The 53127-nt window shown below is 55.6% G+C and carries 42 protein-coding genes; 14 read left to right on the top strand and 28 right to left on the bottom strand.

The features are described 5' to 3' along the window. Nucleotides 1-23 precede the first annotated feature (23 nt). From kdpB to kdpF, 3 genes are read right to left on the bottom strand one after another with little or no spacing between them, the layout of a single operon-like run. On the bottom strand, nucleotides 24-2078 hold the full coding sequence (kdpB, locus tag RGM2987_RS13025; protein ID WP_245141674.1) for a potassium-transporting ATPase subunit KdpB: 2055 nt from the start codon (nucleotides 2076-2078) through the stop codon (nucleotides 24-26). A 10-nt stretch (nucleotides 2079-2088) separates the two neighbouring features. Then, nucleotides 2089-3783: a potassium-transporting ATPase subunit KdpA gene (gene kdpA / locus RGM2987_RS13020; protein WP_245141671.1), complete on the bottom strand. Its 1695-nt coding sequence runs from the start codon at nucleotides 3781-3783 to the stop codon at nucleotides 2089-2091. 8 nt (nucleotides 3784-3791) lie between these two features. After that, on the bottom strand, nucleotides 3792-3881 hold the full coding sequence (gene kdpF, locus RGM2987_RS13015; protein ID WP_007899818.1) for a K(+)-transporting ATPase subunit F: 90 nt from the start codon (nucleotides 3879-3881) through the stop codon (nucleotides 3792-3794). Between the two features lie 268 nt (nucleotides 3882-4149). Between kdpF and RGM2987_RS13010 the strand changes: the two genes are divergently transcribed. Next, nucleotides 4150-4317, top strand: coding sequence for a DUF2897 family protein (locus RGM2987_RS13010; protein WP_144927160.1), 168 nt, complete (start codon nucleotides 4150-4152; stop codon nucleotides 4315-4317). A gap of 180 nt (nucleotides 4318-4497) precedes the next feature. Here RGM2987_RS13010 and RGM2987_RS13005 read toward each other — a convergent pair whose 3' ends face one another. From RGM2987_RS13005 to ihfB, 16 genes are all read right to left on the bottom strand, one after another. Continuing rightward, nucleotides 4498-5349 carry a DUF1989 domain-containing protein gene (locus tag RGM2987_RS13005; RefSeq protein ID WP_245141669.1) on the bottom strand — a complete coding sequence of 284 codons (852 nt, stop codon included), beginning with the start codon at nucleotides 5347-5349 and terminating at the stop codon, nucleotides 4498-4500. A 151-nt stretch (nucleotides 5350-5500) separates the two neighbouring features. Further along, nucleotides 5501-5836 (bottom strand): helix-hairpin-helix domain-containing protein, encoded by a 336-nt coding sequence (locus tag RGM2987_RS13000; RefSeq protein ID WP_245141666.1) that lies wholly within the window; start codon nucleotides 5834-5836, stop codon nucleotides 5501-5503. 114 nt (nucleotides 5837-5950) lie between these two features. Continuing rightward, entirely contained in the window at nucleotides 5951-7945 is a 1995-nt protein-coding gene (locus tag RGM2987_RS12995) for a nucleoside-diphosphate sugar epimerase/dehydratase (RefSeq protein ID WP_245141662.1), read from the bottom strand. A 256-nt stretch (nucleotides 7946-8201) separates the two neighbouring features. Then, the gene (locus RGM2987_RS12990) at nucleotides 8202-11936 is read right to left on the bottom strand and encodes a glycosyltransferase (protein ID WP_245141660.1); all 3735 of its coding nucleotides are present in this window, start codon (nucleotides 11934-11936) and stop codon (nucleotides 8202-8204) included. Between the two features lie 2 nt (nucleotides 11937-11938). Next, the gene (locus RGM2987_RS12985) at nucleotides 11939-13198 is read right to left on the bottom strand and encodes an ABC transporter ATP-binding protein (RefSeq protein ID WP_245141658.1); all 1260 of its coding nucleotides are present in this window, start codon (nucleotides 13196-13198) and stop codon (nucleotides 11939-11941) included. After that, nucleotides 13198-13986, bottom strand: coding sequence for an ABC transporter permease (locus RGM2987_RS12980; protein WP_245141655.1), 789 nt, complete (start codon nucleotides 13984-13986; stop codon nucleotides 13198-13200). The genes RGM2987_RS12985 and RGM2987_RS12980 overlap by 1 nt, the downstream gene beginning before the upstream one ends. A 61-nt stretch (nucleotides 13987-14047) precedes the next feature. Next, the gene (locus RGM2987_RS12975; RefSeq protein WP_245141652.1) at nucleotides 14048-15145 is read right to left on the bottom strand and encodes an acyltransferase; all 1098 of its coding nucleotides are present in this window, start codon (nucleotides 15143-15145) and stop codon (nucleotides 14048-14050) included. A 188-nt stretch (nucleotides 15146-15333) separates the two neighbouring features. Beyond that, entirely contained in the window at nucleotides 15334-16359 is a 1026-nt protein-coding gene (locus RGM2987_RS12970; protein WP_245141650.1) for a glycosyltransferase family 4 protein, read from the bottom strand. 114 nt (nucleotides 16360-16473) lie between these two features. Beyond that, complete coding sequence (locus tag RGM2987_RS12965) at nucleotides 16474-17508, bottom strand: glycosyltransferase family 2 protein (RefSeq protein WP_245141648.1); 1035 nt, start codon at nucleotides 17506-17508, stop codon at nucleotides 16474-16476. Between the two features lie 9 nt (nucleotides 17509-17517). After that, entirely contained in the window at nucleotides 17518-18477 is a 960-nt protein-coding gene (locus RGM2987_RS12960) for an SDR family oxidoreductase (protein WP_245141645.1), read from the bottom strand. Further along, nucleotides 18474-19397 (bottom strand): glycosyltransferase, encoded by a 924-nt coding sequence (locus RGM2987_RS12955; protein WP_245141678.1) that lies wholly within the window; start codon nucleotides 19395-19397, stop codon nucleotides 18474-18476. Before RGM2987_RS12955 ends, RGM2987_RS12960 begins: the two co-directional genes overlap by 4 nt. A 52-nt stretch (nucleotides 19398-19449) precedes the next feature. After that, nucleotides 19450-20337: a glucose-1-phosphate thymidylyltransferase RfbA gene (gene rfbA, locus RGM2987_RS12950; RefSeq protein ID WP_245141642.1), complete on the bottom strand. Its 888-nt coding sequence runs from the start codon at nucleotides 20335-20337 to the stop codon at nucleotides 19450-19452. Continuing rightward, entirely contained in the window at nucleotides 20334-21227 is an 894-nt protein-coding gene (gene rfbD / locus RGM2987_RS12945; protein WP_245141639.1) for a dTDP-4-dehydrorhamnose reductase, read from the bottom strand. Before rfbD ends, rfbA begins: the two co-directional genes overlap by 4 nt. After that, a complete protein-coding gene (gene rfbB / locus RGM2987_RS12940; protein ID WP_245141636.1) occupies nucleotides 21224-22300 on the bottom strand; it encodes a dTDP-glucose 4,6-dehydratase in 1077 nt (358 codons plus the stop codon). The genes rfbD and rfbB overlap by 4 nt, the downstream gene beginning before the upstream one ends. Before the next feature lie 232 nt (nucleotides 22301-22532). Then, nucleotides 22533-22772, bottom strand: a complete 240-nt coding sequence (locus RGM2987_RS12935; RefSeq protein WP_245141634.1) for a LapA family protein — start codon at nucleotides 22770-22772, stop codon at nucleotides 22533-22535. Nucleotides 22773-22799: 27 nt separating this feature from the next. Further along, on the bottom strand, nucleotides 22800-23096 hold the full coding sequence (gene ihfB, locus RGM2987_RS12930; RefSeq protein WP_245141632.1) for an integration host factor subunit beta: 297 nt from the start codon (nucleotides 23094-23096) through the stop codon (nucleotides 22800-22802). A 1012-nt stretch (nucleotides 23097-24108) separates the two neighbouring features. Between ihfB and RGM2987_RS12925 the strand changes: the two genes are divergently transcribed. From RGM2987_RS12925 to RGM2987_RS12880, 10 genes are read left to right on the top strand one after another with little or no spacing between them, the layout of a single operon-like run. Continuing rightward, nucleotides 24109-25236, top strand: a complete 1128-nt coding sequence (locus RGM2987_RS12925) for a DegT/DnrJ/EryC1/StrS family aminotransferase (RefSeq protein ID WP_245141630.1) — start codon at nucleotides 24109-24111, stop codon at nucleotides 25234-25236. Then, nucleotides 25233-25745 carry a GNAT family N-acetyltransferase gene (locus RGM2987_RS12920; RefSeq protein ID WP_245141628.1) on the top strand — a complete coding sequence of 171 codons (513 nt, stop codon included), beginning with the start codon at nucleotides 25233-25235 and terminating at the stop codon, nucleotides 25743-25745. Before RGM2987_RS12925 ends, RGM2987_RS12920 begins: the two co-directional genes overlap by 4 nt. Next, a complete protein-coding gene (locus tag RGM2987_RS12915; protein WP_245141625.1) occupies nucleotides 25742-26539 on the top strand; it encodes an ABC transporter permease in 798 nt (265 codons plus the stop codon). Before RGM2987_RS12920 ends, RGM2987_RS12915 begins: the two co-directional genes overlap by 4 nt. Then, complete coding sequence (locus RGM2987_RS12910; RefSeq protein WP_245141622.1) at nucleotides 26536-27294, top strand: ABC transporter ATP-binding protein; 759 nt, start codon at nucleotides 26536-26538, stop codon at nucleotides 27292-27294. Before RGM2987_RS12915 ends, RGM2987_RS12910 begins: the two co-directional genes overlap by 4 nt. Nucleotides 27295-27327: 33 nt before the next feature. Next, a complete protein-coding gene (locus tag RGM2987_RS12905; RefSeq protein WP_245141619.1) occupies nucleotides 27328-28356 on the top strand; it encodes an acyltransferase in 1029 nt (342 codons plus the stop codon). After that, nucleotides 28353-31583 carry a glycosyltransferase gene (locus RGM2987_RS12900; RefSeq protein ID WP_245141617.1) on the top strand — a complete coding sequence of 1077 codons (3231 nt, stop codon included), beginning with the start codon at nucleotides 28353-28355 and terminating at the stop codon, nucleotides 31581-31583. The genes RGM2987_RS12905 and RGM2987_RS12900 overlap by 4 nt, the downstream gene beginning before the upstream one ends. Continuing rightward, entirely contained in the window at nucleotides 31580-33523 is a 1944-nt protein-coding gene (locus RGM2987_RS12895) for a methyltransferase domain-containing protein (protein ID WP_245141614.1), read from the top strand. Before RGM2987_RS12900 ends, RGM2987_RS12895 begins: the two co-directional genes overlap by 4 nt. Further along, nucleotides 33523-34740 carry a glycosyltransferase gene (locus tag RGM2987_RS12890; RefSeq protein WP_245141612.1) on the top strand — a complete coding sequence of 406 codons (1218 nt, stop codon included), beginning with the start codon at nucleotides 33523-33525 and terminating at the stop codon, nucleotides 34738-34740. The genes RGM2987_RS12895 and RGM2987_RS12890 overlap by 1 nt, the downstream gene beginning before the upstream one ends. A gap of 46 nt (nucleotides 34741-34786) precedes the next feature. Next, on the top strand, nucleotides 34787-36139 hold the full coding sequence (locus RGM2987_RS12885) for a UDP-glucose/GDP-mannose dehydrogenase family protein (protein WP_245141610.1): 1353 nt from the start codon (nucleotides 34787-34789) through the stop codon (nucleotides 36137-36139). Further along, on the top strand, nucleotides 36136-37149 hold the full coding sequence (locus tag RGM2987_RS12880; RefSeq protein WP_245141608.1) for an NAD-dependent epimerase: 1014 nt from the start codon (nucleotides 36136-36138) through the stop codon (nucleotides 37147-37149). The genes RGM2987_RS12885 and RGM2987_RS12880 overlap by 4 nt, the downstream gene beginning before the upstream one ends. A 66-nt stretch (nucleotides 37150-37215) precedes the next feature. On the opposite strand, the gene RGM2987_RS12875 is transcribed toward RGM2987_RS12880, so the two are convergent. The 9 genes from RGM2987_RS12875 to mtnA all read right to left on the bottom strand — a co-directional run bounded on the left by RGM2987_RS12875 (nucleotide 37216) and on the right by mtnA (nucleotide 50193). Next, nucleotides 37216-37494, bottom strand: a complete 279-nt coding sequence (locus RGM2987_RS12875; RefSeq protein ID WP_245141605.1) for a hypothetical protein — start codon at nucleotides 37492-37494, stop codon at nucleotides 37216-37218. 188 nt (nucleotides 37495-37682) lie between these two features. After that, nucleotides 37683-39377 (bottom strand): 30S ribosomal protein S1, encoded by a 1695-nt coding sequence (gene rpsA, locus RGM2987_RS12870; RefSeq protein WP_042728079.1) that lies wholly within the window; start codon nucleotides 39375-39377, stop codon nucleotides 37683-37685. A gap of 120 nt (nucleotides 39378-39497) precedes the next feature. Further along, nucleotides 39498-40187 (bottom strand): (d)CMP kinase, encoded by a 690-nt coding sequence (gene cmk, locus RGM2987_RS12865; protein WP_014337227.1) that lies wholly within the window; start codon nucleotides 40185-40187, stop codon nucleotides 39498-39500. After that, nucleotides 40184-42391 (bottom strand): bifunctional prephenate dehydrogenase/3-phosphoshikimate 1-carboxyvinyltransferase, encoded by a 2208-nt coding sequence (locus RGM2987_RS12860; RefSeq protein WP_245141676.1) that lies wholly within the window; start codon nucleotides 42389-42391, stop codon nucleotides 40184-40186. The genes cmk and RGM2987_RS12860 overlap by 4 nt, the downstream gene beginning before the upstream one ends. Nucleotides 42392-42419: 28 nt before the next feature. After that, the gene (gene hisC, locus RGM2987_RS12855) at nucleotides 42420-43532 is read right to left on the bottom strand and encodes a histidinol-phosphate transaminase (RefSeq protein WP_245141602.1); all 1113 of its coding nucleotides are present in this window, start codon (nucleotides 43530-43532) and stop codon (nucleotides 42420-42422) included. Between the two features lie 13 nt (nucleotides 43533-43545). Next, a complete protein-coding gene (gene pheA, locus RGM2987_RS12850; RefSeq protein WP_215008667.1) occupies nucleotides 43546-44640 on the bottom strand; it encodes a prephenate dehydratase in 1095 nt (364 codons plus the stop codon). Continuing rightward, nucleotides 44640-45725 carry a 3-phosphoserine/phosphohydroxythreonine transaminase gene (gene serC / locus RGM2987_RS12845; protein ID WP_041024563.1) on the bottom strand — a complete coding sequence of 362 codons (1086 nt, stop codon included), beginning with the start codon at nucleotides 45723-45725 and terminating at the stop codon, nucleotides 44640-44642. Before serC ends, pheA begins: the two co-directional genes overlap by 1 nt. A gap of 284 nt (nucleotides 45726-46009) precedes the next feature. Further along, on the bottom strand, nucleotides 46010-48673 hold the full coding sequence (gene gyrA / locus RGM2987_RS12840) for a DNA gyrase subunit A (protein WP_245141600.1): 2664 nt from the start codon (nucleotides 48671-48673) through the stop codon (nucleotides 46010-46012). Nucleotides 48674-49116: 443 nt separating this feature from the next. Beyond that, on the bottom strand, nucleotides 49117-50193 hold the full coding sequence (gene mtnA, locus RGM2987_RS12835; RefSeq protein ID WP_245141598.1) for an S-methyl-5-thioribose-1-phosphate isomerase: 1077 nt from the start codon (nucleotides 50191-50193) through the stop codon (nucleotides 49117-49119). A 106-nt stretch (nucleotides 50194-50299) separates the two neighbouring features. Between mtnA and RGM2987_RS12830 the strand changes: the two genes are divergently transcribed. From RGM2987_RS12830 to mupP, 3 genes are read left to right on the top strand one after another with little or no spacing between them, the layout of a single operon-like run. Next, nucleotides 50300-51631 (top strand): TRZ/ATZ family hydrolase, encoded by a 1332-nt coding sequence (locus RGM2987_RS12830; RefSeq protein ID WP_245141595.1) that lies wholly within the window; start codon nucleotides 50300-50302, stop codon nucleotides 51629-51631. Nucleotides 51632-51691: 60 nt separating this feature from the next. After that, a complete protein-coding gene (gene ubiG / locus RGM2987_RS12825; protein ID WP_245141593.1) occupies nucleotides 51692-52390 on the top strand; it encodes a bifunctional 2-polyprenyl-6-hydroxyphenol methylase/3-demethylubiquinol 3-O-methyltransferase UbiG in 699 nt (232 codons plus the stop codon). Nucleotides 52391-52394: 4 nt separating this feature from the next. Next, complete coding sequence (mupP, locus tag RGM2987_RS12820; protein ID WP_245141591.1) at nucleotides 52395-53066, top strand: N-acetylmuramic acid 6-phosphate phosphatase MupP; 672 nt, start codon at nucleotides 52395-52397, stop codon at nucleotides 53064-53066. The last annotated feature ends 61 nt before the right edge of the window (nucleotides 53067-53127 follow it).

Raw genomic sequence — 53127 nt, 5'->3', positions numbered from 1 at the left:
AACTTCATCGATCGGCGACAAACTCAAACCAGCCCCAACGCCTTCAGCAACATATCGATCATCTTGATCCCCACGAACGGCACCACGATCCCGCCCAGGCCATAGATCAACAGATTGCGCCGCAACAGCGCCGCCGCGCTGGCTGCTTGCACCCGTACCCCACGCAAGGCCAGGGGAATCAACACCACGATGATCAGCGCGTTGAAAACGATCGCCGAGAGAATCGCGCTCTGCGGACTGCTCAGGTGCATCACGTTCAACACCCCAAGCTGCGGATAAATCGAGGCGAACAGCGCCGGCAGGATCGCGAAGTACTTGGCGACGTCGTTGGCGATGGAGAACGTCGTCAGGGCCCCACGGGTCACCAGCAGTTCCTTGCCGATCTGCACCACGTCCAACAACTTGGTCGGGTCGCTGTCGAGATCGACCATGTTCGCCGCCTCCCGCGCTGCCTGGGTGCCGTCGTTCATTGCCATGCCGACATCGGCCTGGGCCAGCGCTGGTGCGTCGTTGGCGCCGTCACCACACATGGCCACCAGCCGACCGTCGTTCTGCTCATGACGAATCCGCGCCAGCTTCTTCTCCGGCGTGGCCTCGGCCAGCACGTCGTCGACGCCCGCCTCTGCGGCAATCGCGGCGGCGGTCAGCGGGTTGTCGCCAGTGACCATCACCGTGCGGATCCCCAACTTGCGCAGTTCGGCAAACCGCTCACGGATGCCGGGCTTGACCACGTCCTTGAGATGAATGACACCCAGCAGCCTGCCGTCCGCGCACACCAACAAGGGCGTACCACCGCTCTGGGCGATCCTGTCGACCTCCCGGGCCAGTGCCGACGGCAACTCGCTGCGCGGCATGCCGATGAAATCCAGCAACGAATCCACGGCGCCCTTGCGGTAAATGCGCCCTTGGTAATCGACACCGGACAAACGGGTTTCGGCGCTGAACGGCACGGCGGTCAGTGACTCGAGGCCCGGCTCGGGCAGCGGATGCAACCCTCGCAGATACTCGACGATGGACTTGCCTTCGGCCGTGTCGTCGGCCAGCGAGGCAAACAGCGCGCCTTCGGCCAGCTCCCTGGCGCTCACCCCAGGGGCGGCATGCACCGCCGCACAGCGACGATTACCAAAGGTGATGGTGCCGGTCTTGTCCAGCATCAGCACATGCACGTCCCCCGCCGCCTCCACCGCGCGACCGGACTTGGCGATCACGTTCAGGCGCACCAGCCGGTCCATCCCGGCGATGCCGATGGCCGACAACAGGCCGCCGATGGTGGTGGGAATCAAGGTCACCAACAGCGCCACCAGGAAGACCAACGGCAAGTTGCCATTGGCGAAATGGGCGAACGGTTGCAGGGTCACCACCACCAACAGGAAGATCAGCGTCAAGCCGATCAGCAGGATATCCAGCGCAACTTCGTTCGGGGTCTTCTGGCGCTTGGCGCCTTCGACCAAGGCGATCATGCGGTCCAGGGTCGACTCGCCCGGGTTGCTGGTAATCCGCACCAGCAACCAATCGGAGACCAGGCGCGTGTTGCCGGTGACGGCCGAGCGATCACCACCGGATTCACGAATGACCGGCGCCGATTCACCGGTAATCGCCGCCTCGTTGACCGCCGCGATGCCCTCGATGACTTCGCCGTCGCCAGGGATCATTTCCCCGGCAGCGACGCGCACCACGTCACCCTTGCGCAAACGCGTGGCCGGGATCACCTCGAAGCCAGCGGCAGTCTGGCGGCGGGCGCTCAGGCCCTCACTGCCGGCCTTGAGACTGTCGGCCCGGGCTTTGCCGCGCCCTTCTGCCAGGGCTTCGGCGAAGTTGGCGAACAACACGGTAAACCAAAGCCACAAGGCGATTTGCGCAGCGACAAAGGTTGGCACGGCGCTGTCGGGAATGAAGCACAACACGGTGGTGAGGATTGCCGTCAGCTCCACCACCAGCATCACCGGAGCGCGGTGCAACTGGCGTGGATCGAGCTTGACGAAGGCTTGCATCAACGCTGGTCGCCACAGGGCTGACAGGTTGGTTTTCGGTTGTTCCGACGCCTTGGCGACGACGGCTTTGCTCATTGGCATATTCATCATCAGCTCCTCAGAAACCCAGGCTCAGGTGTTCGGCAATCGGCCCCAAGGCCAGGGTCGGCAGGAAGGTCAGGCCACCCACCAGCAGGATGGTCACGGTCAGCAGGGTCACAAACAGCGGGCCATGGGTGGGAAAGCTGTTCTGGCCGATCGGCGCGGTTTTCTTCAGCGCCAGGCTGCCCGCCAGTGCCAGCACCGGCAGGATGTAACCGAATCGACCGATCAACATGCCCAGGCCCAGCATCAGGTTGTGAAACGGCGTATTCGCGCTGAAACCGCCGAAGGCCGAACCGTTATTCGCGCCGGCCGAGGTGTAGGCATAGAGCAACTGGCTAAACCCGTGGGCGCCGGGATTGCTCACCGCCGCGGCCGGCCCGGGCAGGCTCGCAGCGATAGCGCCCAGCACCAGCACGCTCACGGGCATCACCAGCAACGTCACCACCAGCAGTTGCACTTCCCTGGCGCCGAGTTTCTTGCCCAGGTACTCCGGAGTGCGGCCGATCATTAGTCCGGCCAGGAACACCGCGATTAACACGTTCAGCAACATCCCGTAGAGACCTGCACCGACGCCGCCGAAGATCACCTCGCCGACCATCATGTTCACCAGCGCCACCATCCCGCTGAGAGGATTGAGGCTGTCGTGCATAGCATTGACCGACCCGTTGGACGCCGCCGTGGTAGTCACCGACCACAACACCGTGGCGGTGGTACCGAAGCGTGACTCCTTGCCTTCCATGGGCGCGGCCTGTTCAACGGCTGGATTGTCCAGGGCCGGGTTGGGCTGGAACTCGGCCCACAACGACGTAGCACCGCCGATCAAGAACAGTGCGAGCATGCAGGCGATGATCGCCCGGCTCTGGCGCAGGTCCTTGACGTAATGGCCGAAGGTGAACACCAGTGCGGCGGGAATCAGAATGATCGAAGCGAGTTCGAACAGATTGCTCCAGGCCGTCGGGTTCTCGAACGGATGCGCGGAGTTGACGCCGAAGAATCCGCCGCCGTTGGTACCCAGCTGCTTGATCGCTATCTGACTGGCGGCCGGCCCCAGGGGAATCACCTGATCCGCGCCCTGCAGCGTCATCCCATGCACATACTGGGCGAAGGTCTGCGGCACGCCCTGCCACACCAGGAACAATGCCAGCAACAAACACAGCGGCAACAGTCCATAGAGGGTGGCGCGGGTCATGTCGACCCAGAAGTTGCCCAGCGTCGCGGCGCTCTTGCGCCCGATCCCGCGACACAGCGCCACCAGCACCGCCAGGCCAGTGGCGGCGCTGACAAAGTTTTGCACGGTCAGGCCAACCATCTGGCTCAGGTAACTCAGCGAAGCTTCACCGCTGTAAGCCTGCCAGTTGGTGTTGGTCATGAAACTGACGGCGGTGTTGAACGCCAGCGTCCACTCCTGGCCCGGGAGGTTCTGCGGGTTGAGCGGTAGGTGATCCTGCAACAGCAGGATGGCGAACAGTAGTAGGAAACCGGCGAGGTTGAACGCCAGCAGCGCCAGCGTGTATTTCTGCCAGCTCTGCTCGGCTTGCGGATCGACGCCGGCGATGCGGTAACAACCGCGCTCGACCGGACCAAGGATCGGCGTCAGCCAGGTGCGCTGGCCTTCCATCACCTTGTAGTAGAAGCGCCCGAGCAACGGCGCCGGCAGCAGGACCACCGCGAAGAAAGCGAGGATCAGCCAATAGTCATAACTGTGCATAGCCGCTCCTAGTTCCGATCCGCGCGCAACAGCGCGACCAGTAGATAAATGAACAGCCCCACTGCCAGCAGCAGTGACACCCCGTCCAGAACGCTCATGGGTTTTTCTCCGTGGTACGGCGTCGTGCCGTGGGTGGAGTGATTGTTGGCAGGGAGGGTGTAAAGGCGCGAGATCGAGAACGGGTTCGGGGGATAAAGAATCTGTAAAGAATGAGCGCAGGCTTTGGCGTGAGGCTGCCCGTGCGGTTCGATACATGCGATGGAACAGGCGTAGTATTGAACCACTGCGAACGAACTTCGCTCATACATGGTAAGCGTGGCGGATCGGGTGAAAGAACACCCACCGGCCCGCCTCAAGGAGAGCCCTATGCCCTGGTATGCCTGGTTGATTCTGATCGTTGCAATCGGCTCGATCGTCGGCGGCCTGATGCTATTGCGCGACACCGCCAACAAGGTCGAACTGACAGAAGAACAGCGTAAGCGCGTTGCCGAACGTAATGCCGAGATGGATGCGAAAGAGGCCAAGGATCGTTGATTTTTAATAGGCCGCAACCGACTCGTGGCGAGGGAGCTTGCTCCCGCTGGAGCGCGAAGCGGCCCCAATCTTTTTGGCGCGGTGTGTCAGGTTGGATTGCGTTGTGACTTGGGGCTGCTACACAGCCCAGCGGGAGCAAGCTCCCTCGCCACAAAAAGCCCCACGCAGGTCGCCGCTGCGCTACTTCTCCCAATCCGCCTTGGCAACCTGCAAACCATGCAGCCCCTTGTAAGCGGCCCGCTCAGGCTGGCTCCAGCCCTTGAGCAATGAATCCTCCAACCGATAGATTTCTACCCCCAGCGGACGACAGACGCTGAGCGGATCCTGCGCATCCGGCCCCCACATTGCCAGCGAAAGATCGCCACCGGGGCAGGTAGACAGCGCGCAGAGCAAATCAATCTCGGCAAAAAACTCCAGGTAATCGCCCTTCTGCGCCGGACAGGCCTTCATGAAGTACATGTCGTCGTGATTGAGTCCGGTGCATTGGAAAATGTTCAACACATCGTGAACGTCGAACTCCGTCAGGCCGTGGGGCAATACCGCACGGGTCAGATTGGAGTGACAATGATGGTGGAAATCCTCACCGGTCAGCATCTTGTTCACGTAGGGGTCGCAGCGTGTACCCAGCAGGTCATGCAACCGCCCGCCATGCTCGTCGATACCGTAGCCGGCGAGGCTGTCGTCGGTGATGGTGACCAAGGGCCGCAGGAAAGGCAGGTTTGACCACAACCGATCATGGGTACTGACATGCGCCCCCTGGAGCTGGCGCGTGCGCGCCGCCCATAACCGCTCCCGCGGATCGTGGGCGTTCCAGACATTGAAGTCGCCTACTTGCGGGCCTACAGGCGTGGTAACACGGAACACATGCCCGGCCGGAACGTGCCAGGCGCGACCGGTACGAATGGGTACTTCGAATTGATCGATCAGCGTGCGCTTGTCCTGCTGGGTGCGGATGCGGTCGTAGAACGGCTTATCCACCTGCAGGGCTGAGCCTTTGCTGGTTTGATAGGCGGCTGGGTAGTCTTTGTACATGGCGCAAGTCCTTGTTCACTGAAGTAGCGGTGGGCAAGCGTTACGAAGAGCTTATCCTGAGGTTGGATCCGGTTATAAAAATCCTTCAGATTTTTACCGTCACCACGCAAAGAAGCCGGTCATATTCGACCGGCCTCACTTGGTTCACGGCTCAGTTCACTTCCAGCTTATCGCGATTCTTGTCCAGCAGCGCCTTGCCAATGCCTTTGACCTCCAGCAACTCATCCACCGATGAAAAGCCTCCATTACTCTCACGATAGGCAACAATCGCCTTGGCCTTGGCTTCACCTATCCCTGACAGCTCGCGCTGCAGCGTAGCGGCGTCAGCCCCATTGAGATCGACCTTGTCACTCTGTGGTTTCGCTGACACTTGCGTAGCCTGCTGCGCGGCCACTGTATCGAGTTTAACCGCCGGTGCAGCAACAACAGCTGCAGAAGCGCTGGTCAGAAGGGCAAAAACCAAAGAGTATAAATAGCCAGTACGCATGAGTGACGCTCCATGACATCAATAAGAGAGAAGCAGCTTTTCCGAAGCTGCCTCTCAAACTTAGGCGATGCTGGACGCCTGTCAAAAATGCGTACGTTACCGTTTGTGTAACAATCAGGGTTCCAACCGACGCTGTTGGTAGATCCAGTCGACGATTTCGCCATCCGGCGAATAACCATTGACGGTCTCGCGCAGAAGCTGGCGCACTCGCCCATAGTCATCACGCTCCACAGCAGCGAGCAGATCGTTCAACTTAAGCTTCAACAGATCCCAAGGCAGATGGTCTTCATTGGCAGTCATAATCATTGGATGTTCCGTCGCGCTGACGTTGTCTCCGATCAACAACTCTTCATACAATTTCTCGCCGGGACGCAGCCCGGTGAACTCGATGGAGATATCGCCTTGGGGATTGCGCTCAGACCGAATACTCAGGCCCGCTAAATGAATCATCTTCTCTGCCAGTTCGGCGATTTTCACCGGTTCCCCCATATCCAACACAAAGACGTCCCCCCCCTGCCCCATCGAACCGGCCTGTATCACCAACTGGGCAGCTTCGGGAATAGTCATGAAGTAGCGGGTTATCTTCGGATGAGTAACGGTCAACGGACCACCGGATTTGATCTGACTATGGAATAGGGGAATCACCGAACCAGATGATCCCAGTACATTGCCGAATCGCACCATGGTAAAACGGGTCTTGTTCACTCGCGAAATATTGGCCTTGTCGCCAAACAATACTGGCGCAACCTCTCGGCTAAGTGCTTGAAGGGTCAACTCTGCCAAGCGCTTGGTGCTGCCCATGACATTCGTCGGTCGGACCGCCTTGTCCGTTGAGATAAGTACGAAATTCGAAACACCCGATTGCAGCGCAGCCTGCGCCGTATTTAGCGTCCCGATGACATTATTCAGCACACCCTCGGCAATGTTGTGCTCGACCATTGGCACATGCTTGTACGCTGCTGCGTGGTAAACGGTGTCCACCTTCCACGTCTTCATTACATCCAGAAGCTTTTCCTGATGCCGGATTGAGCCAAGGATCGATAGAAGACGCACAGGCACCGACTTACGAGTACCTCGCTGTTCCAGCTCCGACAAAATGCTGTAAAGATTAAACTCACTATGTTCGAACAAAATCAGGGTCATCGGCCCCAGTGTGAAAATCTGCCTGCACAGTTCCGATCCGATAGAGCCGCCTGCACCGGTGACCATAACGACCTTGCCCTTGATGCAACGCTCCAGCAAATCAGGTTGGGCTGGCACTGGATCGCGCCCGAGCAGGTCTGCGATATCGACTTCCTGGATATCCTCGACCCTGACCCGGCCACTCGCCAGATCGGTAAAACTTGGGACGCTACGAACATGAAGTGGAAAACCTTCAAGCAGATTGAGGATTTCTCTGCGCCGCGCACGAGTCGATGACGGAAGTGCCAGCAAGATCTCCTGAGCACCGGTAACCTCAATCATCTGCTGGATGTGCTTGGGCTTGAACACCTGCAAACCAGAAATGATCCTGTCGGCAATGTCACTATCGTCATCGATGAAAGCGACCGGTCTCATCACCCGCCCCATGCGTAACGCAGCGACCAGTTGGTTACCCGCTACACCGGCACCGTAAATCGCTACCTTTGTCAGGGCGTCGTCGCGATGGGTGAACGGGACGTGTCTTGCGGCAGTGAACCAGTCCCCCATGAAGTATTGACGCATGGCAAGACGCAGCCCCCCAACCATCACAAGGCTCAACCACCAATAGTTGAAAATAATGGAGCGCGGGATGACTTCCTCGTGGTTGCTGGACCAATACACGATGAAAGCCAGCATCAGGGCGGATAGGCTGACCGCCTTGATGATGGCGATCAATGCATCGTTCCCGAAATAACGCATCACAGCACGATACATGCCAAATCTAATGAACAAGGGTATGGCGACCAGAGGGGCACTGATAAAAAGCCAAGTGTGGACCCGCAAAGGGTTGACCAGTTCTTCGATACCCAGGCGCACGACAAACGCCATCCAGAGTGCAAACGTGACCAGCACGACATCAGCAATCACTTGAAGCGCACGCTTCTGGCGTCGCGGCAGGCGGAGCAGCATCACTCTCAGTCCATCCATACTAGTCAAACTCCTCCGAATCTCTCATATGAACCTCTCGCAAGAGAATCAATGTTGACCTTGATAAACTACGCCTTTGACGTAACGCTGTCGAAGCAGGAAATGGCCGGAAGCTGGAAACCAACTTCAGGAATGCCAGACCTTAGCACTTGATTGACCTCCCCAATATGAAATTGCCATGTGAATGGCGATCCAATAGTGTAAAAAGGCCATCATTAAACAACCTGCTCCCATGTTGCAACCGCACCCCAATGGCTCAACCTGCAGTCAACAGGTAACCTTCACAAGATTTGGCAGCTCGCCCCTTTGCAAGAGAATACGCCTCGTGCAGCAGCTTATGTCGCTCCAGGCGCACATTCGGGTCAGCAGGCGTGCGAAAAAGGGACGTGGTTTTCGGTACATAGGTAAATTGGTTGCCGAAACCATAGCGCAACCATAGATTCCAATCTTCAAGGTTGCTCATATCTGTCTCGAAACCGCCCCGCTGCTGGTAAAGATCACGGCGGAACAACAAGGATTGGATTGGGATAAAATTGTGATCGAGCAAAATATCGTAGTTGTATTCATGCTTGAAATAAGAAGGGGTCTCATGACTGACCTCCGTGTATGTACCATCTGCAGCCGTGACAGTTCCTACTTCCATTGCTAGCGAATATGCCCCGACCGCTGTCGGATTATTCGCCAATGCAGCCACCAATACTTCGACGTGATCAGAAAACAGCAGATCGTCATCATCCAGGAACATACAGTAAGTACCTTTGGCCATTTCAAGGCCAAAATTTCCGGTCACGGAACGCCCGACTTTATCCATGCCGTAATAACGGACGGACGGACTGTCTTGCCTTTGATATTCGGCCACCAACTCCTTCATCGTCTCACCACCGTCCTCTACGATAACCAATTCCACATTAGTGTAGGTCTGATTCAAGACGGATATGATCGCCTGGCGGAGGAACTCGTTACGCTTACGATAGGTTCGAGTGATGATCGTAACCAACGGTGTGACAGCCAATGGCTCGCCTACTTTCCAGAACGCACCGTCACGAATGATTTCGTAATCGAATCCACGAAAAGGAAAGTACACATCCTTACAGGTGCCTTTGCCCAAAAGAAAATGCGGAGCCTTCCGAATAATTTTGCCCACATTGGAAATCACATCCAGCCGCGCACCCGAATAGACCTGAGGTCTGAACAACAATAAAACTTGCAACAGCAACGCACCAAGCCGGTCGCTTAAATCACCATAACGCAAGCGCAGATAAGTGTTGGCCAACGTACTACCAGTGAACTGAACCGGCTTCACATGATTTTCGTGTTCGTATGTGTAATGGTGCACAACCGCCGCTGGGCAGTACTTTAGCAGGTACCCATAGGAGCGGAATCTGTAGGATAATTCGACATCCTCCCCATACATGAATATTTCGCGCTCATATCCACCTACATTCATGTAGGCCGAGCGGCGAATCAAAATACAGGCATGAGAAGACCAATTGGTTTCATGGGTGACAGGATCATAATATTTTGGATGCTCATAAGGTGCCTGACGAAGTTCCCATGACGCAACAGCCCGAACCGTGTCTGAAAGTGCCACAGCCACTACCTTATTTATCGAATCCTGAGCGAAAACGATATCAATATTACTTACCAGAACGAAATCTGCGTGTCCGGTTTTTATAGCTCGATCATGCCCCCGACCAAAACCGACATTCTCGCCCCGAATGATCTTGAAGTCGGCCACATCTTTATCGAGAAGCGTTTTCCAGCGCTGCAATTGCGCAACGGTAGTATCGAGGGAGCCATTGTCAACGAAACACAGCGCAACGCTTTGAAGAGGATAGCTTTGCTTTTTCAGTGACTCGAAAAATCCATCAACCCATTTCGCGCTGTTGTACGTAACTACCGACACATCGATCATCGGCTGAGCATCGACCTTCAGCCCCCTCGGCACTCGATCAAAACGACGTCCGGCCACTGCCTGGATAGCCTTGAGATTCTGCTGCGAATTAAAGATCCGCATGAAGCCGGACCGTACGCCCTTCAGACTGTTTCTGCCCCACATGCGCAAGCCAATGAGAAATGGGAGCCGCTGATAGAGCGGGCGCAATAAGTAACGCAAATACACGCCCCAGCGCTGGACTCGCCAAATCACTGGAAGCAGACGCCGCCCTCCTCTAAGCGGACGGGTCAGCCGCCACGAATTTGAAACCAGGATGCTGGATAGCTGTTCCTTCAAAGATTCGATTTCGGAGCGGAGCGCCTGAACTTCCGTTGCGGTAGCATTACTGTTTATCGAAAGACCATGCTGACTCAAGCTGGACAGCTCCGCAACGAGCTCCCGATTCTTTTCTTCAAGCCAAGCGATATAGGATTGCTGTCGATAGCTCTCAAGATCTGCATCGAAAGGGCTTCGTGACAGATCGGAGGGAACGGCTCCGACAAGACGGCCGAGGTGCGATGACGGCTCAATGAAATGAGCTTCATCAAGAAAATAGTGGGTCCGGGAAAAATCCAGGACTTGCGCCCGAAGTGACCTGGAGCAAGGAGACAACGCTTTATGTTTTTGCCACAACGCCGCGAGGTGCGCTGGTTGGCTAACATCAATAGTCAAGCCGATGTGCGAATAAGGCGCTTTCCCCAACGTGTAAACAGTCTTACCCGCCAGAGCCGCTTCGAAGCCCGCCGACGAGTTGATGGTGAATACAATGTCGGCAGCAGAAATCAGGTCTGTGATGCTCTCATCCTTATCAGCAACCTGAATGTAGGCCGGTAACGTGGGCACTTCGTCCAACGGGTGCGGCTTAACCAATACTCGGAAGCCCGAGTCCTTCACCACATCGTAGACGTGTTGAACATACTCGATCATGCTCGCAAACGGGGACCCCATAATGATGTTGGAGTCGTCCTGCACTTGAAGCAGGATCAGCACCGTGGGAAATTGCGCATCACCGCGAAACCGGTACCTGTCTTCCATTTGCTGTAAATGTTCAAACGCAATGTCGGACGGTGGTTCGAGTTGTTTTGCTTGATAATTTGCAAACTCCGTGCTGAAGCCACTGCGCACGTTGACACCGCGGCTGTCCGAATAATACGCCATTGGATTCGGCGCTCGGAGCATACCCAGCTCGTTGAACAACAAAGGGATCTCTTTAGTAGCACAGGCTGCCTCAAGACTGCCGTCATGATTCCAGCAGAACACCAGATCAGGTGACACAGTTTCAATCAGCGATTCAACGAATCGGTCATGAAATGCCAACGGTTGGCTGTTGAGCAGACACGTCCAATGACTCATCCAGTCGGGATCGTTTTCCCCCGGGTAATCAAAGCCCAGTGAAGCTGGACTGATCCACGTATGGCTAAACTGCGGATATTCGTCCCTTAGCGCGTCAGAACCGACGAAAACACATTCCCAGCCATCGTTGGCAAACTTGTTCGCCAGTGGCAAGTATACGTCGACTATGCTGCTGAATAACGTTGGTTGCTCTCTCAAAATCAACGGAAGCGTGTAGAAAACGACACGCTTAAACTTCCTTGACGCCACGCGTACTGCTGGATCACCCGCTGCGATACTATTCGGAACGATGTTGAATTTGACTACCGCATTCGCAGCAACGATGGACCCTTTCCCAACGACTGCGCCTGCCAGAACCGATACATTGGTGCCGATCCAGACATCATCTTCAATCGCTACTTCTGCCAATCTCAGGCCTTGATCCTTGATCGGAGTCTGCAAATTGTATCGGTGCGTAGATGAAGTAATGGAAACGTTCGGCGCGATCATCACGTTCTTACCGATGGTAACCTTTCCGCTCCCATTCACCCAGGCACCATAATTGATGATAGTACCCGACGAGACACGCAAATGACCGCCAGCACCACACTCTATGACGACGTTATCTCTGATTTCGACGTCGTCCTCAATGACGCAAACAGCCGTTTCATCTACATGAAATTTAACCGTATCCGCAATCTTCGCCTTACCGATCTCAAGCATGATTAAGCACTCTTTACAACATTTACTGTTGACGGACAGTAAGCAACGCCAACGATTTGACGCCCACCAGAAACCACTAATTTTCGTATTGGCCAGCGCTGGTCAAGTTCAACCCGCTCACCGTCCAGGCTGGCCATTCCAATAAATAGAAAATATACCCCGGGCGCCAGATTCAAAGAGAAATTGAAACTTACTCTGTAGGCTCCTTTTTGGAAAGCTACCTTGCAGCCTGCCAGCAGTGTATTGTCACCTGCTACATCAACACCTTTAGCGTCGCGAAGTGAGTAGCCAATCACTACGTTATGCAGCTCGGTAAAAGACTGCACATAGCAATTCATAGTGACATCTTCGGTAGGCTCGAACTGATTACTTAGAGTGCCATCGGCTGCAGAAAATTCAACAGCATTGATTTTTGCCAAACCAGAACCAAACCGTACTTCAGAGATATCACCCAACTCCTCCCCATAGGCAATATCGGCGTGATGCGCTTCGTCCGCTCCGGTTAATACCGAGTTGCTATTACGCACCTTTTTCTCATAATTCTTGGTAGCGGCTAATACATCTGAACTGTACTCAAGGATCTGGCCGTCCTGCATAACAATGACCGCCTGACAAAACCTGAGGACAGACTGCGTGTCGTGGGACACAAACAAAATAGTCGTGCCGCGCTCCTGCATGCTTTTCATCTTGAGCATGCATTTAAGCTGGAAACCCGCGTCACCTACGCTTAAAGCCTCATCGACGATTAATACGTCAGGTTCGACATTGATCGCCACCGAGAAGGCGAGACGCGCAAACATTCCACTGCTATACATACGCACGGGCTGATTGACAAAATCACCGATGTCCGCGAACTCCAGAATGGCAGCAATCCGAACCTGCATCTCGGAGTGGGAATACCCCATGAGGGCACCTTGGAAGTAAATATTTTCCACGCCGGTGTAGTCCGGATTAAAACCGGCTCCCAGCTCCAACAACGAAGCAACCCGACCGACCACCTCGACCTCACCGCTCGAAGGGGTCAGCACGCCGGTAAGTATCTTCAGCAAGGTGCTTTTACCGGCTCCGTTCTTACCAAGAATACCGACGGTTTGCCCTTTCCTGACAGTAAAGGAGACGTCGGTCAACGCATTGAAATCGTGGTGCCTGTGTTTACCGAAAAGCGACAGCGCCTCGATCAACCTATCGACGGGTTTGTTGTAAAGCCTATATACCTTGCTCACGTTCTGAACGCGGATCGCGTGCTCGTTCAATGCGCTCATCACAAAACATCCGCAAAATGAGGTTTTAATTTTTTGAACGTGCGCCAACCCACCAGCGTCAGGAACACCAGAATTCCCCAGAAGACCAAGGTCTGGGTTGGCCGCTCCCAGAACCATACCTCCCGGATGAGCGAATCTCTGAATCCTTCAACAATATAGGCAAAAGGGTTCAGTCTAAGGTACGCAGCAGCTTGCCCCTGAACTACGTCTATATCCCAAAAAACTGGAGTCAACCAGAAGCCAAATTGCGTACCCATTGCCACAATCTGGCCCAGGTCAGGAAAGAAAATAACCACCGAACTTGTAATCCAGGCAATCGCTAACAGCAGCATAAACAAACAGGCAATGTAATAACCGATTTGCAACCAATGGATACTTGGCGCATATCCATAAACCACAAACAACATGAGAAGCAGCAGTACGAAAAAAGCGTGTACAAGGAGCGCGGAGCTGAGCTTCACTAACGGCAGTAAAGAAACCTTGAATACTATTTTCTTCACCAGAAAGCTGTTTTCCTTGACCGCCGTACAGCCAGCGTTCAAGGCTTCGACCACAAAAAACCAAGGGACCAGACCGCAGACCAACCACAGAACAAAAGGAAAATCACCGTGGGGAGCGGCCTTGAAACCAAATTGGAACACAAACCACAAAATGATTGTCGTGGCGCATGGCTGGATAAACACCCATAGAAACCCCAAATAATTGGTCAAGTAGCGCGCACGCAGATCATTTGAAATCAAACTCACTAGAATCCTGCGATCTGAGAGTATTTCTTTGAGCCAGCTCATCGCCACGCGCCTTGAATAACTAATATATTCATTACTACCTGCAACCCACCATCTAAAATCATCAGCTATCCGACTTCATCGGATCCAAACCAGTACTGATCGCCGGGGAAAACGAAGCTCTCGATTCGCCTACATTCTCAAGACGCCTAAATTCGGCCTTCGGTTTAAATTTCAATGCATGTTTTTCAATAAAATGCCATGACACGTATCCTAGCAATAGCGTTATCACCACGGTGCTGGTCAGATACACTGGGTACGAAATACTCGAAAATTTGAACAGCACAAACTGCTGTACAGGGAATGCGTATATGTACACGCCATAAGAACAATCACCGACTCGATTGATCCAACTTCCCAGGCGGCTGTGGGACAAGCCGTAAGCCAGTACAATGTAAGGCAAGGCTAGCCACAGCAGGAATTTGGAAACTGCAAGATATGGCGCCAACAATATCGTCGCCATGACCAGGACGCACACCCCCGATAAGCTGAACCATCGTTCCAATCGCCACTTTGCGTAGCACGCGCCGATGAGGAAATAGATACCGGTCAGGAAAATATTCCGGACATCGGTGCCGTATATGACTGTCGGAGGGGCGCCCGCCCAGCACCAAAAAATAACGACGAGCATGAACAACCCAGTGGCCACCGTGTAGACCCAACGGCCACTGCGGAAAAGGATTCCCAATCCCATAACGACCAGGTACATGAAAAACTCGACAGGTAGGCTCCATAGGGAGCCATTGACTGCGTTTGGCACCCTTGCATGCTCAAGAACCCCCGGCAAATAAAAAACCGGGCTCAGAATAATATTTTTGAGATAAGGCAAGAATTGCGGATGCGCGAAGTACTCGCCGATGCTCAAAGTTGTAAAAATCGGGCCGAGAACCAACATGCTTATCAGCACAACCACAATTAAAGCAGGAAAAATCCGCAATGAGCGCTTGCTCAGAAAATCGATTGCCGATGGCGTAGAGTCCCAACTTTTTACTATCAGATAACCACTAATAATGAAAAATATATCTATACCTATATCACCATAAGAGCTCAAACCGAGAAAACCAGGCGGCGAACTCCCATAAAAAATAAAAGAATGCGCATACAGAACCATTAATGCGGCAATAAGCCGAAGCAAATTTAAATTATTGTCTTTATGCAACATGCATAACGCTCCAACTTATCTACCTTACCTGAACTTGTCGCTTTTCCTGAATGACGATGCGTAGCTAAATATTACTTAGTCCGCACCAAAACGATCCTTGGCAATCCCGACTCGTACAATGACCGTGGATCATACCATTATTCCGCGACTTCTCACCTTTCAGCGTCCCTCGGACATTCGCAGACGATTCAAATAGATGAAAGGGTCTCCCGGGTGCCTGCTTTAAACAGCGCAGCCAGGCAGAGCAAAGGAGCGTAGGCGATGACCAATCCGGTAATACCGGATACATACCCCGACGCCACTGCTACAGCCCAAGGCAGCAGCCAGAACACATTGAGCCCGACGACTCCCAGCGTCACCTTCTTGTGGCTACCATATCGACGGGACGCGTACTGATAAGCATGGCTTCGATGAGCCTGGTAAATCTTGTCTCCACTGATAAGTCGCCGGCAAAGCGTCCATGTCGAGTCAACAATGAAGACTCCCAGCAAAATAACCCAGCTCCACAGGAATTCGGATTCCACGGCACCTGCATGCAATGAAAGAATCCCGAGGGAAACACCTAGAAAACCGCTTCCGGCATCGCCCATAAAGATGCGTGCCGGTGGAAAATTCCAGCACAGGAACCCCGCCACCGCCGCGCCTAGAAGCAGAGCCCCCCAAAGCGGCTCGACTTGCCCCGTGATCAGGCAAATAAGTGCGCCGCCGAAACAGACGATCAATGCCTCAGCACTGGCCAAGCCATCAATACCGTCCATGAAATTGTAGAGATTCAACATCCATACCAAGTAAATTACGGCCAGTGCGTGGCCGAGCCAGCCCAGATCAATTGGCGTACTGATGAATTTCAATGGCGGCAGCCCGCCTAGCCAATACATGGCCCAGATAGCTGCCGTAAAATGTCCAAGCAAGCGCCATCTTGCCGCGATGTGCCCATGGTCATCGGCGAACCCTACAAAAGCAACCAACAGGCCGCTTCCCAGCATGGCATACATCGTCCCATCATCCATCCACCCTGAGACACCGAGAACAGGCAGGGTGGCAAGGAAACTGAACACTATCGCCATACCTCCGCCGCGAGGCGTTGGCACCGAATGAGAACTTCGCTCGTTAGGGATATCCATCAGGCTTTTTGACAAAGCATAACGACGCAGTAACCAGGTAAGCCCCCAGGAAGCGATGAGAACGCTGAGGAACACTGCGGCAAACATCATGTTGCTTGCCTCAGCTGGATAAGCGGTAGGTCACTGACTAAACATCGGAACTCAAAAAAGGAACAAAAACTCACTACCGTTGTGCGACACCTGGAGCGCAAGTTCGCCATCCACTCAGATTCCATCGACAAAAGCAGCCAGTAACAGGCCTAGATTGCCTGCGACGGTCTGCCTGTACACACTGGAACGTCTTAACCAATAAAGCCGTTTCAGCCCTCTCTGCTGACGCGCTTTTTTAAAACAGTCAAAAATACTGTGGTTTGCAGGCGTGAGTTTCTCACCGATCAATGCGAGTGCCGCGATATTCGTCTCGTTCCAGCGACGGAACCGACCGCGAAACACCATACGGATCCGCGTGATCCGACTGGCCAGGCTTGAGTTAGAGCCGATGATGTTCCCTCCATGCTGACGGTAAAGCATCGACGGTCGAGCGTCATAACATACTCGCCCACCTACCCCGGAAATGGCCAGATACGCCCACCAATCGTGAGCAACGACTGATTTTTCCACGGCAGCACTAATTGTCTGACAACCTACTTGATTGAACACCATGGTGTTTCCGCCGGCAATGTTCTGGACCAACGCGTTGGCAAACGCGGCCGGATGCTTGAACAACGGGGAGAAGCCTATGGATACGCCTTGTTCATCAATCAACTCGGTGCGGGTGCAATACAAAGCCGCATGATCTGACGGTTGCAGGTCGAGCCACGTAATAGCCCGCTCCAATTTGTCTTCCCGCCACACGTCATCCTGATCTGCCCAGGCATAAAACTTTGAATGCCCTTCACACTTGGCCGTGAGCGTCATGAAGTTTGCGGCAAAACCTTTCTTCGGGCCTTTCAGTAGCACCAGGCGCCCCTCTCCCCACCGAGCCCTGTACTGTTCGAGAATACCCAGAGTATCGTCGACCGAGCCATCATCTGAGACGATGACCCGCCAATCGCCAAACGTCTGCTTTTCAATAGAATCCAGTTGTTGCTTAAGGAATCGAGCGCCATTAAAGGTACAAAGCAATACCGAAACCCTGGCAGGAGAAAAAGGTATAAGCTCCTCTTCGCAATGAGACTCGTCGGAATCACCGTCCACGTGTGCAGGTTTAAACGAAGCTACCACTGTACCTCCCATCGCGTTGAAAAATCCTAAATCCATCCAGCCACATCAACGCTCACGTTGTTTGAAGCCGATAGCAGTCCTTCGCAAAGCAGAAGCCGCATCTATTCTTGGCTTCCAGTTCAAACGCTCACAGGTTTTTGATATATCCACCTGAAGTGAATTACACAACCGCCCTATCGACGCCTCCTTTCTCAGCACACGCCCTATTCCCAGCAACAGCCGCTGAGGGACAGGTAGCAGGCGAGCCTTCTTGTCCAACCCGATACTCAATTCCCTTAAAAGACGAGTGGTCGATATATCCTCGTTATCACTGACCAGAAAGATCTGCCCCGCTGCGCCGGGGTGATCGATACACACGATGATAAGATCGACCAGGTTCTCCATCGAGACCAGGCTACGCAGATTGGTAACCGCACCAAACGGCAGCGGAACCCCTTTATTCAACCATTTCAACATCACAAGGAAATTTGCCTTGACGCCGTCTCCGTAAATCAGCGGCGGCCGGATGATAACAATTTCCATCCCCGTTTCCCGCCCGATTTCCATCAAGGCAAGTTCGGCTTCAAGCTTAGATACGCCATAAGGGTCCACAGGCGCCGGGCTGTCATCCGCAGTGAACGGAGCCCCCGGGGACGTCTGCTCGCCGTTCACTTTGATCGAGCTGATAAAAATAAACCGTTTCACCCCACAGCTTGCCGCATGCCTTGCCAGATTTTCCGTCGCTTGAACGTTAATCTGTCGAAAGGAAGTAAGCGGATCTTCCGCACTTTCGTTCATCACATGCACACGCGCAGCACAATGCACCAGTACCTGGATATCCGATAGCGGAGGCCATTCCTTGGGGCGATTCAAATCTAACGTCAAAACTTGGCACAGCGTATTCAATCCAATCGTGCGACGAGACGTCCCAACAGGGATGAATCTCTTGCTGGCCAGAAGCTCCAGGATCAGCGACTCTCCGACAAAGCCACCCGCCCCGGTTACCAATACACGTGGCGACGTCATGGATAACTTCTCCCTAGTAGAACTGCCGCCCAACATACAACAAAAAACAGGAGCTTATCTCTTAGCCGTCGCCTGCAACGTGCGGCATTAAACGAAAGTCGTATCAACTGCATGCGGCCCAGCGAATACCAACTGGAAACGAACGGATCCTTGTCCAGCCCAACGAGTGAGACAATCAATTTAACTTGCCTGAACCACCAACCTTGATGAATACGCCTGAAGCGGGCGATCAAAGGTCGTATGCCTTTGTTCGCTCCCACTTGGTTATTCGAATGCTGTCGATACTCCATTGAAGGTTTCGGATCGATGTACCAGCTATAACCATGGCACCGGGCGAAGGCATAGCAATACCAATCGTGCAAACTTACTTGTTGAAGCAAATCCCAATTGGCAAGCATCGAGCTTTTCATTGATTCCGCCAGCTCCCTACGCAGCACATAAGTACAGCCGGGGCCAGCTGCTTCAAATATGAAATCCCATTGCGCCTGTGGCTGAGCCTTGTCCAGAAGGTGCCTGTCGCCATTGGGCCACATAGCCGTCACGTTGCTGGAATAAGCCTGAGCCTGCCGCAACTCCAATGCGTGGACCGCTCGCTCAAGCTTATCGATATGCCAAATGTCGTCCTGATCCGAAAAAGCGATGAAGTCAAAGCCGCTGAAATCAACATCACGAAACAGGCGGAAAAAATTGCGCGAAGCCCCACCGAAATGGCCCGCAGGGGGCAACAAGACCACATTGCCATAGCGTTGTGCGGCCTCTGCGCACCATTGCTCCGTCCCATCGTTGGACGGGTCAACACTGATATAAACGGTTACATGGACCGTAGATTGACAGAGGATCGAATCCAACTGCTCCCCGATCCAGCGCATTCCATTGTAGGCGGCCAATAAAACTGCGACTCGAGGCGGCACTATTGGCATATCAGTCCAAACACCGGTGGAACATGAATGTAAAAGAGGCGAAACACGCCATTCAACTTGGTGAGTCGAGTAGCTTTCGCAGATACTGACCATAGCCTGTCTTTTTGAGAGCGGTGGCTTGGGCACTCAACTGCTCTGAAGTAATCCAACCATTGTGATACGCAATCTCTTCCAGGCACGCCACTTTCAGCCCTTGGCGCTGCTCGATGGTATGCACAAAGTGGCTGGCCTCAAGGAGAGAATCATGAGTACCAGTATCTAACCATGCAAACCCGCGACCGAGCATTTCAACGTTCAATGTTTTTTGGTCAAGATATGCCCGGTTGACATCGGTGATCTCTAGCTCTCCCCTTTCGGACGGTTTTATGCTCTTGGCGATCTCTACCACTTGATTGTCGTAAAAGTACAGACCGGTTACGGCATAGTTTGATTTCGGCTTATTCGGCTTCTCTTCGATGCTCAGCGCACGACCAGACTTATCGAACTCCACGACACCAAAACGCTCAGGGTCGGAGACATGGTAGCCAAATACCGTAGCACCTTGCTCCTGTGTACACGCTGAATTTAGATTGTCTGAAAAGTGCTGACCGTAGAAAATGTTGTCGCCCAGAATCAAGCAGCAAGGATCCTTGCCAATAAATTCCTCACCAATAATGAAAGCCTGTGCCAATCCATCGGGGCTGGGCTGCTCCGCATAGGTCAGCTTGATCCCGTACAAGCTACCGTCACCCAGCAGCTTCCGGAAACACGGTAGGTCTTCTGGTGTGGAGATAATCAGGATTTCACGCATACCCGCCAACATCAATACCGACAGTGGGTAAAAGATCATCGGCTTGTCGTAGATCGGCAACATCTGTTTGGACACGCCGAGGGTCAATGGATGCAGGCGAGTACCTGATCCGCCGGCGAGAATGATGCCTTTACGATTTGTCGTGGTCATTTGCTTAGCACTTCCCTTAGCATTCTGGTTACACCACTTTGCCAATCCGGCAAGTGTAGAGAAAAATTGTCGCGCAGCTTTTGTGTATTTAATCGTGAATTCAGAGGACGAACGGCGGGGGCAGGATACGCCGTGGCCTCAATCGGATTGATCGCCTCGACAGCGAGAGCCTCACCGTTGGCCCTGGCAAACTCAATCACATGTCTGGCATAACCATGCCATGAGATTTCACCCGCAGCTGCCAGGTGATAAAGGCCGCCCAATTCCGGTCGCCTCAAGACCTGCTGGATAGCTAGGGCGGTGACATCTGCAATTAATTCGGCACCAGTAGGCGCGCCAATCTGGTCATCGATGACATTCAAGACCTCACGCTCTCTCGCCAGGCGCAACATCGTCTTGGCAAAATTGTTGCCCCGAGCGCTATAAACCCAGCTTGTGCGGAAAATCAGGTGTTTGCAGCCAGTGGAGGTAATCGCACGCTCTCCAGCGAGCTTGCTCTCGCCATAAAAATTCGCCGGCGCGACCGTATCTGTTTCTTTCCAGGGCTCCCGTCCCTCGCCACTAAAGACATAGTCGGTGGAGTAATGGACCAGCCAGGCACCCAAGCGTACCGCTTCCTCAGCCATGACTTCACTGGCCTGACTGTTGACACGATCAGCCAACTCTCTTTCGGATTCGGCTTTATCCACGCCGGTATACGCCGCTGCGTTGACTATAACGTCAGGCTGGACCTCGCGGATCGTTGCACGCAGGGCTTCAAAGTCAGAAACGTCCAGACAAGGACCATCGACCGAATGGCGAGCCAGCGCGACCAACTCACCAAGCGGAGCGAGTGAGCGTTGGAGTTCCCACCCGATCTGCCCATTTTTACCAAGCAAAAGGACTTTCATGTTTTGTTGGAGCGGCCTGCGTAATTTTGGTCGATCCACTGCTGATAGCTACCACTTTTCACATGGGCCACCCACTCCGCGTTGCTCAGGTACCACTCGACTGTCTTTCGAATACCGCTTTCAAAGGTTTCCTTTGGCATCCAACCCAGCTCGCGTTGGATTTTGCTTGCATCGATAGCATAGCGCTGGTCGTGGCCAGGACGATCCTGAACGTAGGTAATCAGGCTTGCATGAGGTCTGTGAGCGGAATTCGGACGCAATTCATCCAACAGTTCACAAAGAGTATGCACAACTTCGATGTTCTGCTTCTCATTATGACCACCGATGTTATAGGTCTCGCCGACCACGCCCTCCGTCACCACTTTATATAACGCGCGGGCATGATCCTCGACATAGAGCCAATCACGCACCTGATCGCCCTTGCCATAGACGGGCAGAGGCTTGCCTTCCAGCGCGTTTAGGATGATCAGCGGTATGAGTTTTTCGGGAAAATGGCACGGCCCATAGTTGTTGGAGCAATTGGTGACCAAAGTCGGTAGGCCATATGTACGAGCCCACGCGCGAACCAGGTGATCGGAACTGGCCTTGCTGGCTGAATACGGCGAGCTTGGCTGGTATGGAGTGGTTTCGGTGAACAGGTCTTCCGGCCCCTCGAGATCTCCGTAGACTTCGTCAGTGGAGATATGGTGGAAGCGGAATCGATTTTTACGTTCTTCCTCCAGCGCGGCCCAATAGTGACGGGCAGCTTCCAGCAAGGTGTAGGTGCCAATGATGTTGGTCTGGATGAATTCAGACGGACCGGAAATGGAGCGATCCACGTGGGATTCTGCGGCCAGGTGCATGACGGCATCGGGTTGATGCTCAGCAAACACGCGATCGATCTGGGCACGATCACAGATATCGACACGCTCGAACGCATAACGAGAACTTAGGCTGGCTTCGGCCAGGGACTCCAGATTGCCAGCGTACGTAAGCTTATCGACATTAATGACAGAGTCGGCGGTGTTGGAAATAATGTGACGGATGACTGCCGAACCGATAAACCCGGCACCGCCGGTGACTAGAATTTTCACTCGAAACCATACCCTAGAGTTACTGACAGGCGACCAACAGAGCACTGTCTGATCCATGAACATCGAAGCCACCTCAACAGGCGGGGACTTTCGACGGAAAACCACCCAAGCCGACGCAGAGCTACGCCCTGATCGGGGAGGCGACGCATTTTACAGCTTAGCGAAGGATTTACTAATGGATTAGACAATTCGTAACGGAAAATTGACGTACGCTGTCAATAAAGCTGCCGCCTCAGACCAATCGCTTACCCGACGCTCCGGACCTGCGCATAAAAAGCCACCCCAGAATCGGCCCGATGACCATGCCCACCAGCAACGCTGCGATCATAAGTACCGAGACGGGCAACTGCGGGCCCGCCCACCCTAGGAACAACACCGCTACTGATTGTTGATTTTCCAGCACAAACGCCAGAACCATCATAATCAGCAAGAGGCCGGACACGACGAGAAAAATGCGCTTCAGGCTACGCATGTGGGCCTCCCTGATCTGTGGCTGCTATCAAAGCCCTTCATCCTCGTCTTCGTTCACGCGATCACGCAACTCTTTACCGGGCTTGAAATGCGGAACGAATTTGCCATCGAGACTGACGGACTGACCTGTTTTCGGATTACGACCTACACGAGGCGCACGATAGTGCAAGGAGAAGCTGCCAAAGCCACGGATCTCGATCCGATCGCCAGTCGCCAGACTTTGCGACATCTGCTCAAGCATAGTCTTGATGGCCAACTCGACATCTTTGGAAGAGAGCAGCCCTTGATGGGTGACAATTCGTTCGATCAACTCCGACTTCGTCATACTTTCCCCTTCTTTTTCAAGCAGCTAGGTAGCGCTTCAGAGGTTTTAGCACGCCAGGATGATTTTGAACAGCTCAAGCCTTGACTAATCTGCCGGCGTGTTTTTTGTGATACCACGCACGCGCATCCAAGGGGGCATTGCGTCGCACCTAGAACCGGAAAAAGCCCAAGGAGGCAGCTTCCACTGCGTGAAATTGCCCTTTCTGCCATGACTGCCTTTTTACAGCATTTCGACAACTCCTCTCGCTGCCATCCGAACACTCCCACTCCTGCATGAAAGTAGATGCGAATGGCGAGACCAGGCACGCGCCCAGGAGCTGCGTGGCGCAACCTGCCGGAATCCTCCCGAGTGATGAAGGGGGCACGGTAGCCAGCCCGCTGCAGCCCTCCGGGCCAGTTTTGACTAAACAATCCAAAGTTATGGCTTCACGGGCCAGATATGACTATGATTCCTCCCGTGTAGGAAGGATCTGCACACGTAGCTGGAATAGTCCTGCGCCGCCTTAGGAAGCTGCCTGGTAACAGGTAGTCCCATCGATACCGTGCTAACGAAATCGAGCCTGAGACAGCCCGGGGAAAGATTTTTGACACAAGCGAAGTCTGGTCCCGCATTCCCCCTTGCTGCCTCTACGGGCGTGATGGGTATGCGGACATGTAACGTGCCCTTTACCGAAACGAACAATTGTCCATTTCCGCTCATTTGCTGCATGTCTGGCATGGCCCGCGCTACCAAGTCTTGTGGCAGATTTGCTGGGGGCGCTCGAACAGGGCCGCCACCGGAAGCACTGACCTTCGCACGTGGAAAATCTCCTATTGTCCAGAACAAGATAAGGAGATCGCTTTTCGTCCTGCTTGCTTCACCCTGCTTGACCGGCCCAGTGCCACACCAATAGAGCTTGAGGACCGGCGATCTTCGCCGGTTTCCGAGTCATCTACCCAACACTTGCATAAAACCCGATCGGTATGTACAGCGCCTTCAAGCTTTGGCCAAACCTACCTATAAGGATATTCCCATGTCGATTCAGCTGTTCGTTCCAAAATTCCGCATTGATGAATGCCTCGCCGCGATTCGCGAATGCCTCGAAAAAGGCTGGACCGGCCTCGGCTTCAAGACAGCCACCATGGAAGAAGAATGGAAAACCTACACCGGTTTGCCACATGCTCACTTCCTGAGCTCAAACACAGTTGGCCTGCACTTGGCCATTGAGCTGTTCAAGACCAAATTTGGCTGGGCCAATGATGATGAAGTCATCACTACTCCCCTGACATTCATTTCCACCAACCATGCCATTCTGTACGCCGGCATGAAGCCGGTATTTGCTGATGTCGACGAATCGTTGTGCCTGGATCCAGAGAGCGTCGTTGAACGCATCACGTCGAAGACCAAAGCACTGATTTTCGTCGGTATCGGCGGTAACGTCGGGCAATACCAGAAAATAGTGGAAATCTGTAAAGAGCGCGGCATCAAGCTTATTCTTGACGCAGCCCACATGGCGGGTACCCGCGTCAACGGCAAGCACGTCGGTCAGGAAGCAGACAGCGTCGTGTTCAGCTTCCAGGCGGTCAAGAACCTGCCGACTGCCGACTCCGGCATGATCTGCTTCAAGGATCGTGAAGATGATGAACGCGTTCGCAAACTGACCTGGCTGGGCATCAACAAGGACACCTTCGCACGTACTGCTGCACAAGGTGCCTATAAGTGGATGTATGACGTAGAGGAGCTGGGCTACAAGTATCACGGCAACTCGATCATGGCTGCGATGGGCCTGGTGCAACTCAAGTACCTGGACCTGGACAACGCTTACCGCCGTCAGCTGGCTTCCTGGTATCGCGAGAACCTGGCTGGTCAGACCAAAATCAGCATCGTCAACGTTACGCCTGGCTGCGAGTCTTCGACTCATTTGTTGCAGGTCCGCGTAAAGGATCGGGACGCAGTCATGCTGGCTCTGAACGAGCATGAGATCTATCCTGGCGTGCATTACCGCGACAACACCGAATACGCTATGTACTCGTTCGGCGCAGGAACCTGCCCGAAAGCGGCCAAGGCCAGCCAGGAAATCCTGTCGCTGCCGATGCACCTCGGTCTTTCCCGCGCAGACGTCGATACCGTGTGCGAACTGCTGATCCGCTACGCAAAATGAAGCGTTCACTCCCCTCGTTTGGAGACGACGCGTTGCGTCTTCGCTTAATCGAAGAGAGTGACTTACATGAGACCTTGTCCTGGCGTAACCGGGACGAGGCTCGTGTCTGGTTCAAGACTTCGACTCCATTGACCTATGAGCAACACTCCAATTGGTTTCACAATCATTATCAGCCTAAGGACACAGACTATCTGTTCGTCGTTGAAGCGGAAGGTTCGCTGGTAGGGCAAGCGTCCGTCTACGCAATTGACTGGCAGACACGCTCGGCCGAAGTTGGCCGGTTCCTGGCTGATCCGGATCACGCAGGGCGCGGCTATATCAGTCGAGCGTGCGGGGTCCTGTTGAGTATCTGTTGGGAAGTACTTGACCTGGAATACGTTTTCCTCGAAGTAATCGAGACTAACGATCGTGCCATCCGCCTTTACCTCAAGCATGGCTTTCAGGAAGAGCAACGTTACGAGGGACTGATTAGAATGGGCGTGCGGAAGAACCTGGCGGGAATTGAATGACGAGTGTCACAAGACTGTTTATCGATAGCGGCCGCGCGTTGAAAATGTGGCGTGTCTGGACTTATCTGGGCGTTCAGGACATCAAGGCAAGATTTCACCGGTCGTTCATAGGTCCGCTATGGATCGTGCTGACAACCGGTTTCTTTGTTACAGGTGTCGGCCTTATCTATGGGTTGTTATTCGGTCAGCCCGTCCACGAGTTCTTGCCCTACTTGGCATGCGGCTTTGCACTATGGGGGTTCATCGTCGCGTCCATCACCGATGCCAGCGCAACCTTTGTCAGGGCCGAGGGATATATCAAGCAATTTTCCTATCCCAAGCAGATCTATCTGCTCAGAACCCTGATATCAAGCGTTATCGTGCTGCTTATTGGTATTGCGGTGGTGATACCGGTGCAGCTGTTCTTTCATGAAGTCAACGCGATGGGCTGGCTATATGCCGTTCCAGGCCTGTTGCTTCTGATCATGGCGGCCTTCGGACACATCACGATCAGCGCCTACCTGGGCGCCCGATTTCGAGACTTTCCCCACGCTATGGCCGTGATGCTGCAAATGATGTTCTTCGTCACGCCCATCATGTTCCCGATCCAGATGTTGCACGAGAAAGGGCTTGGGTTCATTTACCAGCTCAATCCGCTTTATTACCTTATTGATGTCGTACGGCACCCAATCATCCAGGGTGAACTGGCACTGCCTGAAAACTACATGTGGGCCGGTGTCTACGTACTGACCTCCTGGCTTCTGTCACTGCTCGTGGCCATGAAGCTCGACTCTCGCGTGGTATTCCTTTTATGACTCATGCATCACTTGTCCTGAAGAATGTCGATATTACTTTCGAAGGAGCATTGAGCAGCGAAGAAGGGTTGAAAAGCTGGGTCAAGCGCAAGTTGCTAACACGCAACGCCGCGACTGCCACCAATTATCGCATCGCTGCGCTGCAAGGCATCAACCTGGAAATCAACCACGGAGAACGCGTTGGGCTGATAGGGCTTAATGGTGCCGGCAAGAGTACTTTGCTGAAAGTTATGGCGGATATTTACCCACCAACATCGGGCACGGTTTCAATCAAAGGCCATGTCTGCCCAATGTTTGAATTCGCCACCGGTTTCGAAATGAATCAGTCGGGCTGGGACAACATTCGTATTCGTGGCCTATTGTTAGGCATGTCACCGGAGGCGATTGAAGAAAAACTTCCAGAGATTGCCAAGTTCACCGAACTTGGAGAATTTCTTGATTATCCGGTACGAACCTACTCCTCCGGCATGTTCATTCGCCTGGCGTTTGCCGTGTCAACCAGTATCAATCCGGAAATTCTCCTGATCGACGAAGTTATGGGAGCCGGCGATATCTCTTTTGCAGAGAAAGCCAAACGCCGAATGTTTGAATTCATGGAACAGGGCAAGATTCTGGTTTTCACAACCCACAATTTCAGCCTGTTGAATGACTTCTGTAATAGGACAATATGGCTGCACAAGGGCGAGATAGTGGCGGACGGCCCCACCGACGAGATCGTCAAGCGCTACAACGATGCGCATACGAACAGCCTGTAATCAAGTAATAAACACTCCATTAGAAGGAAGAACATGATAAGGACATCAACACTCAAGAATATTCAAGCGTTACGCTTGTTCGCCGCAGCGCTGGTATTCTTGCAGCACGCCTACTTTTTCTCAAGTCAAGTGACTGGAGACGCTGCTCTTGACTTTCGAAAATTTAATTTCGGTGGCGTAGGCGTTTATGTCTTCTTTATTATTTCCGGTTTTGTAATAGCTCTTCAAACCGATAAAAAACCCATTTTTTTCGCCAGCCATCGATTGGCGCGGATATACCCGGCCTACTTTATTGCACTAATAACTTCAACCGCAATTTTTTATCTATTTTCTTCTCATCGTCCTGCCTTGAGCAACTGGGCGTCACTCCTTTTGTTTCCTTCAGGCTCATTGAACGACTCTTTCCAAGTTCCATATTGGACACTTATATACGAGATGTTCTTCTACACATTTATCGTTGCATTAATGTTACTAACACGAGCACGACCGCCATTGATGAACGCGGTCTTACTATTGTGGCTGGCTTCGATTCTTGTCGCCGGTCATAACGGTGTATCAGTTAGTCTACCCAACCCGGACTACACTACTATTTTCCTGTCTCCCCTTAATATATTTTTCATCACCGGTTATTTTCTCGCCCGCCTCACTCTTTCGCCCCATAAAACCGCAGCCTATATGGGATTTTTTCTCATTGGCGTAGAATCAACGTTTTTTGCAGAATCCAGATATTTGCTAAGTACCTCACTGGTCGGCGCGATGCTTATCCTGTTCGCCATCCAGCTAAAACCTTTCCCCAAGTCATTGAATATTTTAGGGGACTACTCATACGGTATTTATTTACTGCACCTGCCAATTATTTATTGTCTGTACTTGGCCCTCAAATCATCAGGCGCCACGTTCCATACCTCTTTCTTGCTGATGACGATAGTAGCGCTCCCCACCTCTATAGCTTTCGGCAAGTTGGAGTACTGGCTATATCAACAGAAAATACGGCCGTTGGTTGATCGCCTCCTCTCTCGTCACACTACGCCCCAACTAAAACAGCCCTTGGAACAGCCATGAAATTTAGCGACTTTTCTACTGACCTTAAGGTCTACGCCAGTAGCAAGGCTCCGTCGGCTCCTAAAGTCACCGTGATCCTGCCTACCTACTCCCGCGGACATGGCCCGCTCCAGGAATCCATCGACAGCGTGCTGGCCCAGAGCTACGAAGATTTCGAACTGATCATTGTGGATGATGGCTCTCGGGACGGGTCCGCGGCGGTATTGCAGGAATATCTGAAAAAAGACCCACGCATCATCGTCCACTCCTACCATAAAAATAGTGGCCTCCCGGCCCTGCGGGTTAATCAGGCCGCGCTGCTGGCGAAGGGCAAGTACATCGCTTATCAGTTCGACGATGACTTATGGACGCAACACAGCCTGCAAGTACGTGTAGAACAGCTTGATAAATGCAGCAAACCGGCAGTTGTCTATGGAAATGCCAGTGTCGACATCGCACTGGCTGACGGAACGACAACCTCCCGGAAGCTGGGCGGCCCCTTTAATTACGGTCTGTTGATGAACGCTAACTACATAGCCAACAACACCGTGATGCATCACAAAGCGCTGTACGATATTGCCGGAATGTACGACTCGCACGTCATGATGCGGCGTTTTTCGGATTACGATCTGTGGCTGAGATTTGCCAAACATGCCGATTTTATTTGGGTGGATGAGGTAACGTCGCATGTGCGCGCCAACTTGGCCGACTCACTGGGCAAGGAAATTCCTCTGTTCTTCACCCGGTACCGCAAGAGCCTGTCCATACCACGGGACCAGTTGCTGACGCCTGCGGCCATCGGCAATTACGACGTTGTCGATCTTGCGCAGTTTTCCGGCTCATTCACCGATGCGGAGATTAACGAATACCGGCGAATGGAAGCTATCCCGTTCCTGACTAAGTTTAATGATTACTGCAGCGATAGCGAAATGGCCGTGGCAGCGAGCGCCCGCGGGCGTAAATTGCATTTGCTGACCGTCAAGCCGGACTATTCCACTTCGGTCGATGTCACGATCAATAATTTCACGACGTTGCCGGAGCAACGTGCGGTCAATAGCACTTTCGTCAAGGAAAACGAGCTGCTGACCGTAGATTTGACCGGTATCGACGTAGCAGTGCTCTACCGAACCGTCGGCGCTGCCGCCAGTCATTTCATCAATATCCAAAAGGGCAAGACGCCCATGGCATATTTGATGGATGACAACATGCTGCACTTCCATTCGGTTGGACCGCAGCACAGCTTCCTGGCTCCAGGCACTCCGGCGTACCAGGAGATCGTCCACCAGATCAAGAATGTGGATTGCTGCATCGGGTACAGCGATGCGATTAATGAGGATCTGGGCGAACTCAACAGCAAGACAGCCAGACTCCATACCAATATCCATGCCCGGTTCGTTCAGAAGCGTACCTATCGTCGCGACAAGCGTCTGAAGTTCGCCATTATGTCCGGGGCTGTGCGCGAAGATATCTTGCGCGAGCTATGGCCGGCACTATCAAGTTTCGTCAGTAAGAATTCGAACTCCGTCGAGTTTCATTTCTGGGGATTGGACCCGGATAAATTCGGCCCCTTGGATTGCCCGGTCTATTTCAAGCCGTTCACCCATGTCTATGAAAGTTACGTGCGGGATTTGAGCATGTGCAGCTTTGACGTGGCACTGGTCCCTCTCGACTTCAGTACACGGGCGGCCCGCAGCAAAAGTCCGGTCAAGCTTTTGGAATCGGTCGCAGCCGGGGCGGTCTGCATCTTCACCGACGCGGTCCCTTATTCCGATATCCCGGACGCCTGTTGCATCAAGGTCGAGAACACTATCGAAGCGTGGGAAGCTGCTTTGACCAAAGCGTACTCGATGAGCCAGCAGGAACGGACCGAGATGCTTGAGAATGCTCGTGATCTGGTTCTGTCACGGTATACCACCGAATCGCAGTTCTACGACTTCCTCGCCACTTTCGAATCCGTTCGCCTGCACTCAAGACTCGGCGACAAGACTATCGCCTATGGTTTCCATGAAGCAGCGCTGGGCGGCGCCACGCTTCATCTGATCAGGCATGCGAGCCTCGTTGCATCCCTTGGCTTTCGTGTCCTGGGGCTCGTTCCCAAAGATGCTGTCTATAGCGCCGCGTTCAAGTCGCGTTGGGACGCCGCCACTGGCGGAGCTAACCTGATAGAAGAAAGTTGGCCGTCGGGCTACACAGAACCCCCTCAGCCCCAGCGCCCATTCCAACCGCAGGATGAGCTGGCTGCAAATATCCTCGCCCGCCGTCTGGCGAACGAGAATATCGGGCTGCTGCACTTTACAACCTGGTCGCCCACAATGAGCTTGCTGGCCAAACGGCTGGGCATTCCATGTACAGCAAGTGTCCATCAATACTACGAAGGCGCCGACAAGTTTGTTGTTCGCTTTGCCGACTCGATCCATTGTTCTTCGCTTACTCATGGATTTAAATGGGCGAGCCTATCGAAAAGTCCGGCCAGGCGCATCGTCTGCCCAGTCGCTGACGATTACTTCAATGCGTTTCGAGAAAATCGCGAGCGTGTGGCGAACATCCAGAACGCACTTCGTATTCTCGTATCGGGCACGCTCCAGCCCAGGAAAAACCAACTGGGCGCAATCCAGGCCGCAATATTGCTGAACGAGGCCGGATTTGATGTCTCGGTGGACCTGATTGGCTATGACGTATTCAACGACGTGTATGTCCAAAAATGCACTTCATTGATCGAAAAAAGCGGTTTCCGAGACAAATTCACGCTGCACGGTTTTATTGATGATCCGAAACCCTTCTATGATCAGGCGGATCTGCTGCTGATTTCTGCCACTGACGAATCTATGCCGCAAACCATGCTACAAGCCATGGCGATGGGTATCCCGGTGGCATCGACGAACGTAGGTGGCGTGGGAGAGATTATCAAACACCGCTACAGTGGCTTCCTTTCCAAGAACGACAGCCCTGAAGCGATGGCCGCAGCGATTTCGGAATATATGCGCCTTTCGCCTGAACAGCGCCTGGAAATTGTGGACCGTGCACAGAGATCCATGCAATTTCTCGCCCGGCCTACGTACGTTCGATCCGAACTGGTGGATCTGTACAACCAGGCGTTTGATGAATTCTCCAAACATCAGGTCGCGGTACAGTCAGCAACAGTAGCGGATCAAAGACCATCGATACCCTCAAATGAAGATATGCTGCTCGAAACTCTTTTTACAACGCGCAGTCAGATCAGCCAAATGTGCAGAGCCTTGGATAAATGAAACCTGAAAACGAACCAGTATGGATCGACCTCGGCTGCGGTAAACGCAAGCAGGAAGGGTTCATCGGAATTGACCGGTTTCCTATGCCGGAAGTCGATATCCTGGCCGATATTGATGCAGTTCTGCCGTTAGAAGATGACTCGGTTGATCTGCTATTTTCATCACATGCCTTGGAACACACCAAGGACTTGATGTTCACAATGCGCGAAATTTATCGTGTGTGTAAGCACGGCGCGCAGGTATGTATCATCGCGCCTTATTACGAACAGAAACTGAACGTCGCAAACCCCTACCACCTCACCGTATTCAATGAGCACACGCCTCGTTTCTGGACGGACCATCCCGAGACGCCAGTAGACCCGCTTGATTATCCTGACCCGGTACAACGTCCATGGGGGCTTTCAAAGTCGGACAACTCTAACCCGGGACTTGATATTCGATTGATCAACGTTGAGTTTTTCTATTTCCCCGAATACAGCCACCTTCCTCTCGAGCAAAAGAGAAAGTTTCGTAACGAACGATTCAACGTATGTGAACAGATCATGTACCAGCTTATCGTTTGGAAAGGTGATGAACGCTCGCCTGACGCCAGCTTCTCCGAGTATGTCGACGCGTTCGTACCCTATGAACCTTATTACATCAGGCACCTTAAGATGCACGAGCAAGAACAGATCATTCAGAAATTCACCCAAAGTGAAGCGGCGCTTCGTCAGCGTATCGAGGAATTGAAACTTGAGCTCGCCAACAGGACACCGTTGGCTCAGGGCCCAGATGTGGCTGTCGAACGGCGAATCAATGAGCTGACCGAAGATCGCGCGCAATCCGAACGCCTGGTACATGAGACAAGGACTGAAAACCATCATCTGCGCTTGCAGGTAATGGGGCTGTTTGAAAAGACCGAATTGCTGAATAACCAGCTTCATGAAAGCAACATCAAACTGATGAAGTCCGAGCTGCAGAATCAGTTGCTGAATGATAAAACGCTGAGTCTCAACGAACAAAATATGCGACTTCAGGATGAAGCTGCACAATCATCTGCACAGCTTGACGAGCTCATGCAGAGGCTGGCTCATGCGCAGTCTGCTGCCACGCAAGCCAATCACGAAGTCCTGGCCCTGGTACGGACAAACCAGGAACTGCGTGACAAACTGGAAAGCCTGGCAACTATTGATGCGAGAGTGGCCTTGCTCAAGGCCGAGCTCCTTACGGCCAACGGCATCATCGAGTGGTATCGTACCAAGGAGGGTTCCTGGAAAAGCGAACAGAGTCGGCTCAGCCAGGAATTGACCTCGGCGCGGCAAGCTTCCCAAATCCAGTCGCCGCTGGCGCAGGAGGTGAAGCATCTGAAACTGGCGCTCAGCAATGCACAGCAGCATGCAGATCACTCGCGCCATGAGGCGCTCCAGGTAATCGACAATCTTCAGACCGAAGTAAGCGGCTATCGTGCCTCTCGCTCCTTGCAACTGGTCTCGCTGTACAAGAGCAAAGGCTCACTGTGGGACTCGATCTCACCGGCATTTTCTTCCCTCAGGGACTTCACGAAAAAACACCTCCTCAACACTTCTCGCCCAATGCTGGCCTTGGGGGACGACTTGAGAAATGTCCCGTATCGGGAGTACCTCATGCCGATCAAACAAGACAATCTTCGCCGTATAACCCTGGCTATCCGACCACTGATGCGCGGAAACCAAGGGCTGGTTGGTATCGAAATTGTTTCCAGCGACAAGGCGGTCGTTGCACAGGTCGCCCTGCCGCTGGCCGTCGTAAATCCTGATGCACCGACACATTTCGAGCTTCCAGCAGCGACGACATTGGAGAAAAACTGGTATTTGCGCATTTTTGTCAAAGACTCCGACGTTCCCGTCGGTCTTTATGAAGTCAGCGAGTATTCGCTTATCAGAAAGCGCTACAAATATTTCCCTTTTGCCGCACTACAGTAATGGCTGAAGATCGCAGCTTGATAAAGCCAAAAATAGATATCCTGCTGGTCATCGAAGGGGAGATCGCCACGACCCATTTGATTGAGCATATGCTATCCGCCTGTGAGCCTTACGGAATCGTTTACCGTAAGGTCTTCCTGGCTGCGCTGAAGCCTTCGGATATTCGAAAAACCACCATTCCGTTTTTTGTCCGCAGCGGCGATCCATCGCTGCGACTCTGGATTGAGAGGCTACACAATGCCCACCATCCGTACATCTATTACATAGATGATAACTTCTGGAAAATCGAGGGCGACTCCCCTATTGCCCTTTATTACCAGCACCCGCTTATCCGTCACACTTTGGAGACCGCCATTTCCGGGGCCTACCGCGTATTGACCAACTCTGACCTGCTGGCGGAGTTCCTTTATCAGTTCAATGAAAAAATCGAAATATTGCCATCATTTTTCGATTTTTCATTATTAAAGGCTGCACAACCTCCCACACACGGGGAATTGCGTATCGGGTTTGCAGGAAGTCCATCCAGGGTCGATGATCTGGAGATTATCAAACCGGTAATTCGACCGATATTGGATGCGTATCCGCAGGTAGTATTCGAATTCATAGGAGCTACGCCGTCGGACCTGGGGTCCGATAGCCGCATACGTACCTTTCCCCACAATGCGGACTATGAAGGTTTTATACATTTCAAACAGGAGCGACAGTGGTCGATCGGACTGGCACCACTGATCGATAATTACTCGAATCGCTGTAAAACCAACAACAAATACCGCGAATATTCAGCGTGCGGCATAGCCGGGATTTATTCGAACATGCCACCCTATCAACGTTCAGTCGTCGATGGTGAAACCGGACTGCTGACCGAACATACGACTCAAGCGTGGATTTCAGCCATAAGCCAATTGATTTCCGATCCCACGCTGCGAGCTAGAATTGCGAGCAACGCCTATGAAGACGTTCTTGAAAAGCACAGCGTTGAACGGGTAGCAATGATCTGGTCCAATCACTTTGCTCAGGTTCAGCGGCACATGAAGCGCACCAGGATCAAACCGCTGCGTATCAATAAGCTTAAATCTTATCTTCTTGCGCACTTCCTGCGATTCGAGTCGCTATGGGTACGGGCTTCCACCGTCTACGCTGAAGGGGGATGGCGCCTGGTCGCCGAGAAGCTCGTTAATCGCATTAAATTTGCCTTGCTACGCGACAAAGCTCTTTGAAAAGCCTCTGGATAGTGGCTCCCCTTATTTATCAGGATCGTAAATTATGAGAGTTACAGTATTCGGCACTGGCTACGTTGGTCTTGTCACCGGAGCCTGTCTTGCGGATGCCGGCCATGAAGTCATGTGCGTCGATATCGACAAGCAAAAAATCGAGGGTCTCAAGCGTGGCATAGTCCCAATCTACGAGCCGGGGCTGGATGCCCTGCTCGAACAGAATCAGCTGCAGGGCCGACTGCACTTCACGACAAATCCGAATGAAGGCGTCGACTTCGGTGAGTTGCAAATGATTGCCGTAGGAACCCCCCCCAATGAGGATGGTTCTGCTGACTTACAACATGTACTGGCTGTCGCCCAGACCATCGGTCAGCATATGAGCAGCCGCAAAATCATCGTTAACAAGTCCACCGTCCCGGTGGGAACCGCCGACAAGGTTACCCACACGATCACCGAAACACTGAAATCCAGGCAAGTCGAGCTGGAATTCGCTGTCTGCTCCAATCCAGAGTTCCTTAAGGAAGGTTCTGCAATAGAGGACTTCTCCAAGGCTGCGCGCATCATCGTCGGGACCAACTGCGAAGAAGTCAGGGCGGTCATGCGTGAATGTTATGCCCCCTACAGTCGCAACCGCGACAAGTTGATTTTCATGGACGTGCGCTCTGCCGAGCTCACCAAATACGCGGCCAATGCAATGCTCGCGACAAAAATCAGTTTCATGAACGAGATTGCGCAGATGGCAGAGCGTCTCGGGGCGGATATCGAACAAGTCAGGCTGGGCATTGGCTCGGACCCTAGGATCGGCTTTCAATTCATCTATCCTGGCTGCGGTTATGGCGGTTCATGCTTCCCGAAAGACGTTCAAGCGCTGGCACGCACCGCACACGAAATCGGTTATGAAGCTGAATTGCTCAATGCTGTGGAATCGGTCAACAATCGTCAGAAGAACGTGCTGTTTGACAAGCTCCTGCATGCCTTCGACTCTGATCTAGCGGATAAAACCATCGCGGTCTGGGGGCTTTCGTTCAAGCCGAACACGGACGATATGCGTGCTGCGCCAAGCCGCAATCTGATGGAAGCAATCTGGGCCGCAGGCGGAAAGGTTCGGGCATTCGACCCTGCCGCGATGGATGAAACCTCTCGCATTTATGGTCCACGCGGCGACTTGAAGTTGGTGGAGAGCCGGGAGCAGGCGCTGGTAGGCGCCGATGCATTGGTCATCTGTACCGAATGGAAGCAGTTTCGTACAGTAGATTTCAAATGGCTCAAACGTTGTCTGAATTTCCCGGTTCTGGTTGACGGACGTAACCTGTTCGATCCGATTTCCGCCAAAGAGGCTGGATTCATGTATTACGCAATAGGTCGTGGCGACGTCCAACATCAGCAAGGAACCCCACAGTGAAGGTACTAGTGACGGGAGCAGCTGGCTTTATCGGCTTCCATGTCAGCCAGGCGCTGCTAGCCCGTGGCGATGAAGTCGTGGGCATCGATAATCTGAATGACTATTATGAGGTCTCGCTCAAGGAAGCACGACTCGGACTTCTGATTCCGCTTCAGGGCTTTCGCTTCATACGGATGGACATTGGCGATCGGGCATCAATGGCTGCTCTTTTTGCCGAAGAAGGTTTTGATAAGGTCGTTCATCTTGCCGCACAGGCGGGGGTTCGTTACTCATTGGAAAACCCCCATGCCTATGCGGAGAGTAACCTGGTCGGCTTCCTGAACGTGCTTGAAGGCTGTCGCCAAAGTCGGATCAAACACTTGGTCTATGCCTCATCCAGCTCGGTTTACGGTGCAAACGAGAGCATGCCATTCGCCGTACACGACAACGTAGACCATCCTGTGTCACTTTACGCAGCAACTAAAAAAGCCAATGAGTTGATGGCCCATTCCTATAGTCATCTTTATGGACTGCCGACTACTGGCCTGCGCTTCTTCACGGTTTACGGCCCGTGGGGACGGCCTGACATGTCGCCATTCCTGTTTGTCAGGGCGATACTGGAAGGCAGACCCTTAAAGATTTTCAACTACGGAAAACACCGCCGCGACTTCACCTATATCGACGATATCGTTGAAGGTGTAGTACAGGTTCTCGATCATATAGCGACGCCAAACAGCGAATGGTCGGGACTGAAACCTGATCCGGCTTCCAGCCGTGCCCCATGGAAAATCTATAACATTGGAAACAGCCAACCTGTTGAGTTGCTTACCTACATCAGCCATATCGAAGATGCATTGGGCAAAACCGCACAGAAAGAACTTCTACCCTTACAGCCCGGGGACGTTGAGCATACATTCGCGGATGTCGAGCAATTAAGGGCTGATACCGGCTACGCTCCCAGTACGTCAATAGAGAGCGGCATCCGTCAATTCGTGACTTGGTACAAGGAATTCTACAAGGTCATCGGGTGACTCCCAGCCTCCCTCTCAAGTCCTGGCAGGTTAATGCCCTGTTCAGGACTCAGTGAAGTGCTGAAGCTATCGACACATGACCAACATCGTGCGAGTCAGATAACCTGCCGGATTGAAACCAAAGGGGTACTGGTCCTCATCTTTGACCTCGTCAGAGCGGGTAATGACTTTATAGCCCGCCCCCTTACACTCCTTCGAAGCCCGCTTGTTGCACTTCTCCCAGCCAGAGCCGAGTCCTGAGCAGTCGATCTCGATGCCACTGACACCGCGCACAGCATGGGTCTTTGCGCTTGTGGAGCAACCTGTCAGCACCAATATAGCCAGCACAAGAAAAAGCCTGTTCATCCAATCCCTCTAGTCAGCCAATAGGCTCAAGACAAGCCTGGCTGGTATATACACACCATCTGCTTATTCAAAGACAGCTTGGACGAGGTATTGGTTCATGGCGAGCCCCCTCGTGGCGGCGATCCAGACAAATCTCACCCACAAAAAAGGGCGACCGAAGTCGCCCTTTTTCTATGGTCAAACAGAACTCAGTTCTGTTTTTCCATTTGTGCACGCAGCAGGTCGCCCAGAGTGGTAGGACCAGCAGCGACGCTGTCCGAAGCTGGCTTGTCGCGCAGGCTCTGGATAGCTTCTTTCTCGTCTTCAACGTCTTTCGACTTGATCGAGAGCTGGATTACGCGGCTCTTGCGGTCAACGCTGATGATCTTGGCTTCTACTTCTTCGCCTTCCTTCAGGACGTTGCGCGCGTCTTCAACGCGGTCACGGCTGATTTCGGAGGCTTTCAGAGTCGCTTCGATATCGTCGGCCAGGGTGATGATGGCGCCTTTGGCGTCAACTTCTTTCACGATGCCCTTAACGATTGCGCCTTTGTCGTTCTCTTGGACGTATTCGGAGAACGGATCGCTTTCCAGTTGCTTGATGCCCAGGGAGATGCGCTCGCGCTCTGGGTCAACCGACAGGATAACGGTGTCCAGCTCGTCGCCCTTCTTGAAGCGGCGTACGGCTTCTTCGCCCACTTCGTTCCAGGAGATGTCGGACAGGTGAACCAGGCCGTCGATGCCGCCATCCAGACCAATGAAGATACCGAAATCGGTGATCGACTTGATGGTGCCGGAGATCTTGTCGCCCTTGTTGAACTGGCCAGAGAAGTCTTCCCATGGGTTGGACTTGCACTGCTTGATGCCCAGGGAGATACGACGACGCTCTTCGTCGATGTCCAGAACCATGACTTCCACTTCGTCGCCGACTTGTACGACTTTCGAAGGGTGGATGTTCTTGTTGGTCCAGTCCATTTCGGAAACGTGTACCAGGCCTTCAACGCCTTCTTCCAGCTCAGCGAAGCAGCCGTAGTCGGTGAGGTTGGTCACGCGAGCGGTGACGCGGGTGCCTTCTGGGTAACGGGCTTTGATAGCAACCCATGGGTCTTCGCCCAGTTGCTTGAGGCCCAGGGAAACACGATTGCGCTCGCGATCGTACTTCAGAACCTTGACATCGATCTCGTCGCCAACGTTGACGATTTCCGAAGGATGCTTGATACGCTTCCAGGCCATGTCGGTGATGTGCAGCAGGCCATCGACGCCACCCAGATCGACGAATGCGCCGTAATCGGTGAGGTTCTTGACGATACCCTTGACCTGTTGGCCTTCCTGCAGCGATTCCAGCAGAGCTTCACGCTCGGCGGAGTTCTCGGCTTCCAGGACACTGCGACGGGAAACGACAACGTTGTTGCGCTTCTGGTCCAGCTTGATGACCTTGAATTCCAGCTCTTTGCCTTCCAGGTGCGTGGTGTCGCGCACTGGACGGACGTCAACCAGGGAACCTGGCAGGAACGCACGGATGCCGTTAACGTCGACAGTGAAGCCGCCTTTAACCTTACCGTTGATAACGCCCTTGACCACTTCCTCGGCTGCGAAGGCTGCTTCCAGAACGATCCAGCATTCAGCGCGCTTGGCTTTTTCACGGGACAGCTTGGTTTCACCGAAGCCATCTTCAACCGAATCCAGCGCAACGTGAACTTCGTCACCCACGTTGATGTTCAGTTCGCCAGCATCGTTGTAGAACTGCTCAAGCGGGATCAGTGCTTCAGACTTCAGACCAGCGTGAACGGTTACCCAACGAGCCTGGTAATCGATATCAACGATAACGCCGGTGATGATGGAGCCTGCCTGAAGGTTCAGGGTTTTCAAGCTTTCTTCAAAGAGTTCCGCAAAGCTTTCGCTCATTTTAATTCCTGTTGATTGGGGCGAAGGATACGCCCGGCTCCACACCCCAGACGGTGTGGGTTAGTTTCATATAGAAGAAGCAGCGCAGGACTATGACTGGTCCCCTGCGCAGCTTCCTGGTCACCCGGCGATATCGCGAATGGCGATCTCGCTCATGATGCGTTGCAACACCTGGTCGATGGACAACTCCGTGGAATCCAGCTGTATTGCGTCGGCCGCCGGCTTTAGCGGGGCTACTGCTCGCTGGGTATCACGCTCATCGCGTGCACGGATCTCATCTAGCAGACTCGACAGACTAACATCCTCGCCTTTGCCCTTCAACTGCAAATATCGGCGACGAGCCCGCTCCTCCGCGCTGGCGGTGAGGAAAATCTTCAGTGGCGCATCGGGAAATACCACCGTGCCCATGTCGCGGCCATCGGCTACCAGCCCCGGTGGCTCCTGGAATGCACGCTGGCGTTGCAGCAACGCTTCGCGCACCGCCGGCAGCGCGGCGACCTGGGAAGCCCCGGCGCCCACGCTCTCGGTACGGATCACATCGCTGACCTCGTCGCCTTCCAGAATGATGCGCTGCAACTGGCCGTCGGTCGCGGCGATGAACTGCACGTCCAGGTGCGCGGCCAGGGCCTTGAGAAGCTCCTCATTAGTCAGGTCGACGCCGTGGTTGGCGGCGGCGAATGCCAGCAGACGATACAAGGCACCCGAATCGAGCAGGTTCCAGCCCAACTGCCTGGCGAGAATCCCGGCGACGGTGCCCTTGCCCGAACCACTTGGGCCATCGATGGTGATGACCGGTGCCTTGATGTTCACGACTGTGCCTCTTGTGCTACTCGAATGCCGACCTGTGCGCACAGCGCCAGGAAGTTCGGGAACGACGTCGCGACGTTGGCGCAGTCATGGATGCGAATCGGTGCACTGGCGCGCAAGGACGCAACGCTGAAGGCCATCGCAATGCGATGATCGCCGTGACCGTGGACTTCGCCGCCGCCGATCTGGCCGCCGTCGATGATGATGCCATCCGGTGTCGGCTGGCACTTGACCCCAAGGGCAAGCAAGCCATCCGCCATCACCTGGATGCGATCTGACTCCTTGACCCGCAGCTCTTCGGCACCGGTCAATACGGTGCGCCCTTCGGCGCAGGCAGCCGCGACGAACAGCACTGGGAATTCATCGATGGCCAGCGGAACCAGCGCTTCGGGAATCTCGATACCCTTGAGTTTAGCCGCTCTTACGCGCAGGTCCGCCACCGGCTCACCACCTACCTCACGCTGGTTTTCCAGGGTGATGTCGGCGCCCATCAGGCGCAGGATGTCGATCACACCGGTACGGGTCGGGTTGATGCCGACGTGCTCGAGCACCAGGTCAGAGCCTTCGGCGATCGACGCCGCTACCAGGAAGAACGCCGACGACGAAATATCGCCCGGTACTTCGATGTGGGTCGCGGTCAGCTTGCTGCCGGACTCAACGGAAGCCGTGGCGCCATTGACCGTGACCGGATAGCCGAAGCCACGCAGCATACGCTCGGTATGGTCGCGGGTCGGCGCCGGCTCGGTGACGGTGGTCTTGCCTTCGGCATAGAGACCGGCCAGCAATAGGCAGGATTTCACCTGGGCGCTGGCCATCGGCATGGTGTAGGTCAGGCCCTTGAGCTTGTTGCCGCCGCGAATGGTCATCGGCGGACGACCTTCGGCTGCGGTTTCGATGACCGCGCCCATCTCGCGCAGTGGATTGGCGACGCGATTCATCGGGCGCTTGGACAGCGAGGCGTCGCCAGTCAGGGTACTGTCGAAGTCCTGCGCAGCCAGCAGGCCGGAAAGCAGGCGCATCGAAGTCCCGGAGTTGCCCAGATAGATCGGCCCCGGGGCGGGCTTCAGGCCGTGCAGGCCAACACCGTGGATGGTCACGCGACCGTGGTGTGGCCCTTCGATGACCACCCCCATGTCGCGAAACGCTTGCAGCGTCGCCAGGGCATCTTCGCCTTCGAGGAAGCCTTCCACCTCGGTCACGCCTTCAGCCAGGGAGCCGAGCATGATCGAACGGTGGGAAATCGATTTATCACCCGGTACACGAATACGCCCACTCAGGGAGCCACCAGGTTGTGCCAGGAAAATCAGATCGTTGGAGTTCATAGCGTCCACATAGGCCCGACGGGCCAGGATTTTACTGAAATGCTCGCGGGCCACCCTGGCGCGTGTGAAAACGCCCAGCAATTGGTGCCCGTCCCCTGCATCGACCGCGTCGCGCAAGGCGTCGAGGTCGCTGCGAAATGTATCGAGTGTGCGCAGGACAGCTTCGCGGTTGGCGAGAAAGATGTCGTGCCACATGACCGGGTCGCTCCCGGCGATTCTCGTGAAATCGCGGAAACCGCCGGCAGCGTAACGGAAGATCTCAAGATTTTCATTGCGTTTGGCCAATGAATCCACCAGACCGAACGCCAACAGGTGCGGCAAATGGCTGGTGGCGGCCAATACTTCGTCATGACGCTCGACCTGCATGTGCTCGACATCGGCCCCCAGCTCGCGCCACAGGCGATCCACCACCGCAAGGGCAGCCGGATCGGTCTGTTCCAATGGCGTCAGAATCACTTTATGACGGCGAAACAGTTCGGCGTTGGAGGCCTCTACCCCACTCTGCTCGGAACCGGCTATCGGATGACCGGGCACGAAACGCGCCGGCATCGCACCGAAAGCTTCGGCGGCCGCGCGCACGACGTTGCCCTTGGCGCTGCCGACATCCGTGAGAATGGTGCGCCCCAGGTCCATGGTCGCCAGGCGTGCCAGCAGTTTTTCCATGGCCAGGATCGGCACCGCCAGCTGGATCACGTCCGCGCCCTGGCAAGCGATCGCCAGGTCGTCCTCGCAACGGTCCACCACCCCCAGCTCCACCGCCAGCTTGCGTGACTGTGGATCCAGGTCGACACCGACTACCTCACGGCACAGGCCGCTTTCACGCAGGCCCTTGGCGAACGAACCACCGATCAACCCAAGGCCGACCACCACCAGGCGACCGATCATAGGGGCAGCAGATTGCAGTGAAGTGACATCAACCACGAGCCAGGACCTTGCTCAACGCCTCAAGGAAACGGCTGTTTTCCGCCGGCAGGCCAACGGTGATGCGCAGGTGGTTCGGCATGCCGTAGTTGGCCACCGGACGCACGATCACGCCCTCACGCAACAAGCCCTGGAACACCGGCGCGGCGACACGGCCGATATCGACGCAGATGAAGTTGCCTTTGGATGGAATCCAGCCAAGGCCCAGCTCACGAAACCCGGCTTCCAGTTGCTGCATGCCTGCCTCGTTCAAGCGACGGCTTTCAGCCAGGTAGGCGTCATCCTGCAACGCAGCACAGGCGGCGGCCAGGGCCAGGCTGTTGACGTTGAACGGCTGACGCACACGGTTCAGCACGTCGGCCACCACTGGAGTGGACAGGCCGTAGCCGACCCGCAGCGACGCCAGGCCATAGGCCTTGGAGAAGGTGCGCGAGACCAGCAGGTTCGGATAGGCCGCGAGGAAATCCAGGCCGTCAGGCAAGTCGCTGCCCTCTGCGTACTCGATATAAGCCTCGTCCAACACCACCAGCACGTGCTCGGGCACGTCTTGCAGGAAGTCGTCCAGGGCCTGGGCATCGAACCAGGTGCCGGTCGGGTTGTTCGGGTTGGCGATGAACACCACACGGGTGTTGGCATCGATAGCGGCGAGCATGGCTGGCAGATCGTGCCCCCAATCCTTGGCCGGGACTACGTGGGCGTCGGCGCCGACGGCCTGAGTGGCAATCGGATAGACCGCGAACGCGTGCTCACTGAACACGGCGTTGAGACCCGGCGCCAGGTAGGCACGCGCCACCAACTCAAGGATGTCGTTGGAACCATTGCCCAAGGTCACTTGGTTCAGCTCGACACCACAGCGCTCGGCCAGCAGGCTTTTCAAGGCAAAGCCGTTGCCGTCGGGATAGCGGGTCAGCTCGGCAACGGCACCGCGGATCGCCTCCAGGGCCTTGGGGCTCGCCCCCAATGGGTTTTCGTTGCTCGCCAGCTTGACGATGCTCGCCGGGTCCAGATCCAGCTCGCGCGCCAGTTCGTCCACAGGCTTGCCCGGAACGTAAGGCGAGAGTTGTTGCACGCCTGGCTGCGCCAGGGCGAGGAAGTTGCCACTCATTTGCTATCCGCCCTTAAAGAACCGCTTTGGGGTAGGAACCCAGCACCTTGAGTGCCACTGCTTCCTGACTGATTTTCTCCAGCACACCTTTTACCAGCGGATCGCGGTGGTGGCCGACGAAGTCGATGAAGAACACATAGGTCCATTTACCGCTGCGCGACGGACGGGTCTCGATCCGGGTCAGGTCGATACCGTTGTCGTGGAACGGCACCAGCAGTTCATGGAGCGCGCCGGGCTTGTTGCTCATGGAAACGATGATCGAGGTCTTGTCGTCGCCGGTCGGCGGCACTTCCTGGCTGCCGATCATTAGGAACCGCGTGGAGTTGTCCGGACGGTCCTCGATCTTTTCGGCCAGGCGCGTCAGCCCGTAGAGGCCGGCCGCCATGTCGCCGGCAATCGCCGCCGAGTTCCACTCGCCCTTGACCCGCTTGGCCGCCTCGGCGTTGCTCGATACCGCCACGCGCTCGACATTCGGGTAATGCGCGTCCAGCCACTTGCGGCACTGGGCCAGCGACTGGGCGTGGGAATAGATCCGACTGATGCTGTCGGTCTTGGTGTTCTCGCCCACCAGCAAATGATGGTGGATGCGCAGCTCGACTTCGCCACAGATCACCATGTCGTGCTCGAGGAAGCTGTCCAGCGTGTGGTTGACCGCGCCTTCGGTGGAGTTTTCCACCGGCACCACGCCAAAATTCACCGCGCCGGCCGCCACTTCGCGGAAGACTTCGTCGATGGCCGCCATCGGCTTGCTGATCACTGCGTGACCGAAGTGCTTCATGGCAGCAGCCTGGGTGAAGGTGCCTTCAGGGCCCAGGTAAGCGACTTTCAATGGCTGCTCAAGGGCCAGGCACGAGGACATGACCTCGCGGAACAACCGCGCCATTTCCTCGTTGCTCAATGGTCCCTTGTTGCGCTCCATGACGCGCTTGAGCACCTGCGCCTCGCGCTCGGGACGATAGAACACCGGCACTTCACCCTCGGCCAGGGACGCCATCTTCACCCGGGCGACTTCCTGGGCGCAGCGCGCGCGCTCGCTGATCAACTCCAGGACCTTTTCGTCGAGGGCGTCGATGCGCAGGCGCAGCGCCTTGAGTTCTTGCTCAGACATCAGCCATGTTCCTTCTCGAACTCTGCCATGTAGGCAATCAGTGCGTTGACCGCATTGATGTCCACGGCGTTGTAGATGGAGGCGCGCATGCCGCCGACCGAACGGTGGCCCTTGAGGTTCAGCAGCCCGCGCTCGTCGGCACCGGCCAGGAACGGCTTGTCCAGACGGTCGTCGGCCAGGCGGAACGGTACGTTCATCCACGAGCGATCAGTCTTGTTGATCGGGTTGCTGTACAAGCCGCTGGCGTCGATGAAGTCATACAGCGTGCGCTGCTTCACTTCGTTGAGCTTGCCAATGGCTTCGACGCCGCCCTGCTCTTTCAGCCACTCGAACACCAGGCCGGACAGGTACCAGGCCAGGGTCGGCGGCGTGTTGTACATCGAGCCGTTGTCCGCCGCGACCTTGTAGTTGAGCATGGTCGGGCACAGGGAACGGGCGCGGCCCAGCAGGTCTTCGCGAATGATGCTGACCAGGATGCCGCTAGGGCCGATGTTCTTCTGGGCGCCGGCGTAGATCATGCCGAAACGGGAGATGTCCACCGGACGCGAGAGAATGTCCGAGGACATGTCGGCGACCAATGGCACATCGCCGGTTTCCGGAATCCAGTTGAATTCCAGGCCGCCGATGGTTTCGTTCGGTGCGTAATGAACGTAGGCCGCGTCCTTGGACAGGTTCCACTCGTTCTGGCCGGGAATGGCGAAGTAGTCGTAGGGCTTGGCGGTGGCGGCAACGTTGACGTGGCCGTAGCGCGAAGCCTCTTCGATGGCTTTCTGCGACCAGATACCCGTGTCGATATAGTCGGCCTTGCCATTTTCCGGCAGCAGGTTCAACGGAATCTGAGCGAACTGCTGGCTGGCACCACCTTGCAGGAACAGCACCTTGTAGTTGGACGGGATGTTCAGCAGATCACGCAGGTCCTGCTCGGCCTTGGTGGCGATGGACACGAACTCGTCGCTGCGATGGCTCATTTCCATCACGGACAGGCCCTTGCCATGCCAGTCGAGAAGTTCACCCTGGGCGCGCTTCAGGACCGCTTCAGGAAGCGCCGCCGGGCCGGCACAGAAGTTATAGGCTCTCTTGCTCACATCCAATCTCGCTCTGATCTGGTGGTCACATAAATCTTCATTCAACACTACTACCCAAGAGCAGGACTGAAACCGTGGCGAAGGAGCCTGCTCCCGCTTGAGGGCGAAGCGCTCACAAGAGGGCTGCTACGCAGCCCAGCGGGAGCAAGCTCCCTCGCCACAATGATTCAGACAACCTTCAGGTGAGCAGTATTGACTCCCACATAAGGGAATGTGCAGTGTCGCAAATTTTCAAAAGGGACAAACAACAAGGGGGCGAACTTTCATCCGCCCCCTGCGAGTCCTTACTGCTGCGGTTCTTCTTCGTCTGCGGCGGCATCCAGCGATTGATCGCCGGCCGTATCGTCGGCATCGGCACCGAGCGTGCCGTCGAACGCCACGCCCTCCTCGCCTTCCAGCTCCTCGCCTTCGACTTCCGACGGCTCCTGGACCCGCTCCAGCCCTACCAGCGTTTCATCGCTGGCCAGCTTGATCAACGTCACACCCTGAGTGTTACGGCCCAGGCTCGACACTTCGGAAACCCGCGTGCGCACCAGGGTGCCCTGGTCGGAGATCAGCATGATCTCCTCGCCATCGAGCACCTGGACCGCGCCGACGAGACGGCCGTTACGCTCGTTGCTGACCATGGCGATCACACCCTGGCCGCCGCGCTTGTACTCGGGGAACTCGCTGATGGCGGTGCGCTTGCCATAACCACGCGCCGAAGCGGTGAGGATCTGGCTGCCTTCTTCGGGAATCAGCATGGAAATCAGCTTCTGCCCTTCAGGCAGGCGCATGCCACGCACGCCGCGGGCGGTACGGCCCATGGCGCGGACATCGGATTCCTTGAAGCGGGTGACCTTGCCACCGTCGGAGAACAGCATGACCTCACGCTCGCCGTCGGTGATGGCGGCGGAAATCAGCACGTCGCCCTCGTCCAGCTCCAGGGCGATCAGGCCCACGCTGCGCTGGCGGCTGAAGGATTCCAGCGGGGTCTTCTTGACGGTGCCGTTGGCGGTCGCCATGAAGATGTAGTGGCCTTCGGTGTATTCCTCGACCGGCAACATGGTGGTGATGTACTCACCGTCGTCCAGCGGCAACAGGTTGACCAGCGGACGACCACGGGCGGCACGGGACGCCTCGGGGATCTCGTAGGTCTTGAGCCAGTACACCTTGCCCTTGCTGGAGAACAGCAACAGCGTGGTGTGACTGTTGGCAACCAGCAGGTGGGCGATGTAGTCCTCGTCCTTCACGCCAGTAGCCGACTTGCCTTTACCGCCACGACGCTGGGCCTGGTACGCGGCCAACGGCTGGGTCTTGGCGTAGCCGCCGTGGGAAATGGTCACCACGCGCTCTTCTTCCGGGATCATGTCGCCCAGGGTCAGGTCCAGGCGCGCATCGAGGATCTCGGTGCGACGCACATCGCCGTACTCGGCGCGGATCACTTCCAGCTCTTCGCGGATCACTTCCATCAGGCGCGTGGCGCTGTTGAGGATGCGGATCAGCTCGCCGATCTGGTTGAGGATCTCCTGGTATTCGGCCAGCAGCTTCTCGTGCTCCAGGCCGGTCAGGCGGTGCAGGCGCAGTTCCAGGATGGCTTGCGCCTGTTCCGGGGACAGGAAGTACTTGCCCTCACGCAGACCGTACTGCGGATCGAGGTTCTCCGGACGGCACGAGTCGGCACCGGCGCGCTCGACCATGGTCATCACCGCGCTGGATTCCCAAGGCGTGCTGATCAGCGCTTCCTTGGCTTCCGACGGGGTTGGCGAGGCCTTGATCAGGGCGATCACCGGGTCGATGTTCGACAAGGCAACGGCCTGGCCTTCGAGGATGTGGCCGCGCTCACGGGCTTTGCGCAGTTCGAACACGGTACGGCGGGTCACCACTTCGCGGCGGTGACGCACGAAGGCTTCCAGCAGGTCCTTGAGGTTCAGGATCCGCGGACGGCCGTCGATCAGCGCGACGATGTTGATGCCGAACACGCTTTGCAGCTGGGTCTGGGCGTAGAGGTTGTTGAGGATCACCTCGGGCACTTCACCACGACGCAGCTCGATCACCACGCGCATACCGTCCTTGTCGGACTCGTCGCGCAGCTCGGTGATGCCTTCGAGCTTCTTCTCTTTCACCAGCTCGGCGATCTTCTCGATCAGGCGGGCCTTGTTCAACTGGTAAGGGAGTTCGGTGATGACGATCTGCTGGCGGCCACCGACCTTGTCGATGTCCTCCACAGTCGAACGGGCGCGCATGTAAATGCGTCCACGGCCGGTGCGGTAGGCTTCGATGATGCCGGCGCGACCGTTGATGATCGCGGCGGTCGGGAAGTCCGGGCCGGGAATGTATTGCATCAGTTCATCGACAGTCAGCTCGGGGTTGTCGATGAGGGCCAGGCAACCGTCGATGACTTCACCGAGGTTGTGCGGCGGGATGTTGGTCGCCATGCCGACGGCGATACCGCTGGAACCGTTGACCAGCAGGTTGGGAATACGGGTCGGCATGACCGCCGGGATCATTTCGGTGCCGTCGTAGTTCGGCACCCAGTCCACGGTTTCCTTGTGCAGGTCGGCCAGCAGCTCGTGGGCCAGCTTGGTCATGCGCACTTCGGTGTATCGCATGGCCGCGGCGTTGTCGCCGTCCACCGAACCGAAGTTGCCCTGGCCGTCTACCAGCAGGTAGCGCAGGGAGAACGGCTGCGCCATCCGGACGATGGTGTCGTACACGGCGGTATCGCCGTGGGGGTGATACTTACCGATCACGTCACCGACGACACGGGCGGATTTCTTGTACGGCTTGTTGAAGTCGTTGCCCAGCTCGCTCATCGCGAACAGTACGCGCCGGTGCACGGGCTTCAAGCCATCGCGCGCATCCGGCAGCGCCCGCCCGACGATTACGCTCATCGCGTAGTCGAGGTAGGACTGTTTCAGCTCGTCTTCGATATTGACCGGGAGGATTTCTTTGGCCAGTTCGCCCATGAGAAGCCTGATTCCTTTTTCTGGTGAAACCTCGCACATCCAGATGGGACGAACGAAGCTCGCCGCTGCAGGACAGGTGCCGTGCAGCGACTTACGACAAATCAACGAGTTATGCCATGGATCTGCGCAGTAAAGGCCACCTCGTGGGGCAGCCTTGGAAACCGCCGGATGTTATCACAAGAGCCGCCACGCACCTATCCCCCAGATGCGCATGGTGCGTAGTTAGTTGACCGGTGACAGGCTGATATGCGGCCAGAGGGGCTTAGAGGGGGGACGGAAGCAGAATATGGGGGTAAATGCGGGGGATTTGGTGTCTGTGGGGGCCCTTTCGCGAGCAAGCCCGCTCCCACATGGTTTTTTTGTATGGCTGGGATTTCGAAAACAGCACAAATCCAATGTGGGAGCGGGCTTGCTCGCGAAGGCAATGGTCCAGGCGACAAAACTCAATGCAGCCGCTTACGACACATCAATTGAGCAATTTTCGCCGTATCCGGACGCTCAACGATGCCCTTCTCCGTAACGATGACATCGATCAGGTCCGCCGGGGTCACGTCGAATATCGGATCGAAGGCCTCCGTGTCCGCGCCGAGCGGCTTGTCACCCACTTTCAGCAGCTCGCGCCCATCGCGCTCGGCAATCGACAACTCCTCGCCACTGGCCAGGTCCATGTCCACAGTGGAGCTCGGCGCCACCACCATGAAGCGTACGCCGTGATGCATGGCGCAGACCGCCAGTTGATAGGTACCAATCCTGTTGACTACGTCGCCATTGGCAGCAATGCGATCAGCACCGACGATGACCCACGTCACACCCTTGGTTTTCATGATATGGGCAGCCGCAGCGTCGGCGTTGAGGGTCACCGGAATGCCCTCGCCGGCCAGTTCCCACACGGTCAGCCGCGAGCCCTGCAGCCCCGGCCGGGTCTCGTCGGCATAGACGCGCTCGACCATGCCTTCGCTATACGCGCCGCGAATCACCCCCAGTGCCGTACCGAAGCCGCCGGTGACCAGGGCGCCGGTGTTGCCATGTGTCAGGATGGCCTGGGCGTTGCCCTGGTGCTTGCGGATCAGGTCGACACCGAGCTGGGCCATGGTCAGGTTGGCTTCGCGGTCGCTTTCATGGATCGCGACGGCTTCGGCCTCGAGGACCGCCAGCGGCTCGGTATGCTCTTTGAGGCGTCCGAGACGATCACGCATACGCTCCAGCACCCAGAGCAGGTTGACTGCCGTAGGCCGGGCGTCGGCCAGCAGCGCAAAGTCGGCCTCCAGCGCCGCTTGCCAGTCACCACCCGCTGCCATCCTGGCCCGCGCAGCCAGCACGACCGCATAGGCTGCACTGATGCCGATGGCCGGCGCGCCGCGCACCACCCGGGAGCGAATCGCCTCGGCCACGTCGAGCGCGGTGGTGCAGGCGATCCAGTTCTGCTCGAACGGCAACACGCGCTGATCCAGCAGGTACAGGGTGCTGTCCCGCCAATCGATGGCCTTCACCTTCTCCGCAGCCAACAGTCGATCGCGCATCCTTCACCCCGCACTCATGAACAAAAGCCGCCGATTATAGCGATCCCTCCGCGAAGACGCTCGGGTATACTTCGCCATCCTTTATACCCCATGGAACCGTTCCACGATGCCCAAGCCTGCCGTTGCGCTCGACTTATTATTGCTGCCGACCTGGTTGGTGCCTGTCGAACCCGCCGGTGTCGTGCTCAAGGATCATGGCCTGGGCATTCGTGACGGTTGCATCGTCTTCATCGGCCCACGGGCCGAAGCCCTCAAGTGTGACGCCGTCCAGGTCCGGGAACTGCCCGGCATGCTGCTCAGTCCCGGCCTGATCAACGCCCATGGGCATGCCGCCATGACCCTGTTCCGCGGCTTGGCCGACGACTTGCCCCTGATGACCTGGCTCGAACAGCACATCTGGCCGGCCGAGGCCAAATGGGTCGATGAAACGTTCGTGCGCGATGGCACCGACCTGGCGATCGCGGAGCAGATCAAGGGCGGCATCACCTGTTTCTCTGACATGTATTTCTACCCCAAGGTTGCCAGCGAATGCGTCCACGACAGTGGTATTCGCGCGCAGATTTCGATTCCGATCCTCGACTTCCCGATCCCCGGTGCGGCCAACGCTGACGAAGCCATTCGTCAGGGCATCGAGTTGTTCGGCGACCTCAAGCATCATCCGCGGATCAAAGTCGCATTCGGCCCGCACGCGCCGTACACCGTAGACGATGGCAACCTGGAGAAAATCCGCGTGATCGCCGAGGAGCTGGACGCCGCGATTCACATGCATGTCCACGAAACCGCATTCGAGGTGCAGCAGGCGGTGGACCGGACCGGTGAACGACCGATGGCTCGCCTGGGCCGGCTGGGCTTGCTGGGGCCGCGCTTCCAGGCGGTGCACATGACGCAAATCAGTGATGAAGACCAGGCCTTGCTGGTAGAAAGCAATAGCAGCGTGATCCATTGTCCGGAATCGAACCTCAAGCTGGCCAGCGGCTTCTGTCCGGTGGAGCGTCTGTGGCAGGCCGGGGTCAATGTGGCGATCGGCACCGATGGCGCGGCGAGCAACAACGACCTCGATCTGCTGGGCGAAACCCGTACCGCTGCCCTGCTGGCCAAGGCTGTGGCGGGATCGGCCTCGGCCCTGGACGCCCATCGGGCGCTGCGCATGGCCACGCTCAATGGCGCCCGGGCCCTGGGTATCGAAGCGACCGTCGGCTCGCTGGAAGTCGGCAAGGCCGCCGACCTGGTGGCCTTCGACCTGTCGGGGCTGGCGCAGCAGCCGGTCTACGACCCGGTGTCGCAACTGATCTACGCCACCGGTCGCGATTGCGTGAAGTACCTATGGGTGGCCGGCAAGCCGTTGCTGGAGGATGGCCGCCTGACACGCCAGGACGAAGCGCAATTGACCGCCACGGCTCAGGCCTGGGGCCGTCGTATCAGCGGCCACAACGAATAACCCGCCCCTTGAGCCGCGGCTCGGGGCATCTGAATTTTCAAGTTTTTCGAGGATCTGCACATGAGCAACGTCGACCACGCCGAAATCGCCAAATTCGAAGCCCTGGCCCATCGCTGGTGGGACCGGGAAAGCGAATTCAAGCCGCTGCATGACATCAACCCGCTGCGGGTCAACTGGATTGACGAGCGCGTCAGCCTGGCCGGCAAGAAAGTGCTCGATGTCGGCTGCGGCGGCGGCATCCTCAGCGAAGCCATGGCCCTGCGCGGCGCGACCGTGATGGGCATCGACATGGGCGAAGCGCCACTGGCGGTCGCGCAACTGCACCAACTCGAATCCGGCGTCAGCGTGGAATACCGGCAGACTACCGCCGAAGCCCTGGCCGAAGAAATGCCCGGCCAGTTCGACGTGGTCACCTGCCTTGAGATGCTCGAACACGTACCGGACCCGTCTTCGGTCATCCGCGCCTGCTTCAGCATGGTCAAGCCGGGCGGCCAGGTGTTTTTCTCCACCATCAACCGCAACCCCAAGGCGTACCTGTTCGCGATCATCGGCGCCGAGTACATCATGAAGCTGCTGCCCCGCGGCACCCACGACTTCAAGAAATTCATCCGTCCTTCCGAGCTGGGCGCCTGGAGCCGCATGGCCGGGCTGACCGTCAAGGACATCATCGGCCTGACCTACAACCCGCTGACCAAGCATTACAAGCTGGCCGCCGACGTTGACGTCAACTACATGATCCAGACCCTTCGCGAGGAGTAAGTCGATGCGTCTCAAAGCAGTTCTTTTCGACATGGACGGCACGCTGCTGGACACCGCGCCAGACTTCATCGCCATTTGCCAGGCCATGCGTGCCGACCGTGGCCTGCCGCCCATGAACACGCAGCACATTCGCGACGAGATCTCGGGCGGCGCCCGGGCGATGGTCGCGGTGACGTTTTCCATGGATCCGGAGTCCCCCGGCTTCGAGGAACTGCGCCAGGAATTCCTCGACCGTTACCTCAAGGGGTGCGCGGTACACAGCCATCTGTTCGATGGCATGGCCGAGGTGTTGGCGGACATCGAGGCGTCCAACCTGATCTGGGGGGTGGTCACCAACAAGCCGGTGCGCTTCGCCGAACCGATCATGCAGCAGTTGGGCCTGGCCGAGCGTTCGAAAGTACTGATCTGCCCGGACCACGTGAAAAACAGCAAGCCGGACCCGGAACCCCTGACCCTGGCCTGCAAGATGCTCGACCTGGACCCGGCCAGCGTGCTGTTCGTGGGCGACGACCTGCGGGACATCGAGTCCGGCCGCAGTGCCGGAACCAAGACCTGCGCGGTGACCTACGGCTACATCCACCCGGACGACAACCCCAGGCACTGGGGCGCGGATGTGGTGATCGATCACCCATCGGCGCTGCGCGAAGTGCTGGATAACGCGTTGTGCAGTTGCTGATCTGAGCTTTGCTCAGGAAGGTGACGCTACTGCTGTTGTGGCGAGGGAGCTTGCTCCCGCT

Source organism: Pseudomonas sp. RGM2987 (assembly GCF_022952855.1).
Lineage (GTDB): Bacteria > Pseudomonadota > Gammaproteobacteria > Pseudomonadales > Pseudomonadaceae > Aquipseudomonas.
Note: the sequence above shows the minus strand (reverse complement) of the source record. Positions and strands in the feature narration are given on the sequence as shown.

Coding starts and splice junctions, on each gene's coding strand:
- RGM2987_RS12925 (WP_245141630.1), top strand. CDS start 24,109: ATGTCGATTCAGCTGTTCGTTCCAAAATTCCGCATTGATGAATGCCTC.
- RGM2987_RS12985 (WP_245141658.1), bottom strand. CDS start 13,198: ATGAGCGCATTGAACGAGCACGCGATCCGCGTTCAGAACGTGAGCAAG.
- hisC (WP_245141602.1), bottom strand. CDS start 43,532: ATGAGTGGCAACTTCCTCGCCCTGGCGCAGCCAGGCGTGCAACAACTC.
- RGM2987_RS12995 (WP_245141662.1), bottom strand. CDS start 7,945: ATGGATGGACTGAGAGTGATGCTGCTCCGCCTGCCGCGACGCCAGAAG.
- ubiG (WP_245141593.1), top strand. CDS start 51,692: ATGAGCAACGTCGACCACGCCGAAATCGCCAAATTCGAAGCCCTGGCC.
- RGM2987_RS12860 (WP_245141676.1), bottom strand. CDS start 42,391: ATGATCGGTCGCCTGGTGGTGGTCGGCCTTGGGTTGATCGGTGGTTCG.
- RGM2987_RS13010 (WP_144927160.1), top strand. CDS start 4,150: ATGCCCTGGTATGCCTGGTTGATTCTGATCGTTGCAATCGGCTCGATC.
- RGM2987_RS13005 (WP_245141669.1), bottom strand. CDS start 5,349: ATGTACAAAGACTACCCAGCCGCCTATCAAACCAGCAAAGGCTCAGCC.
- RGM2987_RS12960 (WP_245141645.1), bottom strand. CDS start 18,477: ATGACGTCGCCACGTGTATTGGTAACCGGGGCGGGTGGCTTTGTCGGA.
- kdpA (WP_245141671.1), bottom strand. CDS start 3,783: ATGCACAGTTATGACTATTGGCTGATCCTCGCTTTCTTCGCGGTGGTC.
- RGM2987_RS12890 (WP_245141612.1), top strand. CDS start 33,523: ATGGCTGAAGATCGCAGCTTGATAAAGCCAAAAATAGATATCCTGCTG.
- RGM2987_RS12875 (WP_245141605.1), bottom strand. CDS start 37,494: ATGAACAGGCTTTTTCTTGTGCTGGCTATATTGGTGCTGACAGGTTGC.
- RGM2987_RS12975 (WP_245141652.1), bottom strand. CDS start 15,145: ATGTTGCATAAAGACAATAATTTAAATTTGCTTCGGCTTATTGCCGCA.
- rpsA (WP_042728079.1), bottom strand. CDS start 39,377: ATGAGCGAAAGCTTTGCGGAACTCTTTGAAGAAAGCTTGAAAACCCTG.
- RGM2987_RS12895 (WP_245141614.1), top strand. CDS start 31,580: ATGAAACCTGAAAACGAACCAGTATGGATCGACCTCGGCTGCGGTAAA.
- RGM2987_RS12980 (WP_245141655.1), bottom strand. CDS start 13,986: ATGAGCTGGCTCAAAGAAATACTCTCAGATCGCAGGATTCTAGTGAGT.
- mupP (WP_245141591.1), top strand. CDS start 52,395: ATGCGTCTCAAAGCAGTTCTTTTCGACATGGACGGCACGCTGCTGGAC.
- RGM2987_RS12965 (WP_245141648.1), bottom strand. CDS start 17,508: ATGGATTTAGGATTTTTCAACGCGATGGGAGGTACAGTGGTAGCTTCG.
- rfbA (WP_245141642.1), bottom strand. CDS start 20,337: ATGACCACGACAAATCGTAAAGGCATCATTCTCGCCGGCGGATCAGGT.
- RGM2987_RS13000 (WP_245141666.1), bottom strand. CDS start 5,836: ATGCGTACTGGCTATTTATACTCTTTGGTTTTTGCCCTTCTGACCAGC.
- RGM2987_RS12990 (WP_245141660.1), bottom strand. CDS start 11,936: ATGCTTGAGATCGGTAAGGCGAAGATTGCGGATACGGTTAAATTTCAT.
- RGM2987_RS12830 (WP_245141595.1), top strand. CDS start 50,300: ATGCCCAAGCCTGCCGTTGCGCTCGACTTATTATTGCTGCCGACCTGG.
- mtnA (WP_245141598.1), bottom strand. CDS start 50,193: ATGCGCGATCGACTGTTGGCTGCGGAGAAGGTGAAGGCCATCGATTGG.
- RGM2987_RS12920 (WP_245141628.1), top strand. CDS start 25,233: ATGAAGCGTTCACTCCCCTCGTTTGGAGACGACGCGTTGCGTCTTCGC.
- RGM2987_RS12910 (WP_245141622.1), top strand. CDS start 26,536: ATGACTCATGCATCACTTGTCCTGAAGAATGTCGATATTACTTTCGAA.
- gyrA (WP_245141600.1), bottom strand. CDS start 48,673: ATGGGCGAACTGGCCAAAGAAATCCTCCCGGTCAATATCGAAGACGAG.
- RGM2987_RS12955 (WP_245141678.1), bottom strand. CDS start 19,397: ATGCCAATAGTGCCGCCTCGAGTCGCAGTTTTATTGGCCGCCTACAAT.
- RGM2987_RS12970 (WP_245141650.1), bottom strand. CDS start 16,359: ATGATGTTTGCCGCAGTGTTCCTCAGCGTTCTCATCGCTTCCTGGGGG.
- RGM2987_RS12905 (WP_245141619.1), top strand. CDS start 27,328: ATGATAAGGACATCAACACTCAAGAATATTCAAGCGTTACGCTTGTTC.
- pheA (WP_215008667.1), bottom strand. CDS start 44,640: ATGTCTGAGCAAGAACTCAAGGCGCTGCGCCTGCGCATCGACGCCCTC.
- ihfB (WP_245141632.1), bottom strand. CDS start 23,096: ATGACGAAGTCGGAGTTGATCGAACGAATTGTCACCCATCAAGGGCTG.
- kdpB (WP_245141674.1), bottom strand. CDS start 2,078: ATGAATATGCCAATGAGCAAAGCCGTCGTCGCCAAGGCGTCGGAACAA.
- rfbD (WP_245141639.1), bottom strand. CDS start 21,227: ATGAAAGTCCTTTTGCTTGGTAAAAATGGGCAGATCGGGTGGGAACTC.
- RGM2987_RS12885 (WP_245141610.1), top strand. CDS start 34,787: ATGAGAGTTACAGTATTCGGCACTGGCTACGTTGGTCTTGTCACCGGA.
- RGM2987_RS12915 (WP_245141625.1), top strand. CDS start 25,742: ATGACGAGTGTCACAAGACTGTTTATCGATAGCGGCCGCGCGTTGAAA.
- RGM2987_RS12935 (WP_245141634.1), bottom strand. CDS start 22,772: ATGCGTAGCCTGAAGCGCATTTTTCTCGTCGTGTCCGGCCTCTTGCTG.
- kdpF (WP_007899818.1), bottom strand. CDS start 3,881: ATGAGCGTTCTGGACGGGGTGTCACTGCTGCTGGCAGTGGGGCTGTTC.
- RGM2987_RS12900 (WP_245141617.1), top strand. CDS start 28,353: ATGAAATTTAGCGACTTTTCTACTGACCTTAAGGTCTACGCCAGTAGC.